Raw genomic sequence first — 57,493 nt, 5'->3', positions numbered from 1 at the left:
GACATCGCCACGGACCCGCTGTGGGACGACTGGCGGGACCTGGCCCTGCAGATCGGCATGCGGGCCTGCTGGTCGGTACCGATCATCGACTCCACCCAGCGGGTGCTGGGGAGCTTCGCGCTCTACTACCGGACCGTGCGGGAGCCCGAGGAGGAGGACCTCAAGCAGATGACCCGGTGGGTCAACCTCGCCGAGGTGGCGATCACCCGCGCCGAGACCGTGGCTGCCCTGCACGATGCTGCGACCCAGGACGCGCTGACTGGCCTGAGCAATCGCACCGAGGCGCTCCGGGTGTTGGACGACCTGACCGAGACCCCCGACACAGCAGCCGCCGTGCTGTTCGTCGACCTCGACCAGTTCAAGTTCGTGAACGACACCCTGGGACACGCTGCCGGCGACGAGTTCCTGGTCGAGATGGCGCACCGGATCGCGGTCTGTGCCAGGCCGCAGGACACGGTGGCCAGGATCGGTGGTGACGAGTTCCTGCTCATCTGTCCGGACGTCACCTCCGAACAGCAGGCCAGGGCCATCGCCGGCGAGGTGGTGGCGGCACTCGGCCATCCGATGCCGATCGCCGGGCGGTCGATCTCGTTGTCGGTGAGCGTCGGCATCGGGCTGCACCCGCCGGTCACCGGCCCGGCGTCCGAGGATCTGATCGCGAACGCCGATCTGGCCATGTATGCGGCCAAACGAACCGGCCGCAACTCCATCGCCGTGTTCGACGAGGAGCTCCGCCTGGAGGCCGCCGACCGGCTGAGCCTGGAGGCCGACCTCGCAGATGCGCTCTCGGACGGCGACCTCACCTGTGCGTACCAACCCATCGTGGACATGAGGAACGGCCGGATGGTGGGGCTGGAGGCCCTGGTGCGGTGGACCTCCGCCACCCGGGGTGAGGTGCCGGCGGACCTCCTCGTCGCCGCAGCGGAGGACAGCGGGCAGATCCTGCAGTTGGGCGAAGTCGTGCTGCGGCAGGCCTGCGCCCAGATGGCTCGCTGGCGGGAGCTCACCCCGGGGTGGCGCACTGTCGGCATCGGAGTCAACGTCTCGCCCAGGCAGCTCGCCGACCCCGAGTTCGGGCGGCTCGTGCACTCCGTCCTCGCCGAGACCGGGGTGCCGCCGGGGCAGCTGTGGCTCGAGATCACCGAAGGAACCGTCGTGCCCGACCCGAGTCTGGCCGGCACCACGATCGCACACCTCCGGGAGGCAGGTGTCCGGATTGCCATCGACGACTTCGGTACCGGGTTCTCCTCGCTGGCCCAGCTCAAGGACCTGCCGGCAGACCTGCTGAAGATCGACCGGTCGTTCGTCGCCGACATCACCAGTGATCGCGCGGTCGGCGGCATCGTCGAGGCGATCATGACCCTGGCGGACACCCTGGGGATGGTGGTCACCGCCGAGGGCATCGAAACGGCCGAACAGCAGCAGGCGCTGCTGGACCGCGGGTGCCTGTACGGGCAGGGGTTTCTCTGGTCGCGGCCGCTGGCGCCGGACGATCTGCTCGCTGCTGTCGTGACCTCCCCGAACGCGTCCGTGGCCGGCAACCGTCTGACTTTCATCCCGATCCCGTCCTGAGCCGCGCGCGTCCCGTCGACCTCCTCGCTGCAGAACGGTTCCAGTGGTCCGCCACGTGCCGGGGCGTGGTACACCGCCGGAACCGTTCTGTGGCCGCGCAACGAGGCCGTCGAGGCGCCCCCACACGTGAACGGTGATCCGGCGAGCGTTTCGAGGCGTACGGGAGCACACTGCGGTGATGGCCGAATACACGTTGAACAAGGCTGCGGAGCGACGGATCCGGGAGTTGATCGATGCCCGGCAGTACGTCCTGGACAGTCAGTGGGGTGAGGTCCAACCGTCGACCGAAGCCCAGAACGCGTATCTGGAGAACCATTCGTTCGACGACTACGCCGGCTGGCACCTCGGCCTGACGGTCGGTGCGACTGATGGCACCAAGGCGCGGTACGCCTTCGTGGCGGGTGACTTCCGCCGGGTGCACCGCAGCGGGCTGATCGCCTGTGTGTACCGGGCGTCGGAGTGGCGTCACAAGGAGGTCGAGTTGGCGGCCCACGAGCTGCTGCAGCAGCTCGACAGGGTCAGCGGCTGAGCCCAGGCGGTCACAAGCCGACCGACCCGGTCGACCCGACCACCGCGGCACGGATCGTCGCTCACCGTCCGCGCGGGCGCTCGCCGCGGCATCGGGGCGCTGTGCGGGCGGTGATCCAGTTCAGCGCAACGCTTGCCCGGACGCCTAGCGTGAGCACATGACTCCCTCCCCCCAGCTCGACGGTGTGTCCGTCGCCGTCCAGGACATGGCCGCATCGATGGCCTTCTACCGACTCTGTGGCCTCCCGGTGCCCGCCGATGCCGACGCCCAGCCGCACGTCGAGGTCGTGCTCGGCGGAGGCTTCCGGATCATGTTCGACGACCAGTCCGGGATCACCTCGTGGGATGCGGGCTGGGCGCCACCCGACCGCGGTGGCCGGCTGACCCTGGCCTTCCGATGTTCGTCACCGGCGGAGGTCGATGAGGTCCACCGAGCGATCGTCGCGGCGGGTCATCCGGAGCACCTGGCCCCGTTCGACGCGTTCTGGGGGCAGCGGTACGCCTCCGTCCTGGATCCGGACGGAACCGCCGTCGACCTGTACGCCACTCTTCCGGTCTGAGCTGGCCGCACTCCGTCCCATGACCGTTCGACCGCTGGAACGCGTCGCCCCTTCGGAGGATCTCCCGCCACACCCACGTTCAGATGGCGGAGATCGTCGCCGAATTGTCCGCGCACTGTGTCGGTGTCCGTGGCTACGGTGATCGCATGCCACAGCCCCCCGCCATCGAGGCGATCAACCTGGTGAAGCATTTCGGCGACAGGGTGGCGGTCGACGACGTCAGCTTCGTCGTGCCGCAGGGGACGGTACTCGGACTGCTCGGCCCGAACGGCGCCGGCAAGACCACCGTCGTCCGGATGATGACCACGCTGTCCCGGCCGACGTCCGGGACGGCCCGGGTGGCCGGACACGACGTCATCACAGAGCCCGATCAGGTTCGGCGGTCGATGGGATCGACAGGTCAGGCGGCCACCGTCGACGAGTTGCTCACCGGCCGGCAGAACCTGCGGATGATCGGGCAGCTGTACGGCCTCGCTGGGCGGGACGTGAAGCGGATCGCCGACGAGTTATTGGAGCGGTTCTCGCTCACCGATGCGGCCGGGAAGATCGTCAAGGAGTACTCCGGCGGCATGCGTCGTCGGCTCGATCTCGCGGCCAGCCTGGTCGCGGTGCCGCCGGTGCTCTTCCTCGACGAGCCCACCACCGGTCTCGACCCGCGCAGCCGGATCGAGCTGTGGGAGGTGTTGCGGGAACTGGTCAAGGACGGCACCACCCTCCTGCTCACCACCCAGTACCTGGAGGAGGCCGATCGGCTCGCCGACGAGATCGTGGTGATCGACCGCGGGGTGGTGATCGCCGCCGGTACGCCCCTGCAACTCAAGGACTCATCGGGGCAGGCGGCGCTGGTGATCACCGTGTCCCGGGCCGAGGATCTCGCGCAGGCCGCCGACCTGTTGCGGGCGCACGTCAGCGAGGTGTTCGTCGACTCCTCGGCCCGCCGACTCACTGCGCCGGCAACCGGGCTGTCCGACATCACCAGGATCGCCGGCGTCTTCGACGCCTCCACCATCGAGATCGACGATCTCGGGTTGCAGCGCCCCAGCCTGGACGACGTGTTCCTGGCCCTCACCGGGCACCGCGCCGAAGACCGCATCACCGAGGATGCGGCCTCCACCGACGACGCAGGGGTGACGACATGACGACCACAGCGGTGAAGAGTTTCGGAGCCGTGGAACGCCCGCAGGCCCGGCAGACCACGCTGTTGCAGCAGTCGTGGGTGTTGGTGCGCCGCAACTTCAGTCACATCCGGCGGCAGCCCGAGATGCTGATGGACGTCACCATCCAGCCGGTGATGTTCGTGCTGCTGTTCGCCTACGTGTTCGGTGGGTCGATCCAGACCAACACCGGCAACTACCGCGAGTGGCTGCTTCCCGGGATCATGGGGCAGACGATGGCGTTCGCCTCGTTCATCGTGGCCCTCGGTCTCACCGCCGACCTGGAGAAGGGCATCATCGACCGGTTCCGGTCGCTGCCCATCTCGCCGAACGCCGTGCTGGTCGGCCGCAGTATCGCCGCGCTGTTCCACTCCAGCATCGGCATCCTGGTGATGGCGATGACAGGTCTGCTGATCGGCTGGCGCATCCACTCCAGCATCGGCGAGGCGGTGTTGGGGTTCCTCGTGCTGGTGCTGTTCGGGTTCTCGATGATCTGGCTGGGCATCCTGGTCGGTTCCAGCATGCGCTCGGTCGAGGCGGTGAACGGCGTCATGTTCACCACGATGTTCCCGATCACGTTCCTGGCCAACACCTTCGCCCCCACCGACCGGATGACCCCGTGGCTGCGGACCATTGCCGAGTGGAACCCGGTCTCGGCGCTGGTGCAGGCCATGCGACTGCTGTGGGGCAACGACATCCCGGTGGCGGGGTCGGCGTGGCCGCTGCGGCATGCAGTGCCAGTGACCATCGGCTGGTCGGTGCTGTTGGTGGCGATCTTCGCGCCGCTGGCCATCCGGGCCTACCGTCGACGCACCACCGACTGATCGCTCGGCACCAGCGACTCTTGCCGATCGAGCGAACGAAGTGAGTCGAGATCCCGTCGTGTCACACCGGTCTCGGATCTGATGGGTCTCGATTCGTTCCTCGCTCGACCAGCGTTGATGTCTTGCCGATCGAGCGAACGAAGCTCGACCAGTGTTGATCTTTTGCTGATCGGGCGAACGAAGTGAACCGCTCCGGCTAGTCCGGAGGCTTCCTCAAACGGGAACCTCAGCGGGCTGCTGGGTCCCAAAGCGGCGCTGCACCAGATCCTCCGGCCGGTGTGCCGCCGGGTCCGGGATCGTCGTGCGCTTGACCTTCCCCCGGACCGCCGGCTTCGGCATGGTGGCATCCCTTCCAGACCCCCAACAAGGCAAGCCATCTCAGATGTCATCTACTCGTGCAGCAGGCCCGTGCTCCGATCGGCAGGGGCATGCGTTGGCGTGGGTTTGCGGTCATGCGATGCGACCATCGCGACCACGATGAGGGCGATTTCCCCGATGCCGTAGCAGACGGTCGTGGTGGTGAGGCCGAAACGCGAGACAGCAAGGCCAGCATCGAGAGCCGGGACGCTGAACGCGATGTAGCTGACGACGTACATGGTGGCGAACACCCGGCCCCGCTGCCCTTCGGGTGACGCCTCGGCGAGCGAACCGATCGTCGACCGGAACGTGGCACCGAACCCGACACCTGCAACGACTGACCCCGCCATGTAGATGGGAAGCGCGGCCGTGACCGTGGCCGTAATCGTCATGGCGACGCCGACGACGAGATTGCCGTGACCGAACCATTGCGAACGGCGCTGTGACATCGCCGTCGGAACCTGGGCTCCTGCTACCCCAGCAGCGAAGAACGCCCCGAGCACGGCGCCCACGACGAGGTGGTTGCGGACCTCGAGCACGCTGTTGAGGACCGACGATCCGAGCGAGAGTAGAGCCCGAAACGAGGAACAGATCGCGGGCCGACCAGGTTGGACAACAGAGCGGGATACGGTGGTGGGCATTACGACTGCCGACCCTGCGCTGCAGTCAGCGCTACCGAGAGCCCAGGTCCGTCCTGCTGCTGGAAAGGGGTACGCCATGGGTTCCACCCCTGAGACCGCCACGGCAGGAACCATCGACCACGATGTGTTCGCTCGCCTGTTCACGGTTCTGCGCATTTTCACCGGCCTGGTATGGCTGTCGAACGCCCTGGCGAAGGTATTCAACAAAGCAAGCTACGACCTCGGGTTCTTTTCGTTCAGTCTGGTCGACACTGGTTCGGCCCGCAGCATCTTGACCGGTGCGGCGTCGCACACAGACATTCGCCCGCTGGGGGCGTTCTATCAAAACCTGGTTCTGTCGAACTGGGGTTTCTGGGGCGTCTTTCTGACCCTCGCCGAGTTGGCCGTCGGAATCGGACTCGTCCTGGGCGTCGCCAGCCGGCTGGCCGCCATCGGTGGACTGCTGCTGATCGGCCCGGTCTGGATCATGCTGTGGAACACCAATCTCTACCTCTGGCAGTATCCGGCCGAGGACCTCCTGCCCCTGATCCTGCTGGCGATCGCACCGGCCGGACGCTGCTTCGGGCTCGACGAGAAGCTCGTCGCCCGATGGGGCCGCCGGTGGCCATTCTGATCCCTGGTCCACCATCGAGGTGATGCTGGCGCGAGGTCACGTGCGACGCGCCACCTCCGGCGCCCGTAACAGTCAGGGGGTAGTGCGGCGCGCGGGTGGCGCCGCGCTGTCGTTGCTGGTCGATGACGGCGGGCGCTTCGGCACGACCCGCTATTCGTTTGAGGTCTGAAACCGCCAGACTCAAGCCTGTGGTCTGGCAATGCAGTGGGTGACCGCCACCGACAGCCCACCCGGCAGCGCACTGCCGATCGGTGCCTGTGGGATCCGGCCCACTGCAACGACTCCGAACAGGGCTGCTGCTGATGGCCACCATCGGCGGCAGGTCCCGGCGGTCCAGGGTAGGCGGACGATGCTGGCGCGCCGGGCCCCGCGACTGCTGCGCACCGCTCGAACCGCGGTCAGACCGAAGCTGACCTGGGCGACGCGACTCAGGCCGCCGCACCTCGCGGCCCGTACACGATGACGACAACTCCGATCAGACAGACGGCCGCGCCGATCAGGTCCGACCGGTCCGGCTCGAACTTGTCGACGATCACTCCCCAGGCAAGCGAGCCGGCGACGAAGATGCCGCCGTCGGCGGCCAGGATTCGGCCGAAGTCGGCATCGGGCTGCAGGGTCGCAATGAAGCCGTGGAGACCGAGAGCGACGATGCCGCCGCCGTCCGGCAGAGTCGGGTGGAGGAAGATCGACTGCATGACCACCGCCCGACCGCAGCCGGTCATCCTGCTCTGCGCGCCTGCCCACCCCGAGGTGTTGTGCTCGGAGTTCGAGCGGTACCAGCGTGACTACCGAGTTCGCTGCGTCGGCTCGGCAGCCGAAGCGGCAGCGGTGCTGCGCGAGCTGGTCGCCGACGGCGCACCGGTGGCGCTGGTGGTCACCGAGTCGGTGCTGCCGGATGCAGCGACCTTCGCCGCCCTGCACGAGTGGCGGACCCTCGTCCCGACCGCCAGGCGCCTGGTCGCCGCGCACTGGGAACGGTTCCGCCTCGACGCCGACGCGCTCCGCGCGGGGATGACCAGTGGCAAGTTCGCCGCCTACCTGCTGATGCCGCGGGGTCCCCGCGACGAGGAGTTCCATTCCGCGATCACCGAGGTGCTCTCCGACTGGGGTTCGTCGGTGGCCGAGCCGGAGATCGATGCGGTCCAGATCGTCACGCCCCGGATCGACCCGCTGACCGTGGCCGTCCGGGACTTCCTGGACCGGATGGGCATGCCCCATCGCACCTACCCGCCAGAATCCGAGATCGGCCGGACCCTGCTCGCCCAGCTGCCGGACGACAGCCGGTTCCCGGTGGTGGCGGCGCTGGGTCTGCCGCCGATCGTGGCCACCTCCGTCCAGGACGTGTCGACCCGCATCTACGGCAATCCCTCCGACATCGATCTGGACACCGTCGTCGATCTCGCCGTGGTCGGCGCCGGACCGGCCGGTCTGGCCGCGGCGGTCTACGGATCGTCAGAAGGTCTCAGCACGGTGGTCATCGAGGCGGACGCCATCGGCGGTCAGGCCGGCACCAGCTCGATGATCCGCAACTATCTCGGCTTTCCCCGGGGGATCTCCGGCATGCGACTGTCCCAGCGGGCCAGGAACCAGTCGATCCGGTTCGGCACCCGCTTCTTCACCGGGTGGACGGTGGATGAGCTCGTGCCTGGCCGCGACGGCGCCCCGCACCGGCTCGTCACCGCCGGCGGCGAGGTGCGTGCCCGGACCGTGGTGATCTCCTCCGGGGTCGCCTACCGCCGGCTCGGGGTCGATCCGGCGGAACAGTTGGTCGGCCTCGGCGTGCACTACGGCGCGGCGGTGAGCGCCTCGCGGGAGATGGAGGGGCGGGACGTCTTCGTGGTGGGCGGCGGCAATTCGGCCGGTCAGGCCGCGATCCACCTGGCGAAGTTCGCCCGCTCGGTGACCATCGTGATCCGCCGACCGGAACTGGCAGCCACCATGTCCGACTACCTGATCAGGGAGATCGGGTACAACCCGGTGATCAGGGTGCTTCCGTGCCCGGCAGTGGTGGACGGTGGCGGGACCGGACTGCTCGAGTGGATCGTGCTGCGTGATCTGGCCACCGGTGCCGAAACCCGTTGTGCGGCAGGCGGTCTGTTCCTGTTGCTCGGGGCGGAGCCGCGCTGCGATTGGATCGGTCCGGCGGTCCACCGCGACGGGCACGGGTTCGTGCTGACCGGTCGCGACGTACCGAAGGAGCACTGGGTCGACGGTCGGCCACCGGCGAACCTGGAGACCACCGTGCCCGGGGTCTTCGCCGCCGGTGACGTCCGGGCCGGGTCGATGAAGCGGGTGGCGTCAGCGTCCGGCGAGGGGGCGTCCGTGGTCCCGCTCGTGCACGATCACCTTGCCCGTCGGGATCCGGGGCGACCCGTGCGAGTTCTCGTGCACGATGATGTCGGGAAGACGGCCGCCACGACTCGACGCAGTCGATCCGACCGGCATCGGTCGGAGGACGTCCGCGCTGCTCGGATCGATCGGGGGAGAACGCTGTGGGCTGGGTGACGACCTCGCTGTTCACGCTGACCCTGGCCGTGCTGTTCGGCTATCTCGTGCAGCGGATGCTCGGCGTCCGTCTCGGAATCCTCCGGCTGCTGCTCGGTGGGGCTTTCGCGGTGGCGGTCACCGTACCGATCCTGCGCGGGGTGGTCGCCGCGACCGGGCTGGACGCCCACGACAACCGGCTGTGGTGGTTCCTGCTGTTGTCGGCGCTGGCCGTCCTGTTCGCGTCGATGTTGTTCCTGACCGTCGCCGAGGCCTTCGTGCCGTTCGGTCGGGTCCCGCCGGCCCGTGAGTGGGGCCGGGGTCTGCGCGGCCGGGCCCGGCGCTCCCTGCGGTACTTCCAGATCGTCCGGATCGTCGTGCGCCGAGGTCTGTGGCCGTACCTGCGTGGTGGGCGCAGACGGGTCTTGACCACGACAGAGGGGCGGGCGGAGTTCGGCCGACGGCTGGCCGGAGCACTGGACGACGCCGGGGTGACGTTCGTGAAGCTCGGGCAGCTGCTCGCCACCCGGCGGGACCTGGTGCCCGCCGAGATCGCCGACCGGCTGGCCGTGCTCCAGGACCACGCCACCCCACTGCCATGGCCGCAGATCGAGCAGGCGCTCACCGAGTCCTGGGGTGCGCCGGTGTCCGAGTGCGTAGCCACGGTCGAGGTCGAGCCGCTCGCCGCCGCTTCGGTCGGGCAGGTGCACGCCGCCACGTTGCACGACGGGAGTCGGGTGGTGCTCAAGGTGTGTCGGCCCGGGGTGGCGACGACGGTCGAACGCGACCTGGACATCGCCTTCCGGTTCGCCGGGAGACTCGAGGCGTGGACCGGCTGGGCGGCGTCGGTCGGCGCTGCCCGATTGGCGGAGGGCATGGCCACTGCGCTCCGCGAGGAGCTCGACTTCCGGGTGGAGGCCGCGAACCTGGTGTCGGTGGCTGCTGCGGAGACCGCCCGCCGGACACCGTCGGTGGTGGTGCCGGCGGTCGTTCCCCACCTGTCCGATCGCAGCGTGCTGGTGATGCAGCGGCTGGACGGGCGCCGACTCGCCGACGCCGGTGCAGACATCGACCGACCGGTCGTGGCCAGGACAGTGCTGCGGTTCCTCGTCGGCCAGGTGCTGGTGGACGGGTTGTTCCACGCCGACCCGCACCCCGGCAACATCCTGGTACTCGACGACGGCCGGATCGGTCTGCTCGATCTTGGTTCCGTCGGCCGACTGGACAGGACGCTGCGCGAGACCCTGCAGCGGTTGCTGCGGGGCGTCGATGCGGCGGATCCGCTGGCCGTCTCGGACGCACTGCTGGAACTGGTGCCGCGACCCGAGGACATCGACACCGAGTCGCTCGAGAGGGACCTCGGACGCTTCCTTGCCCGGTACGTGGTCGGCGGAAGCGCAGGTGCGGGCGCCGGCGGAGCCCAGATGTTCGGTCAACTGTTCCGGGTGGTTGCCGCGCACAGGTTGGCAGTGCCGGTGGAGATCGCTGCGGTGTTCCGGGCGCTGGCCACCGTCGAAGGGACGTTGGTGGACCTGGACCCCGGCTTCGATCTGGTCACCGAAACCCGTTCCGCGGCAACGGAACTGGCCTCGACACGCCTCGAGCCGGAGTCCCTCAAGGACGCCGCGCTGCAGGAGCTGGTGGCACTGACACCCCTGCTGCGCCGGCTCCCGCGCCGGGTGGAGCGGATCGTCGCGGCCGCCGAGCACGGCCGGTTCACCATGTCCGTGCGGCCGCTGGCGGACGAACGCGATCGCGCGTTCATCTCCTCGATCGTGCACCAGGTGCTGCTGGCCCTCATCGCGGCGACCACCGGGATCATGTCGGTGGTACTGCTGTCCATCGACGGCGGCCCGATGGTGACACCGACCATCGGTCTGTTCGAGCTGATCGGCTATCTGTTGCTGCTGCTCGCAGCCATCCTGGGCCTGCGGGTGCTGGCGCCGGTCTTCCGACGGGATCCCGGCAGCAGGTGACCCACGGTCGGCCGGTGCAGGTGCGGCGGTCCCCGGTAGTTGCTCGGTACGACGCGGCTCGCCTCGACCCGGCTCGCGAACCTCAGTGGGGTGCTGGCACGGGGTCGTAGTCGAAAGCGGGCAGGCCGTCGATGCTGGTGGAGTTCTTCTTCCGGCGGTAGTCGGCCACGCCCTCGACGCCCTTGCGTTCCATGTACTGCGGCAACAGGTCCCGTTCACCCGCGTACTCCATCAACGGGATGCCGTAACCACAGGAGTCCGAGACCCGTTCGACGTCGACCACGACGATGGCCCGGGCGCCGGGGACGTCGTCGAAGTACTTGGCGTGTTCCGCGAACTCGGGGTCGTAGAGCGTGACGAACCGGCCGTGCCCGTGCAGCCGGACGATGTTCGGCGGCCCCTCGAGGGCACAGAACATCAGCGTGATCCGGCCGTTCTGCCGGAGGTGGGCGATCGTCTCGGCGCCACTGGCGGTGATGTCGAGATAGGCGACCGTGTGCTCGTCCAGGATCTTGAAGGTGCCCCCGATCCCCTTGGGGGACACATTGACCCGCCCGTCGCCGGTGGGTGCGGTGGCGACGAAGAACATCCGCTGCCGCTCGATGAACTCCCGCAGCCGGCCGTCGATGCTCTCGTGGATCTTCCCCATCCCTGCACTCTAGTCAGCGTCGGGAGCGCGAGATCCCGTACCCACGACGGCGGCCACCATCAGCACGACTCCGGCAGCCACGAGCGTCGGCTGGACACCGAGGCCGGCGATGACGACCCCGCCGATCAGCATGCCGACAGCGGTCGTGCTCTCGACAACCATCAGCTGCCCGGCCAGCAGTGCACGGCGGGGGGCGCCGTCCGTTGCCGAAGGAACCCTCGATGCAGCGGTGGTCTCGATCGCCGAACAGTTGGCGCTGCCCGTCACGTGGTCGCGCACGGCATCGGGCGGGACGAGATGGTTGTCCTGGTTCCTCACGATGCGACGGCACCCCGGAGGGGTCGGCTGCCACTCAAGGGGCTCACGCTCCCGACCGCGACGTACGACCTGCGCTTCGACGACCTGGGCCGACAGCGCGCTGGCAAGAATCGCGTTTTCGACGCACAATGCTGGAAGCGGTGGTGCCGCAGGACCGGTCAGTCCCGGCCGCGCCGTACCAGGCCAGTCTCGTAGGCGCGGATGACGACCTGAACTCGGTCCCGCAGACCGAGTTTGGCCAACAGCCGTCCGACGTGCGTCTTGATCGTCGGCTCGGCCAGGAACAACTGGGTGCCGATCTCGGTGTTGCTCAGACCGCGAGCGATCAGCAGCATCACCTCACGCTCCCGGTCGGTGAGCTGAGCGATGTCGGGCAGTTCAGTCGGGTCGGCCATGTCCAGGTCGAGCGTCGGCACCACGTGTTCGAGCAGTCGGCGGGTGGTGGACGGTGCGATCACCGCGTCGCCGGAGTGCACGGCCCGGATCGCATCCAGCACATCCTCGGCCGGCGCGTCCTTGATCAGGAAGCCGCTGGCGCCGGCCTGCAGCGCTGCGAAGGCGTGCTCGTCCAGATCGAAGGTGGTCAGCACCACCACCCGGGGACCGGACGGGTTGCGGGCCAACAACTCCCGGGTCGCCGTCACTCCGTCCATCCGCGGCATCCGGACGTCCATCAACACCACATCACAGCCGGTGGCGGCCAGCAATTCCAGCGCTGCCGCACCATCTCCGGCCTGACCGACCACTCGCATGTCGGCCTGACTGTCCACCACCATCGCCAGCCCGGTACGGACCAGTTCCTGGTCGTCGACCAGGACCACCCGGAGCACGGCGGCGGGGTTCGGCACGTTCGTCACTCCTGCGTCTTAGGGGTGCTGGACACAGCGACCGAATTGCTGCGCACCAACGGAATCCGGCCGGTCACCCGGTAGCCGTCGTCGGCGGCCGGTCCAGCGCTCAGCGATCCGCCCAGCAGGGTCAGCCGTTCGGACATTCCGACATGGCCGCGACCGTGGATGGACGAGCCGACCGTCGGTGGCGGCGGCTGGCCGGTGTCGGTGACCTCCAGGGTCAGATCCTGCTCGCCCCAAACAATCCGGACCTGGGCGCGGGCACCGGCGCCGGCATGTTTCACCACGTTGGTCAGCGACTCCTGGACCAACCGATAGGCGGCCAGATGGGCGGCCCGGTCCAGATTGCGCGACCGGCCGCTGACGTCGAGCGACACCGGCAGGCCGGACTCCCGCACCCGGTCGACCATCTGGGTGATGTCGTCGATGGTCGGTTGCGGCTGCGACATCTCCTGGGGATTGTCGGAGCGCAGGACTCCGATCAGCGACCGCATGTCCTGCAACGCTTCTCTGCCGATGTCGGCGATGGTGCGCATCACCTCGGCGGCCTTGGCAGTATCGGTGGCTGCGACAAACCGGCCGCCCTCCGCCTGCCGGACCATCACCGACAGCGAGTGTGCGACCACATCGTGTATCTCCCGGGCAATTCTGGCCCGTTCGTCCACCGCCGCCTGTCGCACCTGGTCGGCCCGGTCCTGCTCCGCCCGTCTGGCCCGTTCTGCCAATCCCTCGATCTGCGCCAGCCGCCACCTGCGGAATGCTCCCAGCGCCCACATCGACAGCACCGTCGCCAGCAGGGCAGCGACCACGAACAGGGTGCCGCCCCATTGGCCGCCCGGCGCGGTGTCTGCGAAGGTCGGCGCGGTGACGAACCGCACCGTCACCGCAGCGGTTCCGATCATCCCGACCAGCAACGACATCCGCGGCCAAGGCGATGGCGCTCTGGCGCTCACCGAGTAGGCACAGAGTAGGTAGGCCAGACCGGCCGGCAGCAGCGTCACCGGGTAGGCGGTGCCCTCGCCGCCGGACTGCAGCGGGACGATGGACAGCGCCGCCTCGCCGGCGACGGCCAGGACGAACGCCGGGACCGGCCTGCGGCGTCGACCGGAGACCGCGAGGTGCAGGACGGCGAAGGCAGACAGGGTGAGCAGCAGGTAGCCGGTGGGCGGCGGGTCGGCCGTCACGGTGAGGACCGAGACGGTGCCGGCGGTGGCGGCCAGCGCGATCGCCAGCGCCACGTCCGTCGCGTACGGGCGATCGCGGGCCCAGCGGTAGACCCGCTGCACGTCGTCCGCCGCTGCACTCACGTCTCGACCCTAGGGGCGGCGGAGCCGGTGCGCCGTCATCCGCAGGTATCGGTGGGCCGATCCGGAGGTGTCGGCGCGCCGCGGTGGAGTGACGAAAACGTCATCCATAGGGACGGTGCCGACGATGCCGGCGGGCGATGCGTCGCCCCCGGCGGCGGACGAACGTGGGGGGAAGCGGTGAGAAGCTCGCCGAGACAGGAGACCTGAGATGACTGAAATGAATGAGCACACCGTGCACATCCGACCGCGGATCGTGATCGTCGGCGGCGGATTCGTCGGCTACACCGTGGCCCGCACCCTGGGCAGGAAGCTGCGGCCGGACGAGGCGGACGTGGTGCTGATCGATGCCACCGGAGTGATGACCTACCAACCGTTTCTGGCCGAAGTGGCCGGCGGTCTCGTCGAGCCCCGGCACCTGGCGATCCCGCTGCGGCAGGTGCTGCCGCACGCCAGGGTGGTGACCGGTCGGGTGACCACCGTCGATCGGCAGGCCAAGACGGTGCTGGTGACGCTGCCGGATGGCACCGGCTACTCGGAGGAGTACGACCAGCTGGTGATGGCGCCTGGTGCGGTGCCGCGGACCCGGCCGATCCCCGGGTTGGCTGAGAGCGCCGTTGGCTTCGGTACTCTCGCCGATGCCAGCTATCTGCGGGATCGGGTGCTGACCCGGATCGCGCTGGCTGCCGACACCGACAATCTGCCGACCTTCCGGCGAGCCCTCTCCTTCGTGGTGATCGGCGGCGGCTACTCCGGGGTGGAGGCGGTGGCCGAATTGCAGAACCTGGCCACGGCGGCAATCAAGCGCTACCCCAACCTGAAGCCGCGGGACATGCGCTGGGAACTGATCGAGGCCGGCGAGGAAATCATGCCCGAGCTGCCGCCGAGGCTCGGCGAATACACCCGGCGCCGGCTGACCAAGTCCGGCATCACCGTGCGGCTGACCACCCAGGTGACCTCGCTCGAGGACGGGATGGTGACGCTGTCCGATGGGAAGCAGTTCGCCGCCGACACGGTGGTCTGGACCGCGGGCGTGCGGGCCAACCCGCTGCTGGCCACCCTCGGGGTGCCGGTCGATGCCAGGGGTCGGCTGCAGTGCAACCCGTTGCTGCAGGTGCAGGGTGCGCCGGGGATCTGGTCGGCTGGTGATGGTGCCGCGGTACCGGATCTCGCTGCCGCGGCCAAGGTGCGGGACAACGGGGCCACCATGCCGCTCTGCGGGCCGACCGCGCAACACGCGGTGCGGCAGGCAAAACGGTTGGCGCGCAACATTCTTGCCATCATCCGCAATCGGTCGACAGGCGACTACCGGCATCCGGACGCCGGTTCGGTGGCCAGCCTCGGACTGCACCGAGGGGTCGCCCGGATCTACGGCATCCCGATGCGCGGCATCATCGCCTGGTTGTTGCACCGCTGCTACCACCTGATGATGGTGCCCACTTGGGGCCGCAAGGTCCGGGTGGCCGCCGGTTGGGGTGCCGCGCTGTTCGGTCGGCGGGACCTGACGCCGCTGCCGGCCGGTGGCTGGACGGTGAACCTGTCCGGAATGCCGGTCGGTGTCGAGCAAGACGTCCTCTTGGCTGCAACCGCGGTCGTCCGGCTTCACGCGGGGTGACCGCGACCACCGGGTCTCATCCGTTGCCGGGTTGAGGGATCAGGAGCGGCTCGCCTTCATGTTCGGATCAGCCGCTGAACGCGGTCGCGGTCGTTGAAGACGTCGACGTTGACGATCCTGCCGTCGGTAACGGTGAACGCCAGGACCGCGAACGGGATGTCCCCGTCGAACGCGACCACGCCGGCCGCGCCGTTGATCAGGGCTGGACGGACCGTCGACGCCCAAGCGCGTGCCGCGACCGCGCCCCGGGCGACGCGGTCGGCGCCGCGCAGCTCGGTCACGCCATCCCGGCCGTGGGCGCGCAGTATGACGCTCGGGTCGAGCACCGCGACCAGTGCGGCGATGTCCCCCTGCCGGGCGGCGGCGAAGTATGCCTGCACCGCGGCCCGCTGGATCGCCGGGTCCGGGTCTGCCAGTGGTGCGGCGTCGTGCACCTGGCGCCGGGCGCGGCTGGCCAGCTGCCGGGTCGCCTGCGGTGAGCGTTCCACCAGCGGCGCGATCACCTCGAACGGCACCGAGAACATGTCATGGAGCACAAAGGCCAAGCGTTGGGCCGGGGACAATGTCGCCAAGACAACCTGGAGGGCAACGCCGACCGCGTCGGCCAGCAACGCCTGATGTTCTGGGTCGCCGGTGGTGTCCAGTGACACGATTGGCTCGCCCGCCGGATCCAGCGGGTCGTGGCGACGTCGACCCCGGAGCATGTTCAGGCAGATCCGGGAAATCACGGTCGTCAGCCAGCCGTCAAGGTTCTCGACCGACTCGGCGTCGGCGCGCTGCAGCCGAAGCCAGGTCTCCTGAACGGCGTCCTCGGCCTCGCTGAGCGAGCCGAGCATCCGGAAGGCGACGCCGGTGAGTCGGGAGCGCTGCCCATCGAAGCCCTGGGCAAGTTCGAACGAACGCATCTGTCACATCTTGGTCTTGTCGGGGGTCATGTCCAGTAGACCCGACACAACCACCGTATGTGACAAGGAGCAGAGCAGATGGCACGAATCGAAGGAGTCCCCGCAGGCCAGGCCAGCCTGATGACGAAGCTGGCGTACCGGTTCGGGCCGAAGATGATGGAAAAGCTCACCGGCCGCGCACCGCAGACCGGCACCGGACTCGAGCCGATGACGATCTGGGCTCACTCCCCGAAGATGATGATGGCGATGGGCAAGTTCAACGGCCCAATGCGCAAGGGCAGCTCGGTCCCGCAACGCCTGCAGCACCTGGTCGAGCTCAAGGGCGCAGCGATGATCGGCTGTGAGTACTGCACCGATCTCGGCTCGCAGATCTGCCGCAACTCCGGGTTCAGCGACGAGGAACTGCTGGCCATAACCCACTACAGCACGAGCAAACTGTTTACCGCCCAGGAGAAGGCCGCGCTCGACTTCACTGTCGGTTTCATGCGCACCCCGGTGCAGATCAGCGACCTGGTCTTCGCCACCGCCCGGCAGCACTTCTCCAACCAGCAGCTGGTCGAGATCGCCGGGCTGCTGACAGTGGTCAACCTCGACCGTTTCAACGCGGCGTTCGGGATCGGCTCAGCCGGGTTCAGCCAGGGCATGGTCTGCGTGCCCCCTGAGCGCTCGGCCGAGTGTCTGTCGGAACTCCATGGCCTGACCACGGACGGCATCCGCCCCGGACAGTAACGACACGAGGAGAGCATGTGATTGGTGATCGGTGGGGCGTGACCAACGATGAGGTCATCCGCCACTATCCGTGCGACGACGTCGTCTCGGCCCCCGTTCTGCAGGCCTGGCGCGGCGTCACCGTCCATGCCACACCTGACGACATCTGGCCGTGGGTCAGTCAGATCAGGCTCGCCCCGTATTCCTACGATCTGATCGACAACCTCGGACGCCGATCACCGCAGGAACTACGCGATCTGGCCGACCCCGCCCCCGGCCAATGCTTCACCATCGCCTGCGGTCGCCCCTCCGGGCGTATCCTGACCGTTGATCCCACGACACAGCTGACCGGCCAGATCGGGGGCGCCACGATGTCCTACGTGCTCGCACCATCCGGCGAGGCGACCCGTCTGCTACTCAAAGTCGTTGTCACGTGCGACCGTTGGCTGGCCCCACTTCTATCCGTCGGCGACCTCATCATGGCGCGCCGGCAACTGCTCAACCTGAAACGGCTTGCAGAACACCCGACCAGAAAACCGCGCACCTGGGGCGACGACCGGTGAGGGAACGGTCTGCGGTGACGGTTGCGGCGGCCGGCGGTGACGAAGATCAACATCAACTTGGTCACCGCAACGGGATCGCCTGCCGAGACGACCGCGCCGATCTCTGCGAGTCGCTCGCCGTACCGCACAGATGTGAACTGAACGGGTTCAACCAGTCGATGCAACACCGGCTTGTTGAAGTGACAACAGATGCTCGTTGAACGCCTCTGCTGGGGTCTTCCATCCAAGGGCCTTGCGGGGCCTGGTGTTCAGGGCGTGGTGACGGTCATCGGTCTGCTTCACCGAGAAGTGTTGCGACGCAACCGGATCACCCCTCGGGTGGCGGTTCGCCCATCCGCTCGGCGAGCTTGTCCACCCCGGCGATCATCAGCTCGATCCCGAACTCGAAGCGCTCCTGGCCGTCGCCCGCCATCAGGTCGTCGACGTGCGCAGAGACCGTCGGGTACCGATCCGCCGGCATCTGCTTGAAGTAGGCGCCCAGCGATACGAAGAACTCCTGCGCCCGTTGCTCGGTGGTGCGGGTGTCTGCAGGATCGGTCGCCCGGAAACGTTGTCCGTAGAGCCAGCCCTCGAAGACGTCGGCGCCGATGTAGAGGGCCAATCGATCCAGTAACTGGGCCGCCAGGGCGCTGGGCACACCACCGCGCACCATCGCCGCGAACAGGCGCTCCGCGATGTCCATCCCTGCAGTACTGGTGGGGATCGTCGCGAAACTGAGCCGGGCCAGATCCTGGTGGGCCGAGTACAGCTGCTGGGTGGCGCGCGCCCAGTCCCGGACCAGCTGCCGCCAGTCGTCGTCCGGACCGGGAGGGAGCCGGAGGTTCGCCAGGACGGCATCGTGCGCCAGGGAGAGCACCTCGTCCTTGCCGGAGACGTAGGCGTACAGGCTGGCCGCGCCGGTGTCGAGATCGGTGGCGATCCTGCGCATCGTCACCGCCTCCGTGCTCTCCGCGTCGACGATCGCCAGTGCCACCGCGACGATCCGCTCGCGACTCAGCGAGGCCCGCGGACGGGCGACGGGGGTCGGACTGTGCCACGGCGGAAAGGGGAACCCGGATTCGCCCGGGGCCACGTCCCAGCCTCGTCGCGGGGTTCTTCCTGGGCTCATGGGATCGATCCTAGCCAGTCACGAACAGTGTTCTTGACAACGAACGGCGTTCGCGCGTAGAACATTGTTCGTCGATCGAACAGTGTTCGCAATCGGGAGGACCGCCATGAGCTCGACCACCACCAACGACGATCCCGGCATTCCGGCCGTCGCCGACTCCGCCTACCGCTGGCGATGGGCCGCGCTCTGCGTCGTCCTCGCGGCCGAGGTGATGGACCTGCTCGACGCGCTCGTCACCTCCATCGCCGGGCCGACGATCATCACCGACATCGGCGGCAGTGAGAGCTCCATCCAGTGGTTGTCCGCTGCTTACACACTGGCGATGGCGGCCGGTCTGCTGATCGGTGGCCGGCTGGGCGACATGTTCGGCCGCAAGCGGATGTTCCTCATCGGCATGGCGGGGTTCACCCTGGCCTCCGGACTCTGCGCGACCGCCACCTCGCCCGGCATGCTGATCGCGTTCCGGGTGGTCCAGGGCCTGCTCGGCGCGATGCTGCTGCCCCAGGGTCTCGGCGTGATCAAGGAGGTCTTCCCGCCGCGTGAGGTGGCAGCGGCCTTCGGTCTGTTCGGCCCGATCATGGGCTTGTCCGCCGTGGGAGGACCGATCCTGGCCGGCTGGCTGGTGAGCGCGGATCTGCTCGGGCTGGGTTGGCGGTCCATCTTCGCCATCAACATCCCGATCGGTCTGCTCGCGCTGGTCGGCGCTCTGCGTTTCCTGCCGGCCAACCGGCCGCGCCGCGACCTACGGCTCGACGTGCCCGGTCTGCTGCTGGCTGCCGGCGGGATGTTCCTGTTGGTCTACCCGTTGGTACAGGGCCGCGAACACGGCTGGCCGGCGTGGTGTTTCCTGATGCTGGGCGCCGCTGTCGTCGCACTGGTGTCGTTCGGCCTCGTCGAGCGTCGGCGGGACCGGACCGGTCGCTCGACCCTGGTGGTGCCCAGTCTGTTCGCCAAGCGCGCCTTCACCGGTGGGCTGGCCACCGGCCTCGCCTTCTTCAGCACCCTGATGGGGACGTCGCTGGTGCTAACCCTCTTCGTGCAGCTGGGACTCGGGTTCTCCCCACTGAAGGCGGGTCTGACGGCTCTCCCGCAAGCCCTCGGGATGATGGCCGGTTTCGGCATCGCCCAGGCATTGAACTCCCGTCTGGGTCGGCGCCTGATGCTCATCGGCTCCGCGATCATCGCCGCCGGCATTCTCGGTTTCGTCGCAACCATCGGCTGGGCCGGCGACGGCATCGGGATCTGGTCGTTGGCGCCGGCGTTGTTCGCCGTCGGCATCGGGATGGGAATGACCATGGCCCCGTTCTTCGACATCGTGCTGGCCGGTGTCGACGACGACGAGAGCGGCTCGGCCTCCGGGACGCTCACCGCCGTCCAACAGGTCGGCGGTGCGATCGGTGTCGCGGTCCTGGGGACGGTCTTCTTCTCCGCGCTGGACGGGGCTGACGCCGCCGGTCGGGTCGGCGCGTTCGGACACGCGGCCCAGACGACGATGTGGGCAGCTGCCGGCCTGATCGCCGTGGCCTTCGCGCTGACGTTCCTGCTGCCGCGGTTCGCCCGCCCCCAGCACGCCGATGGAGTCGACCCGGTCGAGGTACAACACGGCTGACGGCTGACGGCTGACGGGTGACCAGGCTCGCGGTCGTGGCGACCTTCGTGCCGGCAATCGAACTGTCGGCAGCGTTCTACGCAGAGGTGGTCGCGCCGCAGCTGACGGGTGTCGTCCACTGCGCGGCGCTGCTGGGATGGGGATCCGACGTGTTGGGGTACGACACTTCACGCTCGACCGACCACGGCTGGGGCCCGCGACTGCAGATCTTCACTGATGAGCTCGACGTCGTGCTCCCCCTCCCCGAGACGTTCCGCAGCATCCCCGTGCGATTCGGCCATGACCGTGTCGCGCCTCGATCCTGGGTCGACGTCCTGCCGCTGACAGCAGTACGGAGCAACTCGCCTGGTACCCCGACCAACTCTGGCGGTGGCTGCTGGCCATGGCCGACACCGTGGCCGAAGCGCTGCACGGGTCCGTCACCGACCCGACGCTGCAGGAATGGCCCCGCATCGGCTCGATCGACCAGGTCGTCGACAACACCGACGTGCTCTCCGACCCCGCCCAGTTCCGCCGTCTGGCCGGGCTCTACCGGGGCGGCGGAGAGTCCGTCCGAGGGGTGCCGTTGTCGCCGACCCTCCCGGCCGGCAACGAGGCTCACTCGGTGGAGGGACGACCCGGTAGGCGCAGGGCGTTCACGGCGATGGCGAGTGCGGTGGCCGCCAGGATGGCGAAGACCGTCGCGAACGGCGGCGCTCCGTCCGGACCGATGAGCAGACCCATCACCGTGACGCCCGCCGACGCGAACAATTGCACGACGATGAACAGGGCCGTTGTTCCTTGGGCGATCCTGGCCTGCGGAAGAATGCGGTAGACGCTGGCGAACATGGGTGAAGCGACGCTGCCGAATCCGAGCCCGACCACGAGGGTGACGGTCATCGACGCCCACAGCGGGAGCAAGTGGGCGGTGATCGCAAGTACTCCGAAGCCGACCGTCGTGATCAACCCGCCGACGGTCACGATGCGCCGGGGCCCGATCCGGTCGCTCCAGCTCCCGGCGTTCGACATCGAGACGATGAGACCGAGCCCGAGCGCTGCCGTGAGCAACCCGCGACCGAGTCCGGTGAGCTGGAAACGACTCTCGGCGAGCAGGGGGTAGATCGTCAGCTGCGAGTACATGAGGAAGCCGACGCCGGCCATCCCGACCAGCGCAGCCGCGAAGGACGGCGTGCTCAACAGTCGTAGATCGAGCACCGGAGACCGGGTGGTCGTCAAGGCGTGGACCACGTACCCGACGAGCACCATCGCACCGAAGGCACCGACGATGACCTGAGCAGCTGCGGATCCGTCCGCCGATCGGTTGACGACCCACAGCACAGCGACGAACCCGCTGGACAGCAACACCATCCCGCGGATGTCCGGCGCGGACGGAGGACCCTCCGCCACGGCGCGGGCGGGCGCCGGCACCCATCGGAGTGCGGCCAACAGGATGAGAACACCCAGCGGGAGATTGATCAAGAAAGTCAGGCGCCACAACCCGTTGTCCGCCAACAGGGTTCCCAGCAACGGACCCACCACCGGGGCGATGTTGATGATCAGGGAGAACCGACCCATCACCCGACCCACCTGGCTCCGCGGTGCCAGGGCAGCGGCCACAGCAAGCGCGGCCGGCTCCAGCAAGCCGCCGCCGAATCCCTGGATCACCCGGAAGGCGACCAGGCTGGCGACATCCCAGGCCGCACCGGTGAGCAGTGATCCTGCGACGAACATCCCGAGACCGACGAGGAACACGGTCCGGCCACCGTATCGATCACTCGCCCAACCCACGAGAGGCAGTGCGGCGCCCGCGGCCACCAGATACCCGGAGGTGACCCACACGATGGTGGCGATGTCCGTGGCGAAGGATTCGCGGAGCACCTCGAGGGAAGCGGTGACTGCAGTTCCGTCGAGCACGGCGACGAATGCAGCCGCCCCCAGCACTGAGATGAGCACCTTGGTGCTCCGATCCAGGCTGTCGGCTCGACGCAGATCCTGTTCGTTGACTCTCATGAGAGTGAACTTAACTGTACGGTGTAGTTTGATCAAGTCCCGTATGATTCAACCATGGTCACAGTGAGCGCGCGCCGGGTGAGCATCGACAAGCGCCGCAGCATTCTCGCCGCGGCGGCTCCGGTGTTCGGCGAGTTCGGGTACGAGCGCTCCAGCATCGACGCGATCGCTGCCGCGGCGGGGGTGTCCAAGCCGACGATCTACAGCCACTTCGGAAGTAAGGAACAGCTGTTCAGGGAATCCGTCGCCGACTCGGCCCGGACGCTCAACGCCGACTCGTTGACGGCGGTGCATGCGCTCGACATGCGGCCGGCCACCTGGCGTTCCGGCCTGGAGAAGCTGGCCCTCGAACTCTCGGGCTGCCAGCGCAGTGAATGCGCGAGCGCTCTCAATCGCCTGGTCAATGCCGAGGTGGGCCGTGACCCGAGCGTCTTCAGAACAGTCAGGGCAGCAGGCTACGAACCCATCATCCAGGCACTGGCGGGGCGGCTGGCCATGTTGGGCAACGCCGGTCTGCTCAAGGTCTCAGACCCCGTACTGGCCGCCAAGCAGTTCTGCGCGCTCATCCACGTGGATCTTCCCGACCTGACCGCACTGGGCACCCAGCCAGTGGCCGATTCGGTGGTGCGTTCGTCCGTGCTCACGGGTCTCGAGACGTTCCTGCGGGCGTACCGGGTCACCTGATCGGGACTGCCCCACCCCGGCGCTCTGGCATCACTGCCGAGTGTCGACGTTCTGGGGATCCGATCGCACCGAGCTGAGCCGGCCCCGGGGAGTTGTCCCTCGACCAGGCTCAGGCCGCCGGCGCAGTACACCCTGAAAACTGTTCGGACACAACGACAGATCACACCGTGAGCGCCACCTGCTGCAGGTGCAGTGTGGTGTCTCCGGGAGCCGCGAGTTCGTCGTCGTGCGTCACGCAGACCACGACCCGGCCGGCCAGCGCTGTCCGCAGATCACGCACCAGGGCCCGGGCGGTCGGTGCGTCCAGGTGAGCCGTCGGCTCGTCCAGCAGGACGACGTCCCGGTCCGCCAGCAAAGCCCTGGCGGCAGCCACGCGGCGACGCTCGCCACCCGAGAGGGACGACCCGCCGGAGCCCACCGGGGTGTCGAGTCCGGCCGGCAGGTCGGCCAGGAACCGCCCCAGTCCGGCGGCGGCCATGGCCGCGGTGATGTCCGCATCGCAGACCTCGCCCCGGGGCCGGGCAACGGCCAGATTGGACCGCAGCGAGGAGGCGAAGACATGCGACTCCTGGGGTAGCCAGGCCATCGCCGCGCGCACGTCGTCACCCCGGATCCGGTCGGCGGACACCGGGCCGCGCGCCCCGCACAGTCGGTAGTCACCCGCGCTCGGCCGCAGCGAGGCCAGCAGCACGGCCAACAGCGTCGACTTACCGCTCCCCGACGGACCCCTGACCAGCAGCCAGCCATCCACGGAGGCGTCGAGATCGACGCGGCGCAGCACGTCGGGTCCCATCGGCCAACCCGCCGACAGCTCGTGCGCCGTCAGCGCGGTCACCGGCTCCGGAGCCGGAACGGGATGCGCCGGCTCGGCTGCCACCGGTGCGGTGAGCACCGCGTCGATCCGGGACCGGACGTCGCGCCAGGAGCCCCGGCGGTGCAGGGCACCAGCCAGCCCGGTGAGCGGCTCGAGCAGCGCCAGCGGGGTGAGCGTCAGGACGGCGACCACCGGGCCGGTCAGTCCTCCCGACCAGGCCAGCGTTGCGGCCACCACCGCAGCCAGCCCGGTGACCAGGGAGATCACCCCGGAGCTGAGCGCGCCCGCCCGTACCCCGATGCGCCGGGCAGCACCCTGCTCGTCGACGAGTGTGCGCAGCTCATCGAAGGCGGCGCTCGCGACCCCGTGCACGCGCAGATCGCCGGCGCCGTCCAGCACCGCGGCGCACTCTCGGAGGGTGCGCACCCGCTGGGTGGCTGCTGCGCGTTCGGCGCCCGCGTCGACCCGGCGGTACAGCAGGGCGATCGCTCCGATGCCGCACAGCACCATCGCCAGGACCGCTCCGGCCACCGGCGGGGCCAGCAGCGCCAGGGCGCCGGTACTGATTCCGACCGTCGCGGCCGCCACCAGCGGTGGTGTCAGCACCCGTACCGACAGGTCCTGCAGCAGGCCGACGTCGCCGACGATCCGGCCCAGGGCTCGCCCCGGCGTCCGTTCGGCGGCGATCCCCTGTTCGGCCAGGGCGGACCACACCCGGACCCGGGTGCGTTCGGCCAGCGTCAGGGCCGCCTCGTGCACCGCCAGTCGTTCCCACCAGCGCAGGACGGCCCGACCCAACCCGCAGGCGCGCACCCCGACGATGGCCAAGAGCAGGGTCAGGACGGGTGGCAGTTCGGCGGCGCGCACCACCAACCAGCCCGACAACGCAGTGAGTGCCACCCCGGCCAGGCTGGTCAGGGTGCCCGCGGTCACGGCGAGTACCAGTGCGCGACGCGGCAGTCCCAGGCCTTCCGTGCGCACCACCCGGACCCTGGGCGGGGTGTCGACTGCGCGTGCATCCTCGGAATCGTCGGCTGACGCAGCGGTCGGGGTCGATCGGCCTACGGATCCTGCGCGGTCGGAGCGGGTTCCGTCACCGTTCGAAGCAACTGCTGCGTCGGCGCCGGGTCCTGGCAGCGCACCGGGTACGTCGATCACCCGATCGGCCAACCGCAGCAGACCCGGATCGTGGGTGACGAGTACGACGGCGGCGTGTGCCCGCATCCGGTCCACCACCCGGACCAGCCGGTCGGCCGACGCGGCGTCCAGGTGTGCGGTGGGTTCGTCGAGCAGCACGAGGGTGGCACCCAGCTCCACCCGGAGCAGTGCTCGGGCCACCGCGACCCGCTGCAGCTCACCCGGCGACAGGGAGCTGCAGCGGCGATCGGCCAGGTGGGCCGCCCCCACCCGGACGAGCGACGTTGCGACCGCGCTGCGGATAGAAGTGCCTGCAGCACGAGGTATTTCAGTCGAAGGAGCCGAGTGGCGGAGCAACTCCCGGGTGACGGTGTCCCCGGTGGTGCGCGGGTGCTGCGGTGCCGCGGCCACCAGGGCGGGTATCCCGGAGACCGTGCCATCGACGACCGCGTCGGCAGGGAGCACGCCGGCCAGGGCGCTCAGCACGGTGGACTTCCCGCAGCCGGACGGCCCGGTCAGGGCGACCACCTCGCCGGGTCGGACCTGGAAGGAGGTGCTGGGCAGTGCTGCCCTACGCCGGCCGGGGTAGGACACCGCGAGCTCCGAGACGGTGAGCAGCTTCAAGGACCCAGCAGCTCCACCCTCCGCGCTCAACGGGTCGTGGCCCCGAGGGTGTCCGGTCGCAATTGTCCTTCTCGGGGGGAACTCGGGGGGTGTCCCCCCGAGCGTCGGCGTGATCGGGACAGCCAGCACTGCGCGGGCATCGGCAGCGGCCTGGCCGGCGTCGGCGCTTGCATGGAAGGCCGCCCCGAGAGCCCGCAGTGGTGCGAAGGCCTCGGGAGCCAGCAGCAGCACGGTCAACCCGACCGCCAGCGTGAGGTGTCCTTCCAGCAGCCGGAGCCCGACCGTGACCGCGACCAGCGCCACCGACAACGTGGCGATCAGTTCGAGCACCAGGGCCGACAGGAACGCCAGCCGGAGCGTCGCCATCGTCGTCCGCCGGTACCGCTCACCCAACGTGCCCAGCGCCGCGGCCTGATCGGCCGCCCGCCCCAGCCCGGTCAGCACCGGGAGCCCGCGCACCAGTTCGGCGACGTACCCGGCGATCCGGTCCAGCGTGCGGGCCGCAGCCGCGGTCCGGTCGGCGGTGAACTTCCCGACCAGCACCATGAACAGCGGCACCATGGGCAGGGTCACGGCGACGAGCGCCGCGGACAGCAGATCGGCGCTGGCCAGCACGAGCAGCAAGACCGGGGGTACGACGAGAGTCTGGGCCAAGGCCGGCAGGTAGCCGGCCAGCGCCGGGCCCAGCTCGTACAGCCGGGTGGTGACCAGCACTGCCGCCGGTCCGGAGCCACCGGCCGCGGTCACCGCCGCCGGGGATCCGGCGAAGTGCTGCAGCAGGTGGCGGCGGAGCGCGTCCTCCGCGCGGCGGGCATCGCGGGCGGCGACGATCTCGCCGAGCGTGCCGGCCGCTGCCCGCAGCAGGGCGCCGGCGGCGGCCAACAGCAGTGGTGTCAGCGGCGACGAGCCGTGCACGATCCGGGCGATCGCGGACGCGAGACCGGCTGCGAGCGCGACGACCCCGATCGTCTGGACGAGCGCGACGACGGCCCCGCGGACCAGCATCGCTCGGACCCCGGGGACCCCGTCGAGCGGGGCGAGCGGACCCCGGGCCGTGCCGTCGCTCATGCCGCGGCCGGCTCCGCAGCGTGCACCGGCTCGGCGACCAAGCGTCGGCGGAACACCCAGTAGGTCCACGCCTGGTAACCGATCACCACGGGCAATCCGAATCCGGCGACCCAGGTCATCACCGTGAGCGTGTAGTGGCTGACCGCCGCGTCACCGACCAGCACGTCGAAGGCCGGATCAATGGTCGAGGGCAGCAGGACGGGGAACGCGGCCGCGAAGATCGTTGCGGCACAGGCGATCAGGACCGTCGCCCAGGCAGCGAACGCCTGCCCCTCCCGACCGGACCGCAGTCGGGTCCAGGCCACCACCACCGAAGCCGCGGCAACCAGAGCGATGATCCCGGTCAGCATCGTGCCCGAGCGCAGCTGGACGAACCCGGCCCAGGCCAGCAGCGGGACCGACGCCACCAGCACCCAGCGGCGGGCGAACGTCCGCGCCCGCAGCCGCAACTCACCGTCGGTCTTGAGTGCCAGGAAGATCGCGCCGTGCACTGCGGAATAGGCCGTCACGGCGATTGCTCCCAGCAGCGCCGGCCACGACCAGCCGGAGAACGCCCCGCCGACCCGCACCCCGTTCGCCCCGACGGGCAGGCCGAGGGTGGTCGCGCCCAGGGCCGCCCCGATGCCGGCGGCGGCGACCAGCGAGCCCGTGGTGATGACGCGGGTCCAGGCGTCGTCCCAGCGGGGGTCGTGGCTGGAGTGCCGCCACTCGAAGGCGACGGCGCGGACGATCAACCCCAGCAGGACGATGACGAACGGCAGATACATCGACGGCAGCCAGGTGGCATACCAGCCGGGGAACGCCGCGAAGACGGCGCCGACGGCCGTCACCAACCAGACCTCGTTGCCGTCCCACACCGGGCCGATGGTGCGCAACATCAGGTGCCGGTCCGCGCGGGTACGGCCGAGCACGGGGAGCAGGATCGCCACCCCGAAGTCGAACCCCTCCAGCAGCAGGAACCCCGTCCACAGCACGGCGACGGCGACGAACCACAGGGTCGTCAGTTCCATGGTGATCTCCTGAATCAGTAGGCGAACTGCAGGACGTCGTCCGACGCGTCGGCGTCGTTGTCCCGCGGGGTATCGGTGCCGGTGCCGGTGTCGTTCGCCTGGTCGGTGTCGTCCGGACGTGAGCTGCCGCCGCCGATCCCGGGGCTGGGGGTGGTGTCGCCGTCGGTGATCCCGCGCCGCGCGAATCGCAGGATCAGCCCGAACTCGATGACCGCGAGCAGCCCGTAGACCACCGCGAGAGAGATCAGCGAGGTCCACACCTCCCCCGCGGTGATCCCGGGCGACACGGCCTGGGCGGTGAAGAAGTACACCTGGTCGGCCGCCGGCACGTCGGGGTTCGGATGGACGACGAAGGGTTGGCGGCCCATCTCGGTGAAGATCCAGCCGGCGGCGTTGCCGATGAACGGGGTGGCGACGGCGAACAGCGAGCCGTACACCCCGATCCGCGAGATCGGCACCCGTCCACGGCGGGTCGACCACAGCGCATACGCGGCCATCAGGGCGGCGATCAGGCCCATGCCGATCATCAGCCGGAATCCCCAGTAGGTGACCGCCAGTACCGGTGCGTAGTCGATCGGCTTCCCCGCCCGGTCGCCGAAGGACTCATCGTCCGGGTAGGTGGCCCCGTAGGTCCGCGCGTACTGCTGCTGCAGCTCGTTGACGCCGGGGACGGCGGTGGAGAAATCGCCGTGGGCCAGGAACGACAGCACGTACGGGATGGTGAAGGAGTGCACGTCGTCGCATTCGTTGCTGCCCAGCTTGCCGAAGGCGAACAGCGAGAAGGATGCCGGCGCCTCGGTGGTGCACAGCGCCTCGGCCGAGCTCATCTTGAGCGGCTGCTGGTGGTACATCAGCTTGCCCTGCCAGTCGCCGGTCACCGCCGTCAGCGCGAACGCAGCCACGCAGACCCATCCGCCCAGCCGGACGGAGCGCCGCCACACCTGGTGGTCGACCTCCTCGACCGGACGGCCGGCCCGAGCCCGGCGGCGCAGGTGCCACAGGCCGACGCCGACCAGCAGCGAGCCCGCCACCAGCAACGATGCGACGATCGCGTGGCTGAAGGCGGCGACTGCGGTGTTGTTGGTGAGCACCGCCAGGAAGTCCACCTGGCGGGCGCGGGGCTCGCCGCTGCTGGTGTCCAGCACGACGCCGACCGGGTGCTGCATCCAGGAATTGGCGGCGATGATGAAGTACGCGCTGACGATCGAGCCGACGACGGCGGCCCACAGTGCGGCCAGGTGCAGCTTCTTGGGGATCCGGCCCCAGCCGAAGATCCAGAGTCCGAGGAAGGTCGACTCCAGGAAGAAGGCCAGCAGTGCCTCCAGCGCGAGCACTGATCCGAACACGTCTCCGACGAACCGTGAGTACGCGCTCCAGGCGAGTCCGAACTGGAACTCCTGGACGAGGCCGGTGGCCACTCCCAGGACGAAGTTGATCAGGTAGATGCGGCCCCAGAAGCGGGTCATCCGCAGCCATTCGGCTCGCCCCGTGCGGACCCAGAGGGTGTGCATGACAGCGACCAGCAGGCCCAGGCCGATCGTCAGCGGCACCATCAGGAAGTGGTAGACGGTGGTGATCCCGAACTGCCACCGTGCGATGTCGAGAACGTCCATCGTTGACCCCTCGCTGCCGGTCCGGCCGTGTTGTCCCTCCAGTTCTACAGGTTGTAGAAGGTGATGTTCTACGTGATGTCGAAGACAGTTGCTGAGGACTGGCGGCCGCCCCGGTCCACGGCGCACCCTCGAACTCCGGCTGGGGTCACGTGGCAGAGTCGGACCCATGGCCACCGATGCGGCACGCGCGCAGCAGCTGCGCGAGCTCGTGCTGCTGCGCAAGGTGCGCGACCGGATGGATCGGGACTATGCCCAGCCACTGGACGTGGAGGCGCTGGCCAGGGGCGTCCACCTGTCGGCGGGGCACCTGAGCAGACAGTTCAAACTCGCCTACGGGGAGTCGCCCTACTCCTACCTGATGACCCGCCGGATCGAACGTGCGATGTCCCTGCTCCGCGGCACCACGATGAGCGTCACCGAGATCTGTTTCTCGGTGGGCTGCAACTCACTCGGCACCTTCAGCACCCGGTTCTCCGAATTGGTCGGGATGTCGCCGAGCGCCTACCGTGCTGCTTCGGTGGGCGGGAGCGCCGAGGCGCCGTCCTGCATCACGAAGCAGGTCACGAGACCGGTCAGGAATCAAGAAGGCCCAGCGCTGTCGTCGGAACTAGCGTGAGCGGCATGGACATCACCATCGCCTCCAGCTTCCTCCCGCACACCGATCCCGATGCGTCACTGCGCTTCTACCGGGACGCCCTCGGATTCGAGGTCCGGCTCGACGTCGGCCAGGGCACCATGCGCTGGATCACCGTCGGCCCGCCCGGCCAGAACACCGCCATCGTGCTGACTCCGCCCGCAGTCGACCCCGGGCTGACGGACACCGAGAAAGGCACCATCGAGGAAATGATGGCCAAGGGGTCGTTCGCCGCCATCGTGTTCGGCACCACCGATCTGGACGCGACGTTCGCGCAGCTCGAGGCCGCCGGCGTCGAGATCGTGCAGGAACCGATCGACCAGCCCTACGGCATCCGGGACTGTGCGCTGCGCGATCCGGCCGGGAACCTCATCCGGCTGCAGGAACACCGCTGAGCTCACGCAGGCATCCGTTAGCGTTGAGCAGCGCCGACGTCCGGGGGCGCCTGCCCAGGGAGTCCCAGTGAGCACGAAGTCCACCACGTCGCACGCCGCCGACAGTCACGATCTGATCCGGGTGCAGGGGGCGCGGGAGAACAACCTCAAGAACATCAGCGTCGTCATCCCCAAACGCCGGCTGACGGTCTTTACCGGGGTGTCCGGATCCGGCAAGAGCTCGCTGGTGTTCGGCACCATCGCCGCCGAGTCCCAGCGGCTGATCAACGAGACCTACAGTGCGTTCCTGCAGAACTTCATGCCGACGCCGGCCCGGCCGGACGTCGATCTGCTCGACGGACTCACCACCGCCATCATCGTCGACCAGGAGCGGATGGGCGCGAACCCGCGCTCGACCGTCGGCACCGCCACCGATGCCGGTGCGATGCTGCGGATCGTCTTCTCGCGGCTCGGCACCCCGCATGTCGGTCCGCCCCAGGCGTTCTCCTTCAACGTCGCCTCGATCAGCGGCTCGGGGGCCGTCACCACCCAGAAGGCGGGCCAGACGGTCAAGGAGCGCAGATCGTTCAGCATCACCGGCGGCATGTGCCCGCGCTGCGAGGGCCGCGGCGCCGTCACCGACTTCGATCTCACCGCTCTGTACGACGACTCCAAGTCGCTCAACGAAGGCGCCCTCACCATCCCCGGTTACTCGATGGAGGGCTGGTTCGGGCGGATCTTCCGCGGCTGCGGCTACTTCGATCCCGACAAGCCGATCCGCAAGTACACCAAGAAGGAAATGCAGGACCTGCTGTACCGGGAACCGACCAAGATCAAGGTCGAGGGCATCAACCTGACCTACTCCGGTCTGGTTCCGGCCATCCAGAAGTCCTTCCTGGCCAAGGATGTCGAGGCGATGCAGCCGCACATCCGGGCCTTCGTCGAGCGGGCCATCACCTTCCAGACCTGCCCCGAGTGCGCCGGTACCCGGCTCGCTGAACACGCCAGGAAGTCGAAGATCAAGGGCAGCAACATCGCTGATGCCTCGGCCATGCAGATCACCGACCTCGCCGCCTGGATCCGCGCGTTGGACGAACCCCTCGTCACGCCGCTGCTGGACGCCCTCGGCGACACCCTGGACTCCTTCGTCGACATCGGTCTGGGATATTTGTCGCTCGACCGCTCGACCGGCACGTTGTCGGGGGGAGAGTCCCAGCGCACCAAGATGATCCGGCACCTGGGATCCCCGCTGACGGACGTCACCTACGTGTTCGACGAACCCACGATCGGCCTGCACCCGCACGACATCGATCGGATGAACCAGCTGCTGATCCAGCTGCGGGACAAGGGGAACACCGTGCTGGTGGTGGAGCACAAGCCCGAGACGATCGCGATCGCCGACCACGTCGTCGACCTGGGTCCGCTCGCCGGGACCGCGGGTGGTGAGGTGGTGTTCGAGGGCGACGTCGAGGGGCTGCGGACCAGCGACACGCTGACCGGCCGGCACTTCGACGACCGGGCCCAGCTCAAGAGCGAGGTCCGGGAATCCGATGGTGCACTGCAGGTCCGCGGGGCCGACGAGAACAACCTGCAGGCCGTGGACGTCGACATCCCACTGGGGGTGCTGGTGGTGCTGACCGGTGTCGCGGGTTCCGGCAAGAGCTCGCTGATCAACGGCTCGGTGGCAGGTCTGGACGGGGTGGTGACCGTCGACCAGGCCGCGATCAAGGGCTCCCGGCGGAGCAACCCGGCGACCTACACCGGTCTGCTGGAGCCGATCCGCAAGGCGTTCGCGAAGGCGAACGGCGTGAAGCCGGCACTGTTCAGCTCCAACTCCGAGGGCGCCTGCCCCACCTGCAACGGTGCCGGGGTGGTGTTCACCGACCTCGGCATGATGGCGAGCGTTGCCAGCACCTGCGAACAGTGCGACGGCAAGCGCTTCGACGCCTCGGTGCTCGAGCACCACCTGGGCGGCAAGGACATCAGCGAAGTGCTGGCCATGCCGGTGTCCACCGCTGTCGAGTTCTTCGCCGATGGAGAGGCGAAAACCCCTGCGGCACACAAGATCCTGGAACGACTGGTCGACGTCGGGCTCGGCTACGTCACCCTCGGGCAACCGCTCACCACGCTGTCGGGCGGCGAGCGCCAGCGCCTGAAGCTGGCCACCCAGATGGCCGACAAGGGCGACATCTACGTGCTCGACGAGCCGAGCACCGGACTGCACCTGGCCGACGTGCAGAATTTGCTGGCGATGCTGGACCGATTGGTGGACTCCGGGAAGTCGGTGATCGTGATCGAGCACCACCAGGCAGTGATGGCGCACGCCGACTGGATCATCGACCTCGGGCCGGGCGCTGGGCACGACGGCGGGCAGGTGGTGTTCGAAGGCACCCCGGCGGCGCTGATCGCCGACCGGTCCACCCTCACCGGTCAGCACCTGGCCGCCTATGTGGGAACGGCGGGCGCCGACCGGTGAGCCAGCGGCGGGCCTCGACCGGGCTGGGCAACCAGGCGAGGCCACGTGGTGGGCGGAGCGGTCGGGATCAGCGTGATGATCCTCAGGTGTTCATGGCGGCGACCTGGGCGTAGAACGCTGCGGGATCTTCGGCCAGGGACGCCTTCACCGTGCGGCTCCACTCGTCCACGACGACCTCGACCGACCCGGCTGCCAGCCCGTCCAGAGCAGCGCGGACCACATCGGCCGGAGCCAGCAGCGGGCCCTCGTAGCCGGACATCATGTCGGTGTCCGCTGCACCCAGATGCACTCCGAGCACCTGGGTGCCCTGCTCGGTGAGCTCCACCCGGGTGCCATTGGTCAGGCCCCATTCGGCGGCCTTGGCCGCGGAATACGAGGTCGCTCCGTTCCAGGAGAACCAGGACAACGCTGAGAGGACGTTGATGACCGCGCCGCCGCCGTTGCGGGCGAGGATGTCGGCGAAGGCACGCGTCATGGCGAGGGTGCCGAAGAAGTGGGTGTCCATCTCCCGGCGAATTTCGGACAGCTCACCACGGATGAGGTTCTCGCCGGTCGAGACACCGGCATTGTTGATCAGCAAGGTCACATCACCCGCTGCGGCTGCGGCCGCGTCAATGGTGGCCTGGTCGAGCAGATCCACCGTGAGGAACTCGATCCCAGGGGTGGTGATCGACTCCGGCTTGCGGGCGGTCGCGTAAACCTTCGCCGCTCCACGTTCGAGCAACTGCTCGGCGAAGTGGCGACCCAATCCGCGGTTGGCTCCGGTGACCAGTGCCACTGATCCTTCGATGTTCATCAATTTCTCCTACCGGTACGAGTGTCGGCGTCAGTTGGCGCTACCCTCGACGCTAGGACCTGACACTGACGTCAGGAGTAGGAACTATGATCGGAGTCACGGTGCGCATCGGCGAGTTGGCACGGCAGACCGGCGCGAGCGTGCGTTCTCTGCGCTACTACGAAGAGCAGGGCCTGTTGCACGCCCAGCGGACCGCCGGTGACCAGCGGACCTACAGCACCGATGCCCCGGCGCGGGTACGGCTGCTCCGCCAGTTCTACAGCGCGGGACTGTCCAGCTCGACGATCGCCTCGTTGTTGCCCTGCGTGGACGCCCCTTCGCGGGAGATCACCCGCCACACCGTGGACCTGATGGACCGCGAGTTCACCCGCATCAGCGGCCAGATCGCCGAACTCATCGCCACCCGCGACGAGCTGTCCCATCTGATCGACGCTGCGGCCGCCTTCCATCGCGACCAGCTGGCCACTGGCACCGAACCGCCGATCGGTGTGGCGCGAGGATGAGCGCAGCTGCGGAATGGACCTGCGGGAGCCTTCGACGGTGCCACGCAGGAGTGCGAGCAGCATGCATCGTGGTGGCGTCCGCGGCGGTGACCACCGGTCATCGGCCGTCCTCGGTGCGGAGGATTTCGTCCGTATTTCTGGCATGACCGCACTCGGGGCGGTTCAATGGGGTCGTGGCCGGCCGACGCAGTACTCCTGTCGCTGTCGTCGTGAGGCGCAGCGACGCCCAGCGCAACGAAGCGGTCCTGTTGCAGGCGGCGACGGCGGCGATCCACCGCGACGGCCTCAAGGTTCCGCTCAGCACCATCGCCGCCGACGCCGGAGTCGGTATCGGCACGTTCTACCGGCACTTCCCGACGCGGGAGGACCTGCTGCGCCGGCTGACCCACGACTCGTTCGAGCGGGTGCTGGCCAATGCCCGTGAGGCCGAACGGCTCGGAAGCTCGCCGGTCGAGGTGCTGCGCCGGTTCGTGGACGCGGCCATCTCCCAGCGCAACGAGTTGGTGCTGCCGCTGCATGGTGGCCCCCCGGTCACCGCACCTGCCACGGGTGCGCTGCGGTCGGAGGTCGAGAAGGTCCTCGAGCGGGTGCTGGAGCGAGGACGGAAGGACGGCACGCTCAAGGCCGACCTGACCGCGCGGGACATCGTGGTGTTCGGAGCGATGCTGGCCCAGCCGCGGGAGCCGGACCGCGCCTGGGACACCGTCTGCCGCCGCCTGCTCGGCCACTACCTCGACGGTCTCGCCCCCCGGTAGCCGCGACCGGATCAGGTCAGGAAGCGATACCGGTGGATGATGCCGGTCGGGTCCACCGCGTCGGCGGTGGCCGCGACCTGTCGCCGGATCGGAACGGGCAGGGCGTCAGGGACCGAGGTCGCCCCCTCCACCCAGGATCCGACGCTGTACCCCGCATCGACCGGTTCGACGATGCGGCGTAGTTCGTCGAAGGCGTGCGCGATACCCGGCCGCGCCTCGGGTGCCCGCAGCGGGGCGACGCCGTGCACGATGAACGGGCCCGCACCGGTGGTCTGTGCGCCGGGTCGCGCAGCGGCGTCGCTGCCGACACCGCGGATCTCCAGCATCACCACGGGTGAATCGTCGGCCACTGCCGTGGACAGGATGTCGCCCGCACGCCCGGGCGTGCCGGCGGTGAGCCAGCGGGCGTCACCGAGTGCCGGAGTGGCGCTCGGGGGATCCAGATGGATCTGCGCGAGCCGAGCCGCATCCGACGCTCCCCACGTGTCGACGGCCGGAACAGCGGCAGCGCGGACTGCGTCGAGCAACGGCCGCGCGCCGGCGGCGCCGCGGCTTGCGGCGACCGCCAGGTGCAGGACCGTCGTGCCGCGCAGCGAATCCGGGAACGGCGGTGCAGGCGGGGCGTGCAGCACCGCGATGCTGGTGGAGCACGAGCAGCAGCAACGCGCCGCCGCCGATCCAGGCCGAAGGACTCGACCTGATCACCGAGACGCACGTGCCCTGGTCGGCGCACATCCAGGATGACGAGGTCGAGGAAGCCCGCGTCGCCGGACGGCTGGCCGGCGCCGTCGACACCGACGGCAGGTTTTGGGACCAGGTGCGACGGTCCCGTCCGGGCGTTGCAGCTGACCGCTGAGGCGTTGTTGCACATACTCTTTCAGCCGCGGATTTGTGATCAACTTCGCCGGCTTGGGCCGTTTCGCAGCAGCCTCCGCCTTCCACTTCGCAACCGAGGCCCGGTAGTTGAGCTTCCCGCCACGGGTCGCTGCGTTCCGCCGCAGCTCCCGCGATATGGTGCCCGGATCCCGCGTCATTGCCCGCGCAATCGCGCGGACTCCGAGGCCCTGCGCTCGCAGCAGAGCCAACTCCTCACGCTCCGCGAACGACAGATAACGACCGGTCGGCTCGGCCAGACTCAGAGGTGGCATCCCGCCACCGTGCCGGAACCAACGCGATCTGACCGGAGCCGACACACCAACCGCGACCGCAGACAATTCGCTGCCCATCCCGCCGGCGATCAGTTGCCAGAACTTGCGCTCCACGTCTCCGGGCGGCGCAGGCCGACCCGGTGAACGCATCGCCGGTCGAATCGCCCGATCTGCCTGCTGCTGACGTCTTGCCATCTGACACCTCCATGATCAGGAAGGTGTTGCGACGACCAGTTGAATCCGCCTTGACTGCCGGCGTCGCTGTGGTGGATCAAACCTGTTGCAGTGAAGGAACTGTCGTTGCGTCGGCGGGTGAACAGGGCTTGCTGCAGAGCAGCATGTACGAGGTCTGTGGTCTTGGACATCGATGCCCGCCACCCCAGGATGCGGCGGGAGTACACGTCGGTCACGAACGAGACGTAGCAGAACCCTGCCAGCGTCCAGACGTAGGTGAAGTCGGCAACCACAGCTAATCCGGTCCGGTCGGATCATTCCAGCGACGCTTGACCAGGTCCGGGTGGCGAGGCGCTTTCGCGTCCCGTTCGGTGGTGCGGGTGGTGTGCCGGCCCCGCACGACGCCGTGGATACCGGCGATCCGCATCAGCCGGGCGACCTGGTCCCGCCCGAGGTGATGGCCGGCGCGGTGCATCATCCGCCACAGCTTGCGGATCCCGAAGACCCGCCGGTTGGCGCGGAAGATGCTGATCAGGGCGTTGACCAGCTGCGCCTCGTCCCACTGCGCGTCGGTGACAGGAGTGGCCTTGACAGCCCGGTAGGTACTCGACCCGATCGGCAGATCGTGCTCGGTGAGCACGGTGCAGATCGACTCGACGCCGAAACGGTCCCGGAACTGATCGATGTAGTCCACGATCACTTGAGTCGGCGGTCGAGCTCCGCCGCGGCGAAAAACGCTGATTCTGTCTTCAGGATCTCATTCGCGCGACGTAACTCCGCGTTCTCACGCTTCAGGTCCCGGATCTCCTGCGACTCGACCACTCTCGCATCATCAGCACGCGTACCAACAGCGCGCTCCTGTGCCTCGATCCAGTTGCGGATCGTCGCCGGGTTGATGTCCAGCAGCGACCCGACGTGCTTCCTGGCCGCCAGCTTGGACGCCCGGCCTGCTCGAGCCGGTCCCGATACATGCGGACCGCCCTGTCTACCATCTCATCGTTGAACTTCCTCAGTGCCGCCATCGGATCAGTCACCCTTGCTGAATCAGCACCCGCCAGGAGACTCAGGACGGTTCACTCTTTACAGACCAGCTTCCTGCCTCCGAGCAGCCGATTGAGACCAGCAGCGAGGTATGGACCGTCCTGCCTCAGGATCCTCGGATGCCGGGACGCGGTCATCTTCGGGTGGTGTCATATGGCGACCGCGATTGAGCAGGGAGCTGTTCTCTAGGTTGACGCTCACCGCCGAGGTGACCCCCGTTGAGCGACGTTGGAATGTCATCAAGACGTCCCAGTAGACCGTGTGGGTCAAGGGATTCGGAGAATTCGGACTGGATCCCGGCGTGCTGCAGCCCAGGAGACGGGGACGGCGGCGGCGAGGGCAGCGGTGACGGCGAGGACGGCGACGGCGAGCGCGAATTGCCAGCCGGGAGTTGCGCCGATGACGCGGGTGACGAGCCACCCAGCTCCAGTGCCGAGGACGGCGCCGGCCAACGCGGGTATCGCTACCTGGGTGAGGACAAGGCCGATGATGGCGCCTCTGCTGGCGCCGAGGGCCCGGCGCCTACCGAAGTCTCGTTTGCGGCTCGAGACAGCTGCGTAGGTAGACAGGGCAATGATGAGAACACCCGCGCCGAGAACGCCGATCGCTTGTGCTCGACCGGCTGTGCCGAGCTCTCCGCTGATGGCGATGCCGAGGTCTGCCAGTGTCTGGGAGGCCGTGATCGTGAACGTGGTGGTGTCGTCGGTGCCGGTGAGCTGTTGGAGGCTGTCCTGGACGGCGAGCACGTTGGCGGCTCGGTCTGCCAGGACGTAGAGGGTGGTGATGCCGGTGGTGTCGTCGCCTGCGATGGTGCCGTCTGTGGTGCCCGGCGGCCCGATGCGGGCGGGGTTGACGAGGATGTACGGCGCGAGGGCGGTCAGGGTGCCGATGGGGTCGACCTGGCCGACGACGGCCACTGGCTGGTCCCGGTAGAGGATGGCGCCGGCGGGGTTGATGAGTCCGGTGCTGAGCTGGCTGGTGGGGGTCACGACAGCCTCCCCCGGTGCGGGCCAGCGGCCCACGGTCACCGGTAGGTCCGGCGGCGGGGATCCGTGGACGCTGCGGGCGGGCACGGCGCGTCCCTGGCCGTCCATCAGTGCCAGGCCGGCGTCGCTGGCCGGTCCGAGGCCGAAGGCCCAGGACACCTGGGTCAGCGCTGCCGCGCGGTCGACCAGCTGGGGATCGAAGGTGCCGGTCGGCGCGGTGTACTGCACGGTGATCAGCCGGGTGCCGGTCTGTTCGATGCGGTCGGCGACCTGGCGTTCGGCTGCTGCTGCGCGGCCGGCGGTGGCGAACACCGCGACGCATAGCCCAGCCACGATGACAGCGAGGGTGATGCTGGCTCCGAGCGCGGATCTGGTCACCGCGATGCCCTCACGAAGCAGAGTCGTGGGGCGGGGCTCGCCGGCGAGTTGCCGGTGGGTGCTCACGATGTCATTGCCAGGTCCAGGTGGCGATCGCAGGCAAGGGCGCGGCCGCGATCGTGGGTCGCGACGATCACGGTGCACCCTGCTCGTGCCTGCGCGACCAGGAGGCGCCACACGAGGTCGGCTGCGTCGGGATCAAGGTTGCCGGTCGGTTCGTCAGCCAGGATCACCGGCGGTGATTTGACCAGTGCCCGGCACAGCGCAACCCGTTGCGCCTGCCCGCCGGAGATCTCTCCGGGCCGGTGGTCGGCTCGATGTGCGATACCGAGTTCGTCCAGCAAGGCACGGGAGCGTGAGGCGCGGATATCGGCGGCCATGCCCGTGTAGACGGCGCCCTCCATCACGTTCGCCAGCACAGTCCGGGACGGGTCCAGCATGGCGTCCTGGAACACGAAACCCATGGTCCTGGAACGGATCCGGCTGCGTTCGCGATCGGATCCGACCACTGCGGCGCCACCGACGACGATGGCGCCGCTCTCCGGCGCGAGGAGCAACCCGATCAGATACAACAGGGTCGACTTGCCGCCGCCGGATGGGCCGGTGATCGCGGTGACGCATCCGGGTTCGAACGCGTGCTGGACGTCGGTGAGCGTCGGCGCCTGGCGGCGTCGGTAGCGGAAGGTGAGACCGCGGACTTCGACGGGCGTCTGCTCGATCACGGCGCCGCCCGGACGGTGGGATCGATCCTGCTGATGCTCGGGCAGGTCATGATCCGGTGTCGCCGAACAGCTGGATCTGCTGCCCCGGGTTGATACCGGTGACGACCGACAGTCCGCCGCTGGTGGCGAGCACGGTGACGGCGCGCTGGGTGCCGTCGGCCAGGACCACGGCAGCTGATCCGGCCGGGCCACCGAGGATGCTCGCGACCGGCACCACCGGTCCCTGCGTGGGCGGAACAACCACCACCGAGCCCTGCACCGTCGTGGGTCCGGGCACCGGCAAGCTGTCACAGTCCGATCCGCACACCGGCTTCCCGGCCTTGTCGGTGACCGTCCAGAGCACCCCGCCGTTCTCTCGGTCCTCCGCGGAACTGGAAACCACCCCTTCCCAGGTCGTGGCTCCGTGCTTGATCAGCACCTGCCCGTCCTGCGGGATGAGCGCGGTCTGCTGGCTGGCCAGCGCAATGGTGAACTTCGGCTCGCCGGTGACGATCGTGGCCACCGGTGAGCCCGCGGACACCTGCGAGCCGACAGTGAGGTCTTCGGGTACTACTATCCGCACCGGCAAGGTCGGCGTGAAGGTCACCTGACCTCGACGCACGATCCCGTTCCCTGGGATGCCGACGGCTTTCTGCCAGCGGCGCGCGGCCGCCATGGACGGAGCGTCGTGCACTCCGGTGACCGTGACCGGATAGCCGAGGGTGTTCAGCATCTGCTGCAACTGCTCGACGTCGGCACCTCGAACTCCCGGGCCGATGTCGCGGAACGCGGGCACGGTGCCGACCGCAGCGAAGGATGGCTGCAGATCGACGGAGACCAGCTGATCCCCCGCCTTCACCATCTCCCCTGACCGCACATTGACGGTGGTGACTGTTCCCGTCGCAGCTGATACCACCGGTCGCCCGGACGGCCAGGACACCGTCACCGAGACGTCCACGGCGCGTCCGACCTGACCGGCTACCACCGTGTACAGCGACGCGGTCGGCTGATCGAGGGGGTCGACTTCCGGCCGGCTGACCGTGGTCCCGGCCCAGAACGCGGCACCACCCACCGCCAGCGTGAGCGCTAGCCAGCCGATGACGGCTCGATAGCGACGTGGTCCCGACTGATCCGCGGCGATGACGGGTTTCCTCTCTGCGCAATGGGACGGGGCGACGCCTCCCGGCGCCGCCCCGTTCACTCGGTTAGTCTGAAGATCAGGCTCGTTCGCAACCCGCGTAGGTTCCCGCGTCGTCCAGGATGCCGCCGGTCACGGTCACCTTCCACGCGCCGCCACCGAGGGCACCGTAGTCCTTGTGATTCGTGGTGACCCCGTCACTGTGTGTGAAGTTTCCACCACCCGGGGCGAAACCGTTCGACGAACCCGACGTGCGCGACAGGAGGTATGACTGAGGTGTCGTCGAACCGGGACAAAGCTTGCTCCCCGACTTCGACACCGCGGCAGAGGCAATACCTGACCCCGCCAGGATGAGACCGCCGGTTGCTACGACAACCGCCATGGACCGCAATGCTTTCTTCACGTTTGTTTACTCCTTTTGTGGGCAACTGATGATGGACTTGGTGCTCACCTGTAGCTGCGTCTGATAGGCGACCGTCCTTCCTGGTGCAGTCCTCGTCATCCAGCGATCTTGTTGGGACACTTCGAGAGGCCGGCGCCGACCTCCGTCTCGGGGACGCCGTTGAAGACGTTCCAGTCCGGAGCGCCTGTCTGTTGTGCCCTGTCTCGGTACGTCTGGAACGTCTGCGCCGATTGCACCGAGAAACCGTTGTCGCTCAGGCACTTCCACTGTGCGTGCTGCAGGTCGTAGTAAGCCTGCAGCTGCTTGTCCGTGAAGTCCTTGGTCTGGATGACACCAACCTCCGCCAGACACTGCTGCTGCACCTGTTCCAGAGTGGTGTTCTGATCGGCGGGCAGACCGGGGTAAGTCATCGTGCCGTCCTCGGCAATGTCGACCGGGACACCCTTGCCCCGCATGCAGCCTGCATAGGCGTCGATGTACTCGCGCTGCGTGCCCGCGAAAGTCTTCAGATCAGCGTCGTCGACAACGCTGGTCACCCCGTCGCCAGAGTCTGTTCGGGCGGAGGGGGAGCCACCGGTTGTGAATGCTGCCGAGGTGCCCGTCACGCTGACCGATGACAACGGTGCGTCAGCCGAAGGTGTCGAGGCGGTGCCGACGGTGACTACCGGTTTGCTCTGCAACCCAGACGCAGTACCGCTCGGTTGAGCACCGGAGTTCGAACAACCAGCAACCACGATCAGCGCAACTGCGGCAAGCCCCCGAATGAACTTCATCACTCACCCCCAAGTTGTTCAGATGCTACGCCGAAGACCGGCAGAGCGACAGTATGTTTCGCCGACGCTTCGTCTGACGTCAAGCGCCGAGCGTTGCCCGCCGCCAGTCACCGGGTCGGACCAGGCGCCGGGCGGTGCCGTCTGCGGCGGCTCGGATCGCGGCGGCGACGTCCGGCGCCAAGCCAAAGTGGTCGCCCTTGCGGCACGCCACCGCGCCCGCGCCGAGGAGCTGGTCGAGGCGGCCCTGGAACGCCGGGAGGACTTCTCGGTAGAACCCGTCGGGCCGCAGTCGCGGATCCCGTCGGGTCGCGGTGCGCGGCCCACCACGCCCAGTAGAGGGCAGGTAGCTCGTGGCGCAGCCGAGAGTGCTCAGACCAGCACGCAGGGATCACGTGGTTCAGCTCGACGGCGTACTCGCCGTTGCAGGTGGCCACGAACCACAGCAGGGACGTGTGCAGCTCGTCGGCCTCATCGTCGGTCAAGTTCGACCAGGCCCACGGCGGCCGGCCATCCTTCGCCAGGTTGGCCAGCGGCGTTGCGGTGTCCTCTCCCCGGTTGGGGACTGGCATGCCGCGCGGATCTGGGTCGCTCATTTCTGCATCTCCATCGGTCCGCCGGACACCGAGATCATCCGTTCGTAGTCGGCGTCGTCGACGACCTTCGCCCGGGCGAGGGCGAGGTCCCGGTTGACGGTGGCAAGTTCCTGCCCGATCCGGCGACGCAAACCGCGCTGTTCGTAGGTGGCGCGGGTGTATGCGACGAACGGGGCAAGTCCGCGGCCGATGATCACCGATTCGCCGTCAGCGAGGCGTTGCTGGTCTCCGACGGTGAACGTGTCGAGCATCTGCAACTGCTCCGACCCGCGGCCGAGCTCGCCGGTGCGGGTGGCCCGCACGACGGCGGTCTGGCCGGCCCGGTCGGCCACGTCCCGCGCGACGCCGGACCACGTCTTCCCCGACCTCGGTCATCGCTGCGGACCACGCGGTCACGACCGCGTCGAGGTCCTCCACCGGCCAGAGCAGGTAACCCGCGTGCAGCTCGGGTACAGCCACAAGGTCGAACTCCAGCGCCGTCGCTATCCCCACCCCGCCGCCTCCCCGGACGGCGAACATCGCCGCGCGGTCGAGGGCGTCCGCCGCGTCGTCGCTGGCGTTGCGCAGTGCACCGGATCCGTCGACGTAGTCGACGCTCCGCAGGGCGGCCGATGCCATCCCGTGCGGGCGCGACAGCCAGCCGATACCACCACCGAAGGTGTAGCCGGCGATGCTCACACTCGCAGCTGACCCGGCCAGGCCGAGCAGGCCGTGCTCCTGCGCGGCCGCGTTGACCCGACCCCAGGTGAGCCCAGCACCGGCGGTGGCGAAGTGCCCGCCTGCGTCGATGGTGAGCGAGCTGAGCCCGGAGGTGTCGAGCAGGACCGTGTCCTCGCCGACGGTTCCGCCCGCTCCGTGTCCGGTCGCCTGCGGCAGGATCCGGAGCCCGCGTCGGGCCGCCTCGCGGACGATGTCGCCGACCTGCGCTGCGTCGGTCGCTCGCGCCACCCACGCCGGCCGCTGGGTTCCGGAGGAATTGCGGGGCGCGGTGGCGGCGACGTAGATGTCGCTGCCGGGTTCGTGGAAGGTCGGAACGGCCATGGTGTCTCCTGACTGCGGGCGGGAATAAGCGGAGTATTTCCTCCGTTTGATCGGACGTCAAGCATCCCATTCTCTCGCCATACGAAGGACATGACATGAGCACACCCACCACCACCGCACCGATCGCGATCCTCGGCGCCACCGGCCAGCAGGGCAGCGCAGTCGTCGACGCGTTGCTCGCCGCCGGACAGACCGTACGGGCGATCGTCCGCACGCCGGACTCGGCAAAGGCACAGGCCCTCTCGGCCCGCGGGGTCGAGGTCGTCGCCGGCGACCAGGATGACCCGGACAGCCTCCGCGGTCCGCTGACCGGCGTTGCCGCGCTGTTCCTGATGACCACCTTCACCGATGATTCAGGCACTGAGGGCGAGGTGCGGCGCGGGATCGCCACCGCCGATGTCGCGGCGCAGGTCGGCGTGCCACGGGTCGTCTACTCCTCGGTGGGCGGCGCCGAGCGCGACAGCGGTGTGCCGCACTTCGAGAGCAAGTACCGGGTGGAGCAGCACCTCGAGTCGCTGCTGCCGTCGGTGGTCGTGCGGCCCGCATTCTTCATGGACAACTTCGTGGGCCAACTCGACGCGGCCGGCGACGGAGAGTTCGTGCTGCGCCAGCCGATGCCGGGTGACGTACCGCTGCAGATGATCGCTGTGCGCGACATCGGGGTGATCGCCGCAGCCGCACTGGTCGCCCCGATGCTCTCGGCGGGTCGACCCTCGAGATCGCCGGGGACGAGCTGACCGGGGAGCAGATGGCGAGCCGCATCGGCGAGCATCTCGGCGGGCCGGCCCGCTTCGAGCAGCTGCCCGTCGACGTCCTGCCCGACGAGGACCTCAAGGCCATGTTCCGCTGGTTCGTCGACACCGACGCCTACCAGGCCGACCTCGCCCGCACCAGGACCGTGGATCCCGATGTGCTCGACTTCGCCGGTTGGCTCGCGCAGCGCGGATGAGCGCGGAGCGGCGATGTGCGCGGACGGCGATGAGCGCGCAGCGGCGATGAGCCGCCCCGGGCGGTGACGACGCTTGCCGCAGGTTCGTCCCCCCGAGATGACCGGGGGATTCGGATCAGCGGTGGGGTCGTTGTCCGCTGCCGATCAGTACCGCGATGCAGGGTCAGGGATCAGCATGCCGGGGTGATGAATTGGTCAGTGACCCATTGAGCGACGTTGTCGAGATAGGGAGCTGGCAGCATGAGCACGATGTGTCCGAATCCGGCCTCCATGACCTGCTCGATTCCGGCGCGCGTGTCGCTGGGGCGGTCGTAGGAGACCGGCACGTTGGTCGAGCGGACGATGGCGGCGGGGTCGCGTCCGATCTCGGTGCACAAGCGGTCCAGAATAGCGCTTCGACGAATGCCGTCGGCCATGTCGCCGCCTTGGAAGTTCCATACATCGGCGTACCGGGCGACCACCCGGAGTGTGGGGGTCGCGCCACCGCCGATCACGATGGGCGGGTGCGGTTGCTGTACGGGCTTGGGGTTGCCGAAGGCGCCGGTCAGATGCACATGGTCGCCGTCGAAGTCGAAGGGTTCGTCCGCACTCCAGAGCCGCGTGATGACTGTGAGCGCCTCGCCCAGCGCGCCGACGGCGTGCTCGGCGTCGTGGAACGGCAGGCCGTGCGCCTCGTATTCGCGTCGGGCGATCGGAGCGCTCGGACGGGACCCGGCGCCGATGCCGAAATCGAGCCGACCGCCGGAGACGACGTCGACGGTCGCTGCGATCTTGGCCAGCATCGCGGGTGGGCGGAACCGATTGCTGGTCACGAGCAGTCCGATGCGGAGCCGCTGGGTCTGCGCGGCCAACGCTGAAAGCAAGGTCCAGCCCTCGAAGGCCGGGCCGTTCGGATCGCCACCGATGGGCATCAGGTGATCGAACAACCAGGCGTGCTCGATCGCCGGAATCTCGTCGGCCCCACGCCAGACCCGGATCAGGTCCTCATAGGCGACGTTCATCGGTGGCGTCATGATCCCGAAGCTCGGGCGCGCGGTGGTGGGCATCAGCGCCGCCGGAGTGAGGCGTCGGTGATGGACGGGCGGGTGTCCATCTTCTCCTCCGGCGACAGATCCACTCCGGGAGCGACGATCTTGTCGATGGCGTCCAGGACGTCCGCGGACAGCACGGTGTCGGCGGCCGCGAGTTGGGACTGGAGGTGCTCCATCGTGCGGGGGCCGATGATCGAGCTCGTGACGCCGGGGTGGGCGGTCACGAATCCCAGGGCGAGTTGGATCATCGTCAACCCGGCATCGGCTGCGACCGTAGCGATCTGTTCGACGGCGTCGAGCTTCGCGCGGTTCGCTGGGACATCGAGGTCGAAACGCTGCGGCATGACGTTCGACCGGTGGGTGGCGATCTGTCGGCCCGCGCGTACTGCACCGGAGAGCCACCCCGAGGACAGCGGGCTCCACACCAGCACCCCGAGTCCGTACTGCTCGGTCACCGGGAGCACGTCGGTCTCCGCGCCGCGGTTGAGGATCGAATAGTTCAACTGTTCGGTCACGTACCGACCCAGGTGGTGCTCACGAGCGGCCCATTGGCCCTGCACGATCCGGTACGCCGGGAAAGTCGAGGACCCGAAGTAGCGGATCTTGCCCGCCCGTTGCAGATCGGTCAGCGCTGACAGCGTCTCCTCGTCGGTGGTGCTCGGGTCCCAGCGATGCACCTGATACAGGTCAATGTGATCGACGCCCAGCCGGCTCAGGCTGGCATCCAGCGCACTGATCAACCACCGGCGGGAGGAACCGCGGTGGTTGCGTTCGGCACCCATCGGCAGGAACGCCTTGGTCGCCAGGACCACGTCCTGATGCCGACCGGCGAGGGCCCGACCGACCATCTCCTCGGACTCTCCCTGGCTGTAGAAGTCCGCGGTGTCAACGAAGTTCACACCTGCCTCCAGCGCGGCGTCGATGATTTCCGTCGCGTCCTGCTGTGTCGTCTGGCCGATCGCACCGAAGTTCATAGCGCCGAGCGACAGTGCGCTGACCTGGACCCCGGTCCGGCCGAGCGTGCGGTACTGCATTCAGGTCTCCTCATGTGATGATCTGAGTGGAACGTTGCTCCGGTTACTATATGGAGCGGTGTTCCGTTTATGCAAGGAGACGAGAGGATCCGACGTGTCGCAAGTGGAACAAGGAGCGACGCCGTCGTCGGTACGCAAGCGCGCGGACGCCCGCCGCAATCAACAGGTGCTGCTCGACGCCGCCGCCGCGGTCTTCATCACCCACGGAGTCGACGCACCGGTCCGGATGATCGCCGCGAAAGCTGAGATGGGTATCGGCACCATCTACCGCCACTTCCCGACCCGGGCCGACCTCATCGTCGCTGTCTACCGCCACCAGGTGGAGGCGCTCGCAGATGCCGCCCCGCGCTACCTGGCCGGCGTCGAAACCGCCCGTGAGGCGCTGGCGAAGTGGATGGACCAGTTCGTGAACTTCCTGGTCACCAAACACGGACTTGCCGGCGCGCTCCGGTCCGACGACTCCGGGTTCCAGACCCTGCACGCGTATTTTCTGGACCGACTCGTCCCGGCATGCGCCTCGCTGCTCGAAGCCGCGATCGAGGCCGGCCAGATCCGGCAAGATGTCGATGCCCTCACCCTCATGCACGCAGCCGGCAACCTGTGCATCGGGGTCGAGGTCGGGGGAACGACGGGCTACGACGCCCACCGCATGGTCGGCCTGCTCATCGCAGGATTACGGCAATCGCCCTCGGCCTGATGGAAAATGGTGCCTTGACCTCTCGCTGCGGTGGCACTACGACACGGGACGCCCACCCCGCAGTCACTGCTGGACCCGGTCGGATTGCCGGTCGTCTCGGCGACGTGTCTTCCCGTCTATCCGTCGCAGCACCTGCCGGTCAACACCGACCGTGTTCGAGGTCGCCCGCAGCCACGGTCTGCGCACGGCTGGTCGGACAAGCACCGTGGTTACCTGCGGTTCATGTTCACCGAGTCATTGCCACCATCTCAACCGGGCCCTGATCACCGCGTTCTTCGCCCACGCGTCGATCGCCCTCGACCGGGCGGCGCTCCTCAACTCCTCGAGGCAGGTCGAGCGTGAGCGCGCAAGTCGACGCGGGCGGCCCAGCCGGGTAGTCCGTGTGCCGTCCTTGTTGGTGGGCTTGTGGTTTCGATGTTCCTCGAGGTCCATCTCGCGTCTGCAGGGCTGAGGCCGTCGTTGCCTAGTACTACAGCCGTAGATGGTGGTCTTGGGCGTGTTGTCGCAGGTCAGAGCGGCCAGCGCATGATCATTGGTGGTTGTGAAGACAACAAGAATCGCTGCGCTGGCCGCAGCCCACAGGATAGATCCTGACCGCTGGTGGGATGGGTTCGGCGCGCTGTTGGACCGGATCCGGCCCCGCTTTGCGCGTTACGAACCAGCTCGGCATGCCAGCGCGTTGATGTTGGGTTTGCTGTCCGGGTTGGATCGGAAGAACTGTTGGACCATCGCTGAGCATCGGGGCGAGGTGAGCCCGGATGGGTTGCAGCACTTGCTGTCTCGGGCGAAGTGGGATGCCGACTCGGTTCGTGATGATCTGCGGGACTACGTGGTGGATGCGTTCGGTGATCCAGCCGGGATCCTGGTGGTCGATGAGACTGGTGATGTGAAAAAGGGCGAGCACACCGTCGGCACGCAACGCCAGTACACCGGCACCGCCGGCCGGATCGAGAACGCGCAGGTCGCGGTGTATCTGACGTACGCGGCGCCGAGGGGACACGCGTTGATCGACCGGGCGCTGTATCTGCCCAGGTCCTGGACCGATGACCCGGTCCGCCTCGCTGACGCCGGGGTGCCGGCCGGGGTCGAGTTCGCCACCAAAACGGCGCTCGCGGCCAAGATGATCGGTGCGGCATTGGATGCCGGCGTCCCAGCCCGATTCGTGGCCGGTGACGAGGTGTACGGCAATGACTCCAAACTCCGCTCGGCGCTGGTCGACCGGCGCGTCGGCTACGTGCTGGCCGTCTCGTGTGACCACCGGACACCCAGCCCGGACGTACCGGTCCGGGCCGATCTGCTGGCCGACACCCTGCCAGCCAAGTCGTGGCAGACGTTGTCCGCAGGTGCCGGTACCAAGGGGCCGCGGTACTACTCGTGGGCACTGATCCGGATCCGTCCGGACGAGCCGGGCCGTCACTGGCTGTTGCTGCGCCGCAACATCTCCACCGGCGAGATGGCCTACTACCGCTGCTACAGCCCGCGGCCCGTCCCGCTGGCCGCCCTGGTCCGGGTCGCCGGCCAGCGGTGGAAGATCGAAGAGTCTTTCCAGACCGCGAAAGGCCAGGCAGGACTGGATGAACACCAAGTCCGCCGCTGGTGTTCCTGGCACCGCTGGTCCACTCTGGCGATGCTGGCGATGGCATTCCTGGCCGTCACTACCGCCGCCGAGAAACACCGACACCCCACACCAGCCGGCCTCATCCCCCTGACCATCAACGAGCTCCGCAGGCTCTTCGACGCCCTTGTCGCCGGCGCCGTCGCCACCCGCGAACACATCATCCACTGGTCCACCTGGCGCCGAAAACACCAAGCCACCGCCCGCGAATGCCACTATCACCGCAGGTCAGAAGACCTCCAACCCCAACTACGGCTGTAGTACTAGCCCCGGTCTTTCATAGCTCTGCTGATGGGTTGTGAAAGGTGTTGCGCGGCTTGATGTTCAGGTTCGGGTATGACTGTGGTCCGGCTGGCGGTGCCGGTGGTCGGGTCTCCGGTGGTGCTGTTGCAGGTGGTCGGGGTTGTCAGGTGGTGATCGGAATGGCGCCGATGTTCGCGAACACTGCGACGATCGCCGCGGCCCAGGGCCAGGTGTCAGGGATCCGCAAGTGTCGGCGGCGGCCGGTGTGAGCCAGTCGGGCGGGGACGTGCAGGAACCGGTAGCGGAGCGCTTTCGGCTCACACCCGGCCAGCGAGGTTGCGGTGCCGGTGCAGCCCAGCAGTCGGGTCCAGGCGATCAGGTCGGCGGCGATCTGGACCGCGGCCAGCCAGGCTTGGTTGATCGGGAACTCGCGGGACGGGAAGCGGCGCAGTCCCGAGTCTTTGGCGTGCCGGATCCGGTCTTCGACGCGGGCGTGCGCGCGCTGCCGGGCTTCCAGGAATGCGAGTTGCCCGGCCTGGGTGTTCGTCGCGAACGCCTGGTAGCGCCACCCGTCACGTTCCTCGAACAGGGACAGTTGGGCACCGGGGTGGGGTCGTTCGCGGCGCACGATGACCCGCATCCCCGCCGGCCACTTGGCCAACACGGCCGGGTCGATCAGCCCGGTCAGGTCGGCGACATCACCACCGACCCGGACCTCGCCGTCGGCGTCGGAGGCCTCGGTCCACACCGATCTGGGGACCTGTGTGATCGCGGTCCGGACGTGTTCGGTGACGGGGAATCCGACGCTGTACTCGACCCGGCGACCCCGGATCTGATCCTGCTGGTCCAGCCACGCGACCAGTTTGTGGGAGGCGCCGGCACCGTCGGAGCGGACCAGCAGAGCTTTGCGGTGCGCGGCGGGGATCTGCTGGATCGCTTCGCCCAACACCTGGATGTGGTCGGCGGCGGTGTTCGACCCGGCTTTGCCAGGGCGGAGGGTCGCGGCCAGGAACTCGCCGGTGTTGTCGCACCAGACGCCGATCGGATGGAACCCGAACGTCTTCTTGAACGTGGGTGTGGCCTGGTCCTTCTCGCTGTGCGCGATGACGATCGTGGCATCGACATCCAGCACGATCACCGAACCGAGGTCGGTCCCGGCCACCTTGCTGACCGGGATCCCGCCCGGCCTGGCAGCGAGCTGGGTCCACACAGCGCGGCGGGTCCGGGCACGCGCCGCCTGCACCTTCTTGAGCCGGGAGGCGGTCAGCTCATCCAGGCATCGCCACACCGTTGCCGGCGATGCGACCGCACCGAGCACGCCGCTCTGGTGGCGCAGCACGTCGATGTCGGCGATCGCCTCCCCGCCGCCGGCGATCATCACCGCGACATCGATGAGGACCCGGCCGCGGTCATGGCGTGGGGTGAAACCACGTCTGATCTGGGCTTTCGACAACTCGGAGGTCAGTCCCACCCGGTCGGCCAGCAACCGGACCGCGACACCACCCGCGTGCCCGACGACGCCGACACTGCCAGCAGAAACAGACAGACCAGTCGACCACGAAGTACGCTTCACCTGCGGAGTGCCTTCCAGCGAGACGATATGGACCCTAGATAAGTCCAAGTATCGGCAGTGTCATAGCGTCGTAGCAACGTCCCTGGTCAGGGGGTGGTGACTGGCGGGGGCGGGCGCGGATGGCACGGCGGATGGTGACGATCGAGGATCGGGTGGTGATCGCAGCTGGGTTGAAGGCGAAGCTCACGTTGACGGCGATCGCTGCTGAGCTGGACCGGTCGGTGTCTGTGATCAGCAGGGACATCCGCCGGCATCGGGTCGGCCCGGCCGGCTACGGCCCTGTGTCCGCGGACTCGACCGCACGGCTTGCACGTTCCCGGCCACAGCAGCGCAAGATCGATGCGGATCCTGTCCTGGCGGCACGGGTGAGGGCTGATCTGCGGCACTCCCGGACGCCGCGGCAGATCGCCGGCCGGTTGCATCTGGAGGCCGGCGACGCAACGGTGGGGCTCATGGGTTCTTCCCCGGACGCGCAGGGCCGGCTGGTGTCGCACGAAGCGATCTACCGGTGGATCTATGCGCTGCCCAAGGGTGAGTTGGCCCGGCAGGGGATCATGTTGCGCAGCAAACGATCTGCCCGGCAGCGGCGCCGCCCGGTCGGGGAACGCAGCTGGGATCGAATCGTCGGAATGGTGTCCATCGACGACCGTCCCGAACACGTCGCCGACCGTAAGGTACCCGGTTGGTGGGAGGGTGACCTGATCGTCGGTAAGGGCGGGAAGTCGGCCGCTGCAACGCTTGTCGAACGCACCACCCGATACACCCTGATCCTCGGCCTGCCGCAGGGGAAAAAAGCTGATGGCCTGGCCGACGCTTTGATCGATCACCTGCAGGGCCTGCCGAACTTCATGCGGCAGGGCTTGACCTGGGACCAGGGCACCGAGATGGCCCGCCACGCGTCGGTGACCATCGCCGCGGACCTGCCGATCTACTTCGCACACCCCCACAGTCCATGGGAACGACCCACCAACGAGAACACCAACGGCCTGATCCGCGACTACCTACCCAAGGGCGATCACATCACCAGCCACCAGCCCTACCTCGACGCCATCGCCGCTGAACTCAACGAACGACCCCGAGCCGTCCTCGGATACCTCACCCCACGAGAAGCCTTCGAACGCCTACTCCTAGCCAACGTTGCTTCCACGGGTTGACACTGCCATCCCTTGCTGGACAGGCACTTTCGCGCTTTCACACGCCGATCAGACAGGCAACCCGTGAACGGTCCGGGCTAGCGTCCTTGCCGTTCAAGGGAAATTGACTCAAGAAATGAATGGGAAGGTTCTTATGTCCAATCACGATGACACCGCCTCATACGAGCGAAGTGGTCAGAGCCGCCGAGGTTTCCTGCGCAGTACGGCGCTGGCCGGTGCCGGCGCGGCGCTTGTAGGCATCGGTGGGCCCGTGCTCGGCGAATCGACGGCGTCCGCGGCGGGCGTGCAATCCAGCGGTAAGGTCGGCACCTGGAATCCGGATCCGCAGGCGCTGCAATTCACCCTCGCGGTCATGCCGGACACCCAGTTTCTGTACTGGGGCAGCCAGGACAGCATCAGCCGCACGCCGCAGGAGGAGTCCTTCCGGTACATCATCAACAACAGCCGGGACGCCAACAACAACATCGTGTTCATGGCCCACCTCGGCGACCTGACGCAGGACGCTGACCCGATCTCGTTCGCCCAGGTCGACAAGGCGTTCGCGCTGATGGACTCGCACGGCGCCGCCTACAGTGTGCTGGCCGGCAACCACGACGTGAGGGGCGACGACAGCCGCGGTGACACGCCCTACCTGCAGACCATGGGACCTCAGCGGTTCAAGAAGTCGAAGACGTTCGCCGGGTCCGACGCGACCGGATACAACACCGCGCACATCTTCCAGGCAGCCGGCCGTTCTTGGTTGCTGCTGGCGATGGACTGGCGGACCACCGATCAGGGCTTCGCGTGGGCCAACAAGGTGATCAAGGCGCACCCGAAGATGCCGGTGGTCCTCACCGCGCACGACATCGTCGGTTCTGTCTACGACGACAACGTCTTTCCCTACCCCTCCGGCGACCCGGACAACGACGCGGTTCTTTCCGGTTACGGTCAGACGGTCTGGGACAAACTGGTCACTGGTAACGACCAGATCTTCCTGACCATCAATGGCCACTACTGGCCGCCGGGGCGGATGACCAAGAAGAACGCCGCCGGCAATGACGTGTACATGCACATCACCAACTACCAGAACCGCTACTTCGGCGGCGGCGCCATGATCCGGCTGTACCACTTCGACCTGATCCGCAAGACCATCGACGTCGAGACGATCAACCCGTGGATCCTGGCCCAGGCACCCCAGACGCGCAACGAGCTGCAAGCCGAGCTCGCCCGGATCACCGGCCCGGTCGACAATTTCTCCATCCCGATCGACTTCGAGCAGCGGTTCTCCAGCTTCCTCCCGGTTCCGGTCCGGCCCGCCCGGCCGGCCGGCCAGGAGCTGGTGCCGGGCACCCAGGCGTATTGGCGCTTCGACGGGCTCGGCGCCTCCGGAACCTCGCTCCGCGCCGGCCAGATGGTCCCGGACCTGTCGGGCAAGGGAAACGATCTGACGGTGGTGAGCGTGCCGGGCACCGCCGACGGTGCGCTGACCACATCCACCGAGCACCACCCCGACCAGCCCGGGCACGCCAGCCTGAAGTTCGTCGGTGGCCGCAATCCGGTTCACGGCTCGTATCTGACCACCGGGTCGAAGGCCCCACTGAACCGCGAAACCTTCACCAGCGGATACACAATTGAGACGTTCGTGATGCTGCCGCTGGACTGGGACGCCGGCAATAACGGCAATGCATCGATCTTGAGCCGCCGAGGTTCGGCCGGGGCAGCCGGCAAGCACGGCAAGAACACCGACCCGAACGAGCCGCTGGCTCAACTGAACATCACCAACAACGGCCGCGAGGCGCAGTTCAACCACTACCCGCTGAACAACACCTACCCGACGACCAACTGGGGTCAGGGCATGGTCGAGCTCAGGTGGTGGCACCTGGCGGTGGTCAACGACGGTCGCCTCACGAAGTTGTACGTTGACGGCGCCGCGGTCGCCGACAACCCCGATCGAATGTCGGTCGGCCTCACCTCGTTGGGGCTGCCCTGGCTGTTCGGCGCCCACGAGTACGCCGGGGCCCTCGACGTTGTCTTCCACGGCAGCGTCGGTGACACCCGCATCGTGAACCGTCCCCTACGCCACAGTGAATTCCTCACCAGGTAATGCGCCCGACGGTCTCCCGGCCCCGGCTGACCTGCCGGAGCCGGGAGCATCCATGTGATTCGGCGTCGTAGGCACACCTGCCGTGACCGGTCGGGCTCCTGGTTCGCGTTCTAGCAGGTCAAGCACCGTGTCGACGAGTCCGGGGGGAGCGGGTGGCGGCGCGCTGCTGTCTGGCTGGTCAGTCCAGCCCGCGAGCGCCAGTTGGCCCGCACCAGGACCGTGGATCCCAATGTGCTCGACTTCGCCGGTTGGCTCGCGCAGCGGGGGTGAGCGCGGAGCGGGCATGAGCCGCCTCCGGGCGTCGACGACGCTTGCCGCAGGATCGTCCGATGAGGTGGGCGTGCTCGGTGGCAGGGATGTGTGGTCACCACGGCGGGCGTGTTCCTGGTCCAGCAGGACACGCCCGACGCCGCCGCGCCGAGCACATCCGGCGAACAAGTTGTCCCCAGGGCTTGACCGCCGTCCACCGCGTTGACCTGCATGGACAGCAGAACGTCCGAGAGATTTCCCCAGGTTGTCCACAATCGTCCGGCGTCGTGTCCTGCGACGATGCCGGGCTGTGCACATCCGGTCAACACCGCGTCAACAGCCCGTGCACACCCCGGCTTGGCGCGGCTGTCCGCTCGCCCTACGTTCTCCACGACGACCGATGACGGAAGACTGTCGGAGGTGTCTCGTAGACATTCCCCATGACGGTCGATCAGCGAGCGGCGGCACGTGCGAGTGGCGTGCAGGAACGCGTCGGACGGACGTCGCGGCAATCGGCTCCCACGGGAGCACCAGAAGGGGACAGTGCTTCGATGGCAGCAGGACTCGCGCGCTCCGACGATCGGTTCACGGAGCAGCCGGCGCCGCAGTCCCGCTTCGAACGTCAGCCGCCGCAGGATCTTGCGGCCGAGCAGTCCGTCCTCGGGGGGATGTTGCTCAGCAAGGATGCGATCGCCGACGTGGTGGAGACCCTGCGCAGCGGCGACTTCTACAAGCCGGCCCACTCGCTGATCTTCGATGCCGTGCTGGATCTCTACGCGAAGGGCGAGCCGGCCGATCCGATCACCGTCACCGGAGAGCTCGACCGCACCGGGAAGCTCTCCCGCACCGGCGGTGCCACCTATCTGCACCACCTGACCTCGATGGTGCCGACGGCCGCGAACGCCGGTTTCTACGCCCATATCGTCGCGGAGAAAGCCATCCTGCGGCGGCTCGTGGAGGCCGGCACCACCATCGTCCAGCTCGGGTACGGCGGCGCCGACGGCGAGATGGGCGGAGGTGCCGTCGACGAGATCGTCGACCGCGCCCAGGCCGAGCTGTACGACGTCACCGAGCGACGCACCAGCGAGGACTACGTCATCCTCGACGAGATCCTGCAGCCGACGCTCGACGAGATCGATGCGATCGCCAGCTCCGGTGGTCGGGGTTCCGGGATCCCCACCGGCTACGCCGATCTGGACGCGCTGACCAACGGCCTGCACCCGGGCCAGATGGTGATCATCGCCGGCCGCCCCGGCATGGGGAAGTCGACCGCGGCGATGGACATGGCCAGGCACGCCGCCATCAAGCACAAGATGGCCACCGTCGTGTTCTCGCTGGAAATGAGCAAGACCGACCTGGCGATGCGGTTGCTTTCGGCCGAGGGTGAGATCAAGCTCAGTCAGATGCGCAGCGGCACGATGACCGACCGCGACTGGCAGAAGATCGTCCGCCGGATGGGCGAGATCACTGATGCCCCACTGTTCTTCGACGATTCACCCAACATGACGATCATGGAGATCCGCGCCAAGGCGCGGCGGCTCAAGCAGCGCCACGACCTGAAGCTGATCGTGGTCGACTACCTGCAGCTGATGACGTCGGGCAAGAAGGTCGAGTCCCGTCAGCAGGAGGTCTCGGAGTTCTCCCGGCAGATGAAGCTGCTCGCCAAGGAGTTGGAGCTCCCGGTGGTCGCGCTCTCGCAGCTGAATCGTGGCGCCGAACAGCGCACCGACAAGCGGCCGATGTTGTCGGACCTGCGTGAGTCCGGATCCCTCGAGCAGGACGCGGACGTCGTGATCCTGGTGCACCGGCCGGATGCCTACGACTCCGAGGACCGCCCCGGCGAGGCCGATCTGATGGTGGTCAAGCACCGCAACGGTGAGACCCGCACCATCCCGGTCGCACACCAGTTGCACTACTCCCGCTTCCACGACATCGCGGCGGGGATGTAGCACCGCCGACGCGGCGGTGCAGGCGGCTCTCCGCTGTGGTCCAGGCTCGGACAACCACTCCGGTTGTCACTGCGCACGGGCGGGGGACGAGACGATGACGAACAACACGCGCCGGGGTGGTCAGGACACCGCGCTCACGGTGGTCGGGGTGCTGCTGGCCATCGGGATCGGCTGGGGCGCAGGCATTATTGTCGATCGACCACCGGAGCTGACGGTGATCAATCGAGCGAAGTGGGTCGAGATCCTGTTGCACGCGAGGCGGTTTCGACTCGTCCCTCGCTCGAGCACCGGAGTTGACCGTGATCGAGCGAGCGAAGTGAGTCGAGATCCTGTTGCACGCGAGGGGGTCCCGGCTCCTGCGTCGCTCGACCCCTGAGGTTCACGCAGCTCGACCGTCCGTGCCGGATCAGCCGCCCGAGGGCACCCAGCTGATCTGTACCGCCGCGCCGGTGTCCGCGCGGACGTTGCCGCCCTGATCACTGAAGTTGACGCCGCGGGCGACGATCAGGTCGACCCCCTGGGCGGAGTGACCACCGAAGCGGTTGCCCGCCAGCACGACGCTCTGCGGGTTGATGCTGCCGGTCAGGGTCTTGTTGGAGAACTTCATCGTCCAGCTGCCGCCGTCGACGTAGTTGTTGCGGACCCGCAGGTTCATCATCGAACCCTGCTCGGAGGAGCCGAGCACCGCGAAGTTCTGCGAGCCGGTGATGGTGTTGCCTTCGATGAGGATGTTGTCGCCCCGCAGCACCTGGACGTTGTCGCTGTGCGAGGGACCGCCGCCCTGGGCCGAGTCACTGGCGTACTTGACCGTGTTCTTCAGCGTGTTGTTGCGAAGGGTGACATTCGACCCGCGGATCTGCACGTTGTCGATGCAGCCCTCGACGGTGCTGGAATCGAGGGTGAAGTTGGAGCCGACGACGCATTCGGTGTTGTTCACCGACTGCCGCGCCTCTTTGACGACGCTGTTCTTGATCACCAGGTTCGCGAAGCCGCCGGTGTTCTGCACGATCCCGCCGCGGCCCGCGGAGGCCGGGTCCTCCGGTCCGGTGATCAGCGAATTGTTCACAGTGACGTCGGCGGCCTGGATGATCAGCCGACCGCGGATCTCCATGTTGTCGATGACGCTTCCCGGCGCGGTCACCACCAGGTTGCCGACCTTCACCGTGCGGCCGGGTGCCGGGGTGGTGGTCGGCTTCGGGGTGGTGGTCGTGGTGGTCGTGGTGGTCGGCTTCGGGGTGGTGGTCGTGGTGGTCGTGGTGGTCGTGGTGGTCGTGGTGGTCGTGGTGGTCGTGGTGGTCGGCTTTGGGGTGGTGGTCGTGGTGGTCGGCTTCGGGTTGGTGCTGGAGGTCGTCGGGGTGGTGCTCGAGGTCGTCGGCTTCGCCGTCGTGCCCGTCGTCGGGATGGCTGTGGGGCTCGGCTCGCTGGTCGTGGGGACCGGGCGGGGCTCGGTGGTGGAGGGCTCGGTGGTGGAGGGCTCGGTGGTGGAGGGCGCCTGCGTCGATTCGGTGGTGGACGGAGCGGTAGCGCTGGGCTCGCTGGTCGTCGGCTCGGGAGTGGTGGGTTCGGTGGTGGAGGGCTCGGTGGTGGAGGGTGCCGTCGTCGATTCGGTGGTGGACGGAGCGGTCGCGCTGGGCTCGCTGGTCGTCGGCTCGGGAGTGGTGGGCTCGGGAGTGGTGGGCTCGGGAGTGGTCTCGGTCGGGCTGGGCGCGGTGGTCGAGGGTTCC

50 protein-coding genes, 2 pseudogenes and 1 other annotated feature (2 of these 53 cut by a window edge) are annotated in these 57,493 nt (G+C 68.2%); of the genes and pseudogenes, 26 read left to right on the top strand and 26 right to left on the bottom strand.

The genetic code is table 11. From position 1 onward, the window contains the following. The 5 genes from ABLG96_RS21065 to ABLG96_RS21045 all read left to right on the top strand — a co-directional run. Positions 1-1,572 carry the 3' portion of an EAL domain-containing protein gene (locus tag ABLG96_RS21065; RefSeq protein WP_353649258.1) on the top strand. The gene continues 780 nt to the left of window position 1, outside the view, so only the last 1,572 of its 2,352 coding nucleotides appear in the window; its start codon lies beyond the left edge, outside the window; the stop codon is at positions 1,570-1,572. A gap of 178 nt (positions 1,573-1,750) precedes the next feature. Continuing rightward, positions 1,751-2,101: a hypothetical protein gene (locus ABLG96_RS21060; protein WP_353649257.1), complete on the top strand. Its 351-nt coding sequence runs from the start codon at positions 1,751-1,753 to the stop codon at positions 2,099-2,101. A 157-nt stretch (positions 2,102-2,258) separates the two neighbouring features. Then, positions 2,259-2,660 (top strand): VOC family protein, encoded by a 402-nt coding sequence (locus ABLG96_RS21055; RefSeq protein WP_353649256.1) that lies wholly within the window; start codon positions 2,259-2,261, stop codon positions 2,658-2,660. A gap of 146 nt (positions 2,661-2,806) precedes the next feature. Beyond that, on the top strand, positions 2,807-3,799 hold the full coding sequence (locus tag ABLG96_RS21050) for an ATP-binding cassette domain-containing protein (RefSeq protein ID WP_353649255.1): 993 nt from the start codon (positions 2,807-2,809) through the stop codon (positions 3,797-3,799). Further along, entirely contained in the window at positions 3,796-4,638 is an 843-nt protein-coding gene (locus ABLG96_RS21045) for an ABC transporter permease (protein ID WP_353649254.1), read from the top strand. The genes ABLG96_RS21050 and ABLG96_RS21045 overlap by 4 nt, the downstream gene beginning before the upstream one ends. 389 nt (positions 4,639-5,027) lie before the next feature. Here the strand turns inward: ABLG96_RS21045 and ABLG96_RS21040 are convergent, their stop codons facing one another. Next, the gene (locus ABLG96_RS21040; protein WP_353649253.1) at positions 5,028-5,534 is read right to left on the bottom strand and encodes a hypothetical protein; all 507 of its coding nucleotides are present in this window, start codon (positions 5,532-5,534) and stop codon (positions 5,028-5,030) included. A gap of 178 nt (positions 5,535-5,712) precedes the next feature. On the opposite strand from ABLG96_RS21040, the gene ABLG96_RS21035 reads away from it, so the two are divergent. Further along, positions 5,713-6,249, top strand: coding sequence for a hypothetical protein (locus ABLG96_RS21035; RefSeq protein ID WP_353649252.1), 537 nt, complete (start codon positions 5,713-5,715; stop codon positions 6,247-6,249). A 428-nt stretch (positions 6,250-6,677) separates the two neighbouring features. Here ABLG96_RS21035 and ABLG96_RS21030 read toward each other — a convergent pair whose 3' ends face one another. Continuing rightward, positions 6,678-6,944: a hypothetical protein gene (locus tag ABLG96_RS21030; protein WP_353651612.1), complete on the bottom strand. Its 267-nt coding sequence runs from the start codon at positions 6,942-6,944 to the stop codon at positions 6,678-6,680. Here ABLG96_RS21030 and ABLG96_RS21025 point away from each other — a divergent pair. Both ABLG96_RS21025 and ABLG96_RS21020 read left to right on the top strand, forming a co-directional pair. Beyond that, positions 6,943-8,754: an FAD-dependent oxidoreductase gene (locus tag ABLG96_RS21025; RefSeq protein ID WP_353649251.1), complete on the top strand. Its 1,812-nt coding sequence runs from the start codon at positions 6,943-6,945 to the stop codon at positions 8,752-8,754. The two genes, ABLG96_RS21030 and ABLG96_RS21025, sit on opposite strands and share 2 nt — an antisense overlap. Beyond that, the gene (locus tag ABLG96_RS21020; protein ID WP_353649250.1) at positions 8,751-10,709 is read left to right on the top strand and encodes an AarF/UbiB family protein; all 1,959 of its coding nucleotides are present in this window, start codon (positions 8,751-8,753) and stop codon (positions 10,707-10,709) included. Before ABLG96_RS21025 ends, ABLG96_RS21020 begins: the two co-directional genes overlap by 4 nt. A gap of 82 nt (positions 10,710-10,791) precedes the next feature. Here the strand turns inward: ABLG96_RS21020 and ABLG96_RS21015 are convergent, their stop codons facing one another. From ABLG96_RS21015 to ABLG96_RS21000, 4 genes are all read right to left on the bottom strand, one after another. Continuing rightward, positions 10,792-11,358: a pyridoxamine 5'-phosphate oxidase family protein gene (locus tag ABLG96_RS21015; RefSeq protein WP_353649249.1), complete on the bottom strand. Its 567-nt coding sequence runs from the start codon at positions 11,356-11,358 to the stop codon at positions 10,792-10,794. Positions 11,359-11,367: 9 nt separating this feature from the next. After that, positions 11,368-11,676: a hypothetical protein gene (locus tag ABLG96_RS21010; RefSeq protein ID WP_353649248.1), complete on the bottom strand. Its 309-nt coding sequence runs from the start codon at positions 11,674-11,676 to the stop codon at positions 11,368-11,370. A 158-nt stretch (positions 11,677-11,834) separates the two neighbouring features. Then, on the bottom strand, positions 11,835-12,533 hold the full coding sequence (locus tag ABLG96_RS21005) for a response regulator transcription factor (protein WP_353649247.1): 699 nt from the start codon (positions 12,531-12,533) through the stop codon (positions 11,835-11,837). After that, positions 12,530-13,834: a sensor histidine kinase gene (locus ABLG96_RS21000; protein WP_353649246.1), complete on the bottom strand. Its 1,305-nt coding sequence runs from the start codon at positions 13,832-13,834 to the stop codon at positions 12,530-12,532. The genes ABLG96_RS21005 and ABLG96_RS21000 overlap by 4 nt, the downstream gene beginning before the upstream one ends. A gap of 208 nt (positions 13,835-14,042) precedes the next feature. Here ABLG96_RS21000 and ABLG96_RS20995 point away from each other — a divergent pair, with 208 nt between their 5' ends. After that, positions 14,043-15,446, top strand: coding sequence for an NAD(P)/FAD-dependent oxidoreductase (locus tag ABLG96_RS20995; protein WP_353649245.1), 1,404 nt, complete (start codon positions 14,043-14,045; stop codon positions 15,444-15,446). 56 nt (positions 15,447-15,502) lie between these two features. Here the strand turns inward: ABLG96_RS20995 and ABLG96_RS20990 are convergent, their stop codons facing one another. Continuing rightward, positions 15,503-16,351, bottom strand: a complete 849-nt coding sequence (locus ABLG96_RS20990; RefSeq protein WP_353649244.1) for a sigma-70 family RNA polymerase sigma factor — start codon at positions 16,349-16,351, stop codon at positions 15,503-15,505. A gap of 78 nt (positions 16,352-16,429) precedes the next feature. Between ABLG96_RS20990 and ABLG96_RS20985 the strand changes: the two genes are divergently transcribed. Together ABLG96_RS20985 and ABLG96_RS20980 are read left to right on the top strand one after the other, a co-directional pair. Beyond that, positions 16,430-17,080 carry a carboxymuconolactone decarboxylase family protein gene (locus tag ABLG96_RS20985; protein WP_353649243.1) on the top strand — a complete coding sequence of 217 codons (651 nt, stop codon included), beginning with the start codon at positions 16,430-16,432 and terminating at the stop codon, positions 17,078-17,080. Positions 17,081-17,097: 17 nt separating this feature from the next. Next, on the top strand, positions 17,098-17,622 hold the full coding sequence (locus tag ABLG96_RS20980) for a polyketide cyclase (protein WP_353649242.1): 525 nt from the start codon (positions 17,098-17,100) through the stop codon (positions 17,620-17,622). A 307-nt stretch (positions 17,623-17,929) separates the two neighbouring features. On the opposite strand, the gene ABLG96_RS20975 is transcribed toward ABLG96_RS20980, so the two are convergent. After that, positions 17,930-18,730: a TetR/AcrR family transcriptional regulator C-terminal domain-containing protein gene (locus ABLG96_RS20975; RefSeq protein WP_353649241.1), complete on the bottom strand. Its 801-nt coding sequence runs from the start codon at positions 18,728-18,730 to the stop codon at positions 17,930-17,932. A 106-nt stretch (positions 18,731-18,836) separates the two neighbouring features. Here ABLG96_RS20975 and ABLG96_RS20970 point away from each other — a divergent pair, with 106 nt between their 5' ends. Beyond that, positions 18,837-20,339 carry an MFS transporter gene (locus tag ABLG96_RS20970; protein ID WP_353649240.1) on the top strand — a complete coding sequence of 501 codons (1,503 nt, stop codon included), beginning with the start codon at positions 18,837-18,839 and terminating at the stop codon, positions 20,337-20,339. 597 nt (positions 20,340-20,936) lie between these two features. Here the strand turns inward: ABLG96_RS20970 and ABLG96_RS20965 are convergent. Beyond that, the gene (locus ABLG96_RS20965) at positions 20,937-22,328 is read right to left on the bottom strand and encodes an MFS transporter (protein ID WP_353649239.1); all 1,392 of its coding nucleotides are present in this window, start codon (positions 22,326-22,328) and stop codon (positions 20,937-20,939) included. A gap of 54 nt (positions 22,329-22,382) precedes the next feature. On the opposite strand from ABLG96_RS20965, the gene ABLG96_RS20960 reads away from it, so the two are divergent. Continuing rightward, positions 22,383-23,012: a TetR/AcrR family transcriptional regulator gene (locus ABLG96_RS20960; RefSeq protein WP_353649238.1), complete on the top strand. Its 630-nt coding sequence runs from the start codon at positions 22,383-22,385 to the stop codon at positions 23,010-23,012. A 160-nt stretch (positions 23,013-23,172) separates the two neighbouring features. Here the strand turns inward: ABLG96_RS20960 and cydC are convergent, their stop codons facing one another. Genes cydC through ABLG96_RS20945 form a run of 3 tightly spaced genes read right to left on the bottom strand, consistent with a single transcriptional unit; the run spans position 23,173 to position 29,278 of the window. Then, a complete protein-coding gene (gene cydC / locus ABLG96_RS20955) occupies positions 23,173-26,655 on the bottom strand; it encodes a thiol reductant ABC exporter subunit CydC (RefSeq protein ID WP_353649237.1) in 3,483 nt (1,160 codons plus the stop codon). Next, entirely contained in the window at positions 26,652-27,665 is a 1,014-nt protein-coding gene (cydB, locus tag ABLG96_RS20950) for a cytochrome d ubiquinol oxidase subunit II (protein ID WP_353649236.1), read from the bottom strand. The genes cydC and cydB overlap by 4 nt, the downstream gene beginning before the upstream one ends. Positions 27,666-27,679: 14 nt before the next feature. Continuing rightward, a complete protein-coding gene (locus ABLG96_RS20945) occupies positions 27,680-29,278 on the bottom strand; it encodes a cytochrome ubiquinol oxidase subunit I (RefSeq protein WP_353649235.1) in 1,599 nt (532 codons plus the stop codon). A 166-nt stretch (positions 29,279-29,444) separates the two neighbouring features. Between ABLG96_RS20945 and ABLG96_RS20940 the strand changes: the two genes are divergently transcribed. The 3 genes from ABLG96_RS20940 to ABLG96_RS20930 all read left to right on the top strand — a co-directional run bounded on the left by ABLG96_RS20940 (position 29,445) and on the right by ABLG96_RS20930 (position 32,762). After that, positions 29,445-29,894, top strand: coding sequence for a helix-turn-helix transcriptional regulator (locus tag ABLG96_RS20940; RefSeq protein ID WP_353649234.1), 450 nt, complete (start codon positions 29,445-29,447; stop codon positions 29,892-29,894). Between the two features lie 5 nt (positions 29,895-29,899). Further along, entirely contained in the window at positions 29,900-30,307 is a 408-nt protein-coding gene (locus tag ABLG96_RS20935; RefSeq protein ID WP_353649233.1) for a VOC family protein, read from the top strand. Between the two features lie 67 nt (positions 30,308-30,374). After that, the gene (locus tag ABLG96_RS20930; RefSeq protein ID WP_353649232.1) at positions 30,375-32,762 is read left to right on the top strand and encodes an excinuclease ABC subunit UvrA; all 2,388 of its coding nucleotides are present in this window, start codon (positions 30,375-30,377) and stop codon (positions 32,760-32,762) included. Positions 32,763-32,844: 82 nt separating this feature from the next. Here the strand turns inward: ABLG96_RS20930 and ABLG96_RS20925 are convergent, their stop codons facing one another. After that, positions 32,845-33,558: an SDR family oxidoreductase gene (locus tag ABLG96_RS20925; RefSeq protein WP_353649231.1), complete on the bottom strand. Its 714-nt coding sequence runs from the start codon at positions 33,556-33,558 to the stop codon at positions 32,845-32,847. 86 nt (positions 33,559-33,644) lie between these two features. Here ABLG96_RS20925 and ABLG96_RS20920 point away from each other — a divergent pair, with 86 nt between their 5' ends. Both ABLG96_RS20920 and ABLG96_RS20915 read left to right on the top strand, forming a co-directional pair. Beyond that, on the top strand, positions 33,645-34,061 hold the full coding sequence (locus ABLG96_RS20920; protein ID WP_353649230.1) for a MerR family transcriptional regulator: 417 nt from the start codon (positions 33,645-33,647) through the stop codon (positions 34,059-34,061). A gap of 173 nt (positions 34,062-34,234) precedes the next feature. After that, positions 34,235-34,816: a TetR/AcrR family transcriptional regulator gene (locus ABLG96_RS20915; RefSeq protein ID WP_353649229.1), complete on the top strand. Its 582-nt coding sequence runs from the start codon at positions 34,235-34,237 to the stop codon at positions 34,814-34,816. Between the two features lie 11 nt (positions 34,817-34,827). Here the strand turns inward: ABLG96_RS20915 and ABLG96_RS20910 are convergent, their stop codons facing one another. From ABLG96_RS20910 to ABLG96_RS20870, 9 genes and pseudogenes are all read right to left on the bottom strand, one after another. Then, the gene (locus ABLG96_RS20910; protein ID WP_353649228.1) at positions 34,828-35,448 is read right to left on the bottom strand and encodes a hypothetical protein; all 621 of its coding nucleotides are present in this window, start codon (positions 35,446-35,448) and stop codon (positions 34,828-34,830) included. Between the two features lie 195 nt (positions 35,449-35,643). Next, a pseudogene (locus tag ABLG96_RS20905) lies at positions 35,644-36,159 on the bottom strand (helix-turn-helix domain-containing protein); the annotation flags it as partial. A 50-nt stretch (positions 36,160-36,209) separates the two neighbouring features. Next, a pseudogene (locus ABLG96_RS20900) lies at positions 36,210-37,160 on the bottom strand (IS3 family transposase); the annotation flags it as partial. Next, positions 36,746-36,877, bottom strand: a sequence feature (AL1L pseudoknot). Its footprint overlaps the pseudogene before it by 132 nt. Positions 37,161-37,445: 285 nt before the next feature. Beyond that, entirely contained in the window at positions 37,446-38,609 is a 1,164-nt protein-coding gene (locus tag ABLG96_RS20895; RefSeq protein WP_353649227.1) for an FtsX-like permease family protein, read from the bottom strand. After that, entirely contained in the window at positions 38,606-39,265 is a 660-nt protein-coding gene (locus tag ABLG96_RS20890; protein WP_353649226.1) for an ATP-binding cassette domain-containing protein, read from the bottom strand. Before ABLG96_RS20890 ends, ABLG96_RS20895 begins: the two co-directional genes overlap by 4 nt. A gap of 46 nt (positions 39,266-39,311) precedes the next feature. Continuing rightward, entirely contained in the window at positions 39,312-40,445 is a 1,134-nt protein-coding gene (locus tag ABLG96_RS20885) for a peptidoglycan-binding domain-containing protein (RefSeq protein WP_353649225.1), read from the bottom strand. 435 nt (positions 40,446-40,880) lie between these two features. Continuing rightward, positions 40,881-41,321: a hypothetical protein gene (locus tag ABLG96_RS20880; protein WP_353649224.1), complete on the bottom strand. Its 441-nt coding sequence runs from the start codon at positions 41,319-41,321 to the stop codon at positions 40,881-40,883. 826 nt (positions 41,322-42,147) lie between these two features. Beyond that, positions 42,148-42,402: a hypothetical protein gene (locus tag ABLG96_RS20875; protein WP_353649223.1), complete on the bottom strand. Its 255-nt coding sequence runs from the start codon at positions 42,400-42,402 to the stop codon at positions 42,148-42,150. Continuing rightward, positions 42,359-43,192: an FAD-binding oxidoreductase gene (locus ABLG96_RS20870; RefSeq protein ID WP_353649222.1), complete on the bottom strand. Its 834-nt coding sequence runs from the start codon at positions 43,190-43,192 to the stop codon at positions 42,359-42,361. The genes ABLG96_RS20875 and ABLG96_RS20870 overlap by 44 nt, the downstream gene beginning before the upstream one ends. A gap of 95 nt (positions 43,193-43,287) precedes the next feature. Here ABLG96_RS20870 and ABLG96_RS20865 point away from each other — a divergent pair, with 95 nt between their 5' ends. Both ABLG96_RS20865 and ABLG96_RS20860 read left to right on the top strand, forming a co-directional pair. Then, positions 43,288-43,929, top strand: coding sequence for an NmrA/HSCARG family protein (locus ABLG96_RS20865; RefSeq protein ID WP_353649221.1), 642 nt, complete (start codon positions 43,288-43,290; stop codon positions 43,927-43,929). A gap of 11 nt (positions 43,930-43,940) precedes the next feature. Beyond that, positions 43,941-44,141, top strand: coding sequence for a hypothetical protein (locus ABLG96_RS20860; protein ID WP_353649220.1), 201 nt, complete (start codon positions 43,941-43,943; stop codon positions 44,139-44,141). Between the two features lie 170 nt (positions 44,142-44,311). Here the strand turns inward: ABLG96_RS20860 and ABLG96_RS20855 are convergent, their stop codons facing one another. Continuing rightward, positions 44,312-45,187, bottom strand: coding sequence for an LLM class flavin-dependent oxidoreductase (locus ABLG96_RS20855; RefSeq protein ID WP_353649219.1), 876 nt, complete (start codon positions 45,185-45,187; stop codon positions 44,312-44,314). Further along, complete coding sequence (locus ABLG96_RS20850) at positions 45,187-46,206, bottom strand: aldo/keto reductase (protein ID WP_353649218.1); 1,020 nt, start codon at positions 46,204-46,206, stop codon at positions 45,187-45,189. The genes ABLG96_RS20855 and ABLG96_RS20850 overlap by 1 nt, the downstream gene beginning before the upstream one ends. 94 nt (positions 46,207-46,300) lie before the next feature. On the opposite strand from ABLG96_RS20850, the gene ABLG96_RS20845 reads away from it, so the two are divergent. Beyond that, positions 46,301-46,903, top strand: coding sequence for a TetR/AcrR family transcriptional regulator (locus ABLG96_RS20845; protein WP_353649217.1), 603 nt, complete (start codon positions 46,301-46,303; stop codon positions 46,901-46,903). Between the two features lie 682 nt (positions 46,904-47,585). Further along, positions 47,586-48,779: an IS701 family transposase gene (locus tag ABLG96_RS20840; RefSeq protein WP_353651345.1), complete on the top strand. Its 1,194-nt coding sequence runs from the start codon at positions 47,586-47,588 to the stop codon at positions 48,777-48,779. 145 nt (positions 48,780-48,924) lie between these two features. On the opposite strand, the gene ABLG96_RS20835 is transcribed toward ABLG96_RS20840, so the two are convergent. Then, the gene (locus tag ABLG96_RS20835) at positions 48,925-50,352 is read right to left on the bottom strand and encodes an IS1380 family transposase (RefSeq protein ID WP_353651611.1); all 1,428 of its coding nucleotides are present in this window, start codon (positions 50,350-50,352) and stop codon (positions 48,925-48,927) included. Between the two features lie 113 nt (positions 50,353-50,465). Between ABLG96_RS20835 and ABLG96_RS20830 the strand changes: the two genes are divergently transcribed. The 3 genes from ABLG96_RS20830 (at position 50,466) to dnaB (ending at position 55,769) form a co-directional block, all read left to right on the top strand. Beyond that, positions 50,466-51,488 (top strand): IS30 family transposase, encoded by a 1,023-nt coding sequence (locus ABLG96_RS20830; protein ID WP_353649216.1) that lies wholly within the window; start codon positions 50,466-50,468, stop codon positions 51,486-51,488. Positions 51,489-51,621: 133 nt separating this feature from the next. Continuing rightward, the gene (locus ABLG96_RS20825; RefSeq protein ID WP_353649215.1) at positions 51,622-53,571 is read left to right on the top strand and encodes a LamG-like jellyroll fold domain-containing protein; all 1,950 of its coding nucleotides are present in this window, start codon (positions 51,622-51,624) and stop codon (positions 53,569-53,571) included. Between the two features lie 800 nt (positions 53,572-54,371). Beyond that, positions 54,372-55,769, top strand: a complete 1,398-nt coding sequence (gene dnaB / locus ABLG96_RS20820) for a replicative DNA helicase (protein WP_353649214.1) — start codon at positions 54,372-54,374, stop codon at positions 55,767-55,769. A gap of 406 nt (positions 55,770-56,175) precedes the next feature. Here the strand turns inward: dnaB and ABLG96_RS20815 are convergent, their stop codons facing one another. Next, positions 56,176-56,910 carry a hypothetical protein gene (locus tag ABLG96_RS20815; protein WP_353649213.1) on the bottom strand — a complete coding sequence of 245 codons (735 nt, stop codon included), beginning with the start codon at positions 56,908-56,910 and terminating at the stop codon, positions 56,176-56,178. On the opposite strand from ABLG96_RS20815, the gene ABLG96_RS20810 reads away from it, so the two are divergent. After that, positions 56,888-57,493: the 5' portion of a hypothetical protein gene (locus tag ABLG96_RS20810; RefSeq protein WP_353649212.1), read on the top strand. 432 nt of this gene lie beyond the right edge of the window; only the first 606 of its 1,038 coding nucleotides appear in the window; the start codon lies at positions 56,888-56,890; its stop codon lies beyond the right edge, outside the window. The two genes, ABLG96_RS20815 and ABLG96_RS20810, sit on opposite strands and share 23 nt — an antisense overlap.

The organism is Nakamurella sp. A5-74 (assembly GCF_040438885.1).
Taxonomy (GTDB): domain Bacteria; phylum Actinomycetota; class Actinomycetes; order Mycobacteriales; family Nakamurellaceae; genus Nakamurella.
Note: the sequence above shows the minus strand (reverse complement) of the source record. Positions and strands in the feature narration are given on the sequence as shown.

Excerpts from the sequence above, each read along its gene's own strand:
- ABLG96_RS21060 (WP_353649257.1), top strand. The coding sequence starts at position 1,751 with ATGGCCGAATACACGTTGAACAAGGCTGCGGAGCGACGGATCCGGGAG.
- ABLG96_RS21055 (WP_353649256.1), top strand. The coding sequence starts at position 2,259 with ATGACTCCCTCCCCCCAGCTCGACGGTGTGTCCGTCGCCGTCCAGGAC.
- ABLG96_RS21050 (WP_353649255.1), top strand. The coding sequence starts at position 2,807 with ATGCCACAGCCCCCCGCCATCGAGGCGATCAACCTGGTGAAGCATTTC.
- ABLG96_RS21045 (WP_353649254.1), top strand. The coding sequence starts at position 3,796 with ATGACGACCACAGCGGTGAAGAGTTTCGGAGCCGTGGAACGCCCGCAG.
- ABLG96_RS21035 (WP_353649252.1), top strand. The coding sequence starts at position 5,713 with ATGGGTTCCACCCCTGAGACCGCCACGGCAGGAACCATCGACCACGAT.
- ABLG96_RS21025 (WP_353649251.1), top strand. The coding sequence starts at position 6,943 with ATGACCACCGCCCGACCGCAGCCGGTCATCCTGCTCTGCGCGCCTGCC.
- ABLG96_RS21030 (WP_353651612.1), bottom strand. The coding sequence starts at position 6,944 with ATGCAGTCGATCTTCCTCCACCCGACTCTGCCGGACGGCGGCGGCATC.
- ABLG96_RS21015 (WP_353649249.1), bottom strand. The coding sequence starts at position 11,358 with ATGGGGAAGATCCACGAGAGCATCGACGGCCGGCTGCGGGAGTTCATC.
- ABLG96_RS20995 (WP_353649245.1), top strand. The coding sequence starts at position 14,043 with ATGACTGAAATGAATGAGCACACCGTGCACATCCGACCGCGGATCGTG.
- ABLG96_RS20990 (WP_353649244.1), bottom strand. The coding sequence starts at position 16,351 with ATGCGTTCGTTCGAACTTGCCCAGGGCTTCGATGGGCAGCGCTCCCGA.
- ABLG96_RS20985 (WP_353649243.1), top strand. The coding sequence starts at position 16,430 with ATGGCACGAATCGAAGGAGTCCCCGCAGGCCAGGCCAGCCTGATGACG.
- ABLG96_RS20975 (WP_353649241.1), bottom strand. The coding sequence starts at position 18,730 with ATGAGCCCAGGAAGAACCCCGCGACGAGGCTGGGACGTGGCCCCGGGC.
- ABLG96_RS20970 (WP_353649240.1), top strand. The coding sequence starts at position 18,837 with ATGAGCTCGACCACCACCAACGACGATCCCGGCATTCCGGCCGTCGCC.
- ABLG96_RS20965 (WP_353649239.1), bottom strand. The coding sequence starts at position 22,328 with ATGAGAGTCAACGAACAGGATCTGCGTCGAGCCGACAGCCTGGATCGG.
- ABLG96_RS20960 (WP_353649238.1), top strand. The coding sequence starts at position 22,383 with ATGGTCACAGTGAGCGCGCGCCGGGTGAGCATCGACAAGCGCCGCAGC.
- cydC (WP_353649237.1), bottom strand. The coding sequence starts at position 26,655 with ATGAGCGACGGCACGGCCCGGGGTCCGCTCGCCCCGCTCGACGGGGTC.
- cydB (WP_353649236.1), bottom strand. The coding sequence starts at position 27,665 with ATGGAACTGACGACCCTGTGGTTCGTCGCCGTCGCCGTGCTGTGGACG.
- ABLG96_RS20945 (WP_353649235.1), bottom strand. The coding sequence starts at position 29,278 with ATGGACGTTCTCGACATCGCACGGTGGCAGTTCGGGATCACCACCGTC.
- ABLG96_RS20940 (WP_353649234.1), top strand. The coding sequence starts at position 29,445 with ATGGCCACCGATGCGGCACGCGCGCAGCAGCTGCGCGAGCTCGTGCTG.
- ABLG96_RS20935 (WP_353649233.1), top strand. The coding sequence starts at position 29,900 with ATGGACATCACCATCGCCTCCAGCTTCCTCCCGCACACCGATCCCGAT.
- ABLG96_RS20925 (WP_353649231.1), bottom strand. The coding sequence starts at position 33,558 with ATGAACATCGAAGGATCAGTGGCACTGGTCACCGGAGCCAACCGCGGA.
- ABLG96_RS20920 (WP_353649230.1), top strand. The coding sequence starts at position 33,645 with ATGATCGGAGTCACGGTGCGCATCGGCGAGTTGGCACGGCAGACCGGC.
- ABLG96_RS20875 (WP_353649223.1), bottom strand. The coding sequence starts at position 42,402 with ATGCTCGACACGTTCACCGTCGGAGACCAGCAACGCCTCGCTGACGGC.
- ABLG96_RS20870 (WP_353649222.1), bottom strand. The coding sequence starts at position 43,192 with ATGGCCGTTCCGACCTTCCACGAACCCGGCAGCGACATCTACGTCGCC.
- ABLG96_RS20865 (WP_353649221.1), top strand. The coding sequence starts at position 43,288 with ATGAGCACACCCACCACCACCGCACCGATCGCGATCCTCGGCGCCACC.
- ABLG96_RS20860 (WP_353649220.1), top strand. The coding sequence starts at position 43,941 with ATGGCGAGCCGCATCGGCGAGCATCTCGGCGGGCCGGCCCGCTTCGAG.
- ABLG96_RS20855 (WP_353649219.1), bottom strand. The coding sequence starts at position 45,187 with ATGCCCACCACCGCGCGCCCGAGCTTCGGGATCATGACGCCACCGATG.
- ABLG96_RS20850 (WP_353649218.1), bottom strand. The coding sequence starts at position 46,206 with ATGCAGTACCGCACGCTCGGCCGGACCGGGGTCCAGGTCAGCGCACTG.
- ABLG96_RS20840 (WP_353651345.1), top strand. The coding sequence starts at position 47,586 with ATGTTGGGTTTGCTGTCCGGGTTGGATCGGAAGAACTGTTGGACCATC.
- ABLG96_RS20830 (WP_353649216.1), top strand. The coding sequence starts at position 50,466 with ATGGTGACGATCGAGGATCGGGTGGTGATCGCAGCTGGGTTGAAGGCG.
- ABLG96_RS20825 (WP_353649215.1), top strand. The coding sequence starts at position 51,622 with ATGTCCAATCACGATGACACCGCCTCATACGAGCGAAGTGGTCAGAGC.
- dnaB (WP_353649214.1), top strand. The coding sequence starts at position 54,372 with ATGGCAGCAGGACTCGCGCGCTCCGACGATCGGTTCACGGAGCAGCCG.